The sequence below is a fragment of the Rudaea sp. genome, from assembly GCF_036560865.1.
Lineage (GTDB): Bacteria > Pseudomonadota > Gammaproteobacteria > Xanthomonadales > Rhodanobacteraceae > Rudaea.
In genome coordinates this window covers 1-46498 of sequence record NZ_DATBQK010000018.1, presented here as the reverse complement: position 1 = coordinate 46498, position 46498 = coordinate 1, and the positions used below count along the sequence as shown (strand labels likewise).

Below are 46498 nucleotides of genomic sequence, written 5' to 3'. Positions count from 1 at the left end.
GTTGCCTTCATCGAAGCCGCGGTTGCTCGACCACGCCGCTTCCTCGGAGTCGATCTCGAAACTCGCGCCCTGCATGTCGTTGCGCCAGCGCACCGAGTCGAAAATGAAAAATTCCGGTTCCGGACCGAAGAACGCCGTATCGGCGATGCCGGAGGATTTCAGGAACGCCTCGGCGCGCTTGGCCACCGAGCGCGGGCAGCGCGTGTACGCCTGCATCGTGGAAGGCTCCAGCACATCGCAGGTCAGGATCAGGGTCGGCTCGGCCGCGAACGGATCCAGTACCGCACTGTCCGCATCGGGCATCAGCACCATGTCCGAATCGTTGATGCCTTTCCAGCCGGAAATACTCGAACCGTCGAACATCTTGCCGTCTTCGAACAGGCTCTCGTCGATCGCCTTCACCGGAAACGTTACGTGGTGCTGCACCCCGCGCATGTCCGCAAACCGCAGGTCTACAAACTCCACCTTCTTTTCTTTGATTAACTGGGTGACGGCGTTGGACATTGGCACTCCGTGTGGATACTGAGGAATACCCTTACTCAGCAACACCTGTGCCAATTGCTATGAAAAATAAATGTAGATAAATCAATTAGTTAAATATATAACTTTGCGGTGCAGCACAAAATAGCACCAAAAACGTGATAGCTGTGATAAGAATGCACTATTACAGTGCGTAAGCGACGCGACGAATGCACAACAATGCGCAGAGTCAGGGCTGGGCAACAAGCCGGAACGAAGCGCTGGATCCGCTCGCTCTACTGCTGGGCGATGCCGCACTCGCGATTGAAATCCCCGATCGCGCCGACCAGCGAGATCACCGCTTCGCGCTCCACCTCCGTCAGATGGGGATTCCAGCAATCCAGCAGCATGACGACGCGCGTGGATGCGCCGCGATTCCACGCCTCGTGCTCGAATGTGTCGTCGAAAGTGAAGCACTGACCTTCCTGCCAGACCCGCTGTTCGCCGCCGACCGTGAGCGCGCAATTTTCCGGAACGATCAGCGGCAGGTGGGTGACCAGGCGCGTATTGGTCACGCCACGATGCGGCAGGATGTGCGTGCCTGGCGTCAACACCGAAAAGCAGATTTCCGGCGCGTGCTCGCGAATGCGCACGATGGGCAGGGATTCGATGATCGCCGCCGTGCGCGGGCAGCGTGCGCAGTTGGCGTCCATCCGCTCACCGTGGCGATAGAAAAAGAACGCGTCCCAGACTGGCTTGTCGCCCGCGCCGGCCAGATACCGCGTGACGTCGTCGGTTGAATTGATTTTGAGAAATGGTTCGATGCCCTGCTCGTCGCGCAACACGGCAAGCAGCTCATCGCGGATGATCGTGAAATTGTCCTCAAGCTGCGCATACCAGGGAAACAGCGCGCGATCGAGATAAGGCGTGGTCGGCAGATCGGGAAAATACAAAAACTTCGGCCGCTGGCGTGGATCGGGATAGTTCGCGGGCGCCAGCTCGAGGTAAATGTCCAGACAATGCATCACGCGCGCGAGGCTGGCCTCGCCATGCGCTTCGCGCAGTGGTTCCAGCGCCCGTACGAACAACAGCCTGCGTTCGGCATCGACGAAGCGCATGGCGTGCTTGACGTTTTTGCGCAGGCCCGGCGCCGTCGTCTCGTCGCTGCGCCAGAGACCTTTGGCCTGCGCCGCAAGGATCGCGCGGAAATAGTGTTTCAAGGCCTCATGGCGCTCGCCGATGTCTTCGCACAGCCTAGCCAGAAAGAGCCGCGCGACAAAGAATTTTGGATCGATCTGCACTGCACGTTCAAGCACCGATTGCGCCGCGTCCGGCCGCGACGCGGCGAGGTAGGCGAGACCGAGATTCTTCAGGAACACGACGTTCTCACCGTCGACCCGGCAGGCGTGCTCGATCAGGTCAACCGCATTCCGCGCATCGCCGCGAGTGAACGCCATGAGCCCGCAAAAGTGCAGGGCTTCCGCGTGCTCTGGATCCAGCGTCAGGGCGCGCGCGAACGCGCTCTCCGCCTCGGCATCGCGACCCTGTTCGGCGGCACTTCGGGCGATGCGCAGCGCGGAATCGAGAGCGGAAGCGGCGGCGTTATCCATCGCAAGTCGTCTTGCGCATGGAAACACCTGAAGCCGCTCGCAGTGCCGGGCAACTATTCATGGCGACCAGAATATCCGCTCAGGCAAACGGTGCTGCGATCGCGGCGGGCAGCCCGCCCCGGCGCACATCTTCGGCTTCCGCGCCGCGGCCAAGGCGATCGAGCAACTCGGCAAGCGGTTTGCGCAATTCGTGCGCGTCGGGCGCATGCCGCAGGCCCTCGGCGAGGTAATACGCCGCGCCGCTCACGTCGCCGAGTTTTTCCATGCACCAGGCGCACGCGTTCGCCGCGCCCGCATGCGCGGGATCGAGCAGCAGCGCGCGCCGATAGAATTTGAGCGCCTTCAATGCGTGGCCTTTCTTGCGCGCGACGTCGCCCAGCCCCGCATTTGCGCCAAACGCCTGTTGATTGTCGGCGAGCAACTCGGCGAACAGGTCGCGCGCGGCATCGGCTTTATCCTGACGGAATCTCGAGCGCGCAAGATAGAGTTTGGCAATGCTCAAATCCGGACGCAGGCGCCGCGCATTCTCGAACGCTTTTTCCGCGAACCCGAATGCACCCTGATCGAACAACGCGCGGCCCAGGCTCGTCTGGATCGCCGCATCTGCGGGTTTGAGGTCGGCTGCCCGCGACAGGAATTTGGCTGCGTTCTGCGCATCGTTGCGGGCCAGATACACGTTGCCGAGCCCGAACAGGATCAGTGGATCTTCCTCGCTCGCGCGCCGACCGATCTTGAAGCGATTTTCCGCGGCGCCGATGTCTCCTTCGCGCAGATGCAGATGGCCGACGAGGTTGTGCGCTTCGACCGAATTCGGATCCAGATCCAGCGCACGCTCGAAACTCGCGCGCGCCGCAGCTTCATCGTTGAGACGCAGCAACACGCCGCCAAGCGAGATATGAAACTGTGCCTGCTCCGGCGCAATCTCGATCGCGCGACGGATCAACTCACCTGCGGCGACTGAGTCGCCACGCTGCTGGTGCAACACGCCGAGCAGATGCAAGGCTTGCGCGTCGTCGGGCTGGGCCTGCAGATAGTCACGATACGCAGGTTCGGCAGCGGCGAGATTGCCGCTATGGTGCAGCTGGAGAATTTCTTCGAGCGTCATGGATCGATCACGAATCGCGTCAGCGGGATTTGGACACTACAAGGGTAACATTCGACCGCACCCGCTTCAGCACGCAGCGCTACCGTACTGCCACGGTCGGCAGCGGCGCCAAGTTGAGCCGCAAGCGCTCAACGAGAAAGTCCTCGGCCCAGCTGCGCATGCTCGCATCGCGGATGAAGCCACAGTGGCCGCCGTGCGGCACGATCACCAGTTCGGTCTTCGGCGCAAGCTTGAGCGCACGGAAATCGGCCACGGGAATGATCGGATCGTCGGCCGCGGTGAGGATCGTAGCCGGCACATCGAGCGCAGCCAGGCGTTCGCCGGTCAGCGCATAACCATCGAGATAGTTCTCCAGCGTGCCGAAATCGGTATGCCGCTGCACCATGCTGCGCGTGAGTTCGCGGAGGCCGCCGCGCAATTCGCGCCGGGTAAACCAGTCCACCTGCGGAAACAGCGATTGCTTGCGCTTGAGCGAGCCGCGCCATTTGCGCATGAAATAGTATTCGTAGAACGGTGGTGCGTTCTCGATCGCCACCATCGCCGCATGCGGACTCACCGGCGGACACACGGCGAACGCCCAGGCCAGCGCAATGCCCGCTGCGCGCGCATGCAGCGCCACGCGCAAGGCAAAATTGCCGCCGAGCGAATAGCCACCGACGATCAGCGGCCGCTCGGGGAACATCGCGGCGATCGCCTTGACCGCGCCGACGACTTCGTCGATGCGACACGAATGAAACAAATCCGCATTCAGATGATGAGTGTCGCCGTGATCGCGGAAATTCAAACGGAACACGTCGCAGCCTTCGCTGAGCAGGCGCGCGCCGGTGTGCATCACGTAGGTCGAATGCACGCTGCCTTCCCAGCCATGCAGCAGAATCGCCAGCGCACGCGGTTGCGCAAGCGACTGCTGCCGCGTGTAAAAACCCTGCAGGAGCACGCCGCCGCCACAGTCGAGGATATGCTCGCTCGAGGTGTCTTCCAGCGCCGCACGCCGGCGCCGGAACAGCAATCTGCGCACGCCGCTCGTGGCGAGCACCGACTGTACATGCGGATTGCGCAGCCAGCGGCGTGGACGGAAGGTGACCGCTTGTACGCTCATTCAGCTGTATCCCAGCGCCGCGGCGACGCGTGCGCGCGCGGTTTCGGCTATCTGCCGGCGGCCTTCATCGTTCAGCGCCAGCGGTTCGAGAAAATGCACTTCGGCATCCATGCTCGGACCGCCGAGGACGCGCACGAAGTTGGCGAAGAAACTTTCCCTGGCGCCGAACGGCACGCGCAAATCCATTTTTCCACTTTTACCGTAGCACAGCGCGACCGGCTGCACGGGCACGCGCGCATCGGCGGCGACCTGGAAGATGCGCGCATGGAAGGTGCGCACGTTGTCGCCTGCGCCGGTGCTGCCCTCGGGGAACACGCCGGCCGACATGCCTTCGCCGAGCCGCGCGGTCATGCGCTGCATCACCACACCGAGCGAGTGCACGCTGCCGCGCTGGTGATAGATCGTGCCGGCGCGCGTTGCCAACCAGCCGACCAGCGGCCAGCGCTCGATTTCGGCCTTGGCCACGAAACACATCATGCGCTGGCTGTGCATGAGTTCGATATCCATCCACGACACGTGATTGGCGACGAACAAGGTCGCGCCAGACAGCGGTTCGCCGATGCGCCGAATGCGAAAGCCGAAGCGGCGCACCAGCGCGCCTGACCACCAACGCGTCATCCAGTAGTCCAAGCGTTCGCCGCCGACGCTCAGGCGCCGCGCCAGTGGATTGAACACCGCCAGCGCCAGTGGAATCGCAATCAGGACATGCACGAGCAACAACGGCGTGCGCAGCAGATAGCGCAGCGGGCGCAGCCAGTCGCGCGGCACACTGGCGCCGGTATCAAGCGTGGCGTTCATCGGCGCGATGGTAGCCAAGCGGCCGCAGTCGCGCCAGCGCTGCGATGCAGCATCGATAGGCGCGGTTCAGTAACCTCAGCCGGTCGGCAGGGCCTGCTTCGGCACGATCGCAACGGTCAGACGCGAGATGCACACGAGTTTGCCGGCGGGGTCCTCGATGCGGATTTCCCAGACCTGGGTGCTGCGCCCGACGTGCAGCGGTCGCGCGGTGCCGGTGACAATGCCGCTGGTGACTGCGCGCAAATGATTGGCATTGATGTCGAGGCCGACGGCGACTTCACGCACCGGATCGATGCACAGCATCGAGGCCATGCTGCCGAGGGTTTCGGCGAGCGCGACGGAGGCGCCGCCATGCAACAACCCGTAAGGCTGATGCGTACGCGCGTCGACTGGCATCGTCCCGCGCACATAGTCGTCGCCCACGTCGGTTATGCGGATATCGAGCGTTTCGATCATGGTATTGGGCCGCAGGGCGTTGAGCTGATCCAGCACGGGTATCGTTTTCCACAAGGCCATATGTGCAACTCTCCGGTGAACGCGCGGCTACGCTAGCCGCGGTGATTTTTTGTCGCGCGGGATTAGCGCCCCGGCAAAACCAGGCGCGGCACACCGTGCGCGCTGCGCTCCTCGATCACGCTCGCGCGCGTATCCAGCGGTCCGCGCAACGCGTCGGGCGTCGCCGTTGCTTCGCCGCGCTCACTGCGCAAGGCGTTGCGATATGCAACTTGTGCCGCCGCCATGTCGCCCTGCCCCGCGCAGGTATCGCCCAGAGCTTCCCATGCGGGTGCGTCGGCTTCGATCGCCAGCGCGCGCGTCAGATAGCCGTGCGCCTTGCCCCACAATTCGCTCTGGTTGCACAGACGGCCCAGGGTCAACAACAGGGCCGCGCTGTTCGGCTGCGCGGCCAGCCAGCCCTCGGCCTGGCGCAGACGCGTGCTCGCTTCGGCAGGGCCGAGTTCGCCATAGGCGCGCACCAGGGGCTCGGACCACTCGCGGCGCAGCCCCGATTCGATTTCGCTCATTGCCGCCAGCGGCTGGCCGAGCGTCGCCGCACGGCGCGCGTAAGCGATCAACACGCTTTCGATGCGCCGCTGCGCGCGACTGAATCCCGACCACAAGACGTTCAGCTGGTCGGCGCTCGCGGCGCCAGCCAGCGCGGCGCCCAGCGTGCGTGCTTCAAGTTGCGCGAATTCCGCCGGCGGCAGGACTTGACTGCGCGCCAGCGGAGTCAGCGTCTGCAACGCGGTTGTCGTGTCGCCGCATTGCAGCGTCGCGTCGGACAGACTGCGCCAGGCGGCGGGCGACAAAGTGGATTTGTCCACTTCCGGTTTCAACAGCGCCAGCGCGTCGGCTGCACGGCCATGATCAAGCAGAAAGCGTGCACGCAGCGCGAGCGCGGCCGGCGCCGCACTGTCGGCCGCAGCGTCGAGCGCCGCCGTCGCGGCTTCGCGATCGCCACGCGCATGCGCCGCGTGTGCGCGTGCGAGCAGGGCCGGCGCGCGCAGAATCGGGACATGCGAAGCGCGCTCAAGTTCACGCGTGGCATTTGCATAGCGTCCCTCGACAAGGGCGACCAGACCATCGGCGAGGCGCTCGTGGCCGCGTCGACGCGCACGCCGCTGCCATGCGGCTCTCGGCCAGCGCAGCGCGCGCCAGGCAAGGCTGGCAAGCGCCCACACAAGCAACAGGGCAATCAATGCGAACACCGCCGAAGTTTCGATGCTGATGCCGCCGAAACGCACCAGTACATAACCCGGATCGAGCGCCAGCGCGTGCCAGCCATAGGCCGCCGCACACGCGACCAGCAACAACAGCAGCACGGCGATCCAGATTCTCACGACTGACCCTCGACCGGCGTCGGCGCGGTTTTGGCCGGCGGCGCCGGTTCGCTGCGCAACGCACGCGTCGCGCGCAGGTTGCGTAGTTCCTTGAGCGCGGCGCCGAGCACCGATGGTGCCGCTGGCGCGATCGTGGCCTTGGCAAGTTCGTCCAGCACGGCCTGTGCCTGAGTCACGTCGGCGCTGCTTGTGTCGAAGTTGGCGCCGAGTTGCGCACGCGCGGTCGCCAGCGCGCCGCGGAAGTGCGCTTCGTCGCGCGCCAGCAACGCAGCCTGTGCGTCGCGCAGCGAAGTATCGACCAGCGCACGTGCGAGCGCCGCATCGTTGTGTGCGAGCAAGGCTTGCGTGTCGCCATCGCGACGTACACGCACCAGCTCGCCGAAGATTTGCCACCAGCGCGCGGAAGTCGCAGGCGCTGCGGCTTGCATGCGGCTCGCCGCTGCCGGCAATTGCGCGAGCTTTGTGCGCAGCTGCGTCAACTGGGTCTGCACAGCCGGAACATTCGCGGCCTGCAATGCGTTCAACGCGTCGATCTCGGCCGCGATGCTCTGACGCACGGACGAAAATGCCGCGTCGTTGGCTTCGGCGAGCGCGCCATCGGCGAGACGATACGCTGCCAGCGCCGGCGCGGGATCGCTGAACAAGGCATAGCGCTCGCCGCCGAGCACGAGCAGCAGCTCGGCTTCGTTGAGCAGCAAGGCGTCGTGTCCGGACAGGCGTTTCTCGGCGAGATTGGCGATCGCGTCTTCGGCCAGGCGTGCGCGCTCGGATAGACCGAGCACCTGACCGCGCAGCGATTCATTCACCTTGGCCGCATCGTCGAGGCGTGCGCGCAAACCGTCGGCGTCGTGCCGCGTCGCCTCGACGCTGCGCGCCAGCGCGTCGACCTGTGCGCGCAACTGCTGCGCCTGGGTCTGTTCGTTCTGCGCGGATTGGTCGTGGCCCTGCTCGATCGTCTGCAAGCGCCAATACAGATAGCCCGCACCGGCGATCAGCGCCAGCAGCCAGAGCCAGCCTGATGCGCTACTGTGGCGGCGGGGCACAGTCGGTGCCGCATAAGGCTGACTCGCCGGCACAGCAGGTGGCGGTAGCGCGGAGGCGGAATTTTCGCTGTCGATTTCGCTCATGTCTGCATGCTAGCGAACTCGCGCCGCCGACGCACCTTTAGAGACGATGCTGGGCGAGCGCACGGCTCGCGGCGCCGAGCATGTCGACCACGCCCGCCGACGCGGCGATATGCGTGCGCGCGAAACCTGCCCGGCGCGCAGCCTGCGCGAGGCGCAGGCTGCTGACGATGGCATCGCCCGCAGCCAGCTTGGCAAACAGCGGCGCAGACAACTGCGCGCGCAGGTTATCCAGTGCCTCGGCACTGGACAACAAGGTCAGCAGTGGCTGCACGGCGAGCGCGAGCGCGTCGAAGTGACGCCGGGTCAGGCGCGGCACGCTGCGCTGGTATACATGGATACTTTGCAACGTCGCGCCGCGAGCGCGCAGCGTGCCTGGCAAGACGTCGCGGCCGCCGGGCGCGCCGATCAGGGCGACACGGCGGCCGCGCAGGCGCGCCAATTCAGGCAAGGCAAGCAGGCCTTCGCTGTCCTGCCGCGCCGCCGGCCAGATCACGCCGCGCAAGCCGCGTCGCGCGAGAGCGCGCGCCGTGCCTGCACCCATCGCGAAGATCCGCGTCGTGCGCGCGAAACGCAGCGTGGGCAGCAGCGTAAATGCGCAACGCACGGCGATCGGGCTGATGAAGATGACCATATCGGCCAAGCGCGCCTTGCGCAAAGCGGCGCGCGCCGTGACGGGCTCCGGCGTCGCGCGCAAGCCGATGCCGGGCAGGCTCAGCGCGGCGCCACCTTGCGCGACGATGCGCCGCTTGAGCGCAGCGGAAAGCGCGGCCGGCCGCGTGACGATCAGCGTCGCGCCGGCAAACAATTCGGCTGGTGCGGCGGTGCGGGAACTTGCACGAGTCATGGCGTCCCGATCTTACGCGTCGCCCGGCTTGATCGACAGCATTGCGCGACGCACACTACGCGGCCCTGTCTCCCGACCGCTTATGACCCGCGCATCGAAGCACACATTCGCCCGCACTTTTCTGCGCAAGGCGCTCGACGAAATCCCGTTGACCCGCGCGATGCAGATCGTGCTGCGCGACTACGACGGCGACCGGCTTTCCCTGTCCGCGCCGCTCGCGCCGAATGTGAACGACAAGGGTTGCGCATTCGGCGGCAGTCTCGCCAGCCTGCTCACGCTGGCCGGCTGGGGACTGGTCGTGCTGAAGCTCAAAGCGCTAGACCTCGATTGCGATATCTACGTGCAGGATTCGACCATCCGCTACCTCGCGCCGTTATGGACCGATCTGATTGCGCACGCCGAGCTGGCCGGCGGCGAATCCTGGGATGCCTTTGCCGCCACGCTCGGTGCACGCGGACGCGCGCGCCTGCGCCTGACCTGCCGTGCGCCACTTGCCGAAGGCGGCGATGCGTGCACGCTCGACGCGCGTTTCGTGGCGATCATGCGCAAAGCCGACGACGCAGGCTGAGTGCACGCCACGCGGCCGTTTTGCGGCACAATGGACGTGCGTTGTCTACCGTGAGCCGCACCATGTTGCAGCGAATCCTTGTGTTGCTTGTACTCGTCAGCCTCGCCGGTTGCCCCGAGTCGAAACCCGATCGCGACCTGCTCGATACGACGCTGCTGAACTACGCGACGGTGATCCGCTGGGGCAATTTCGAGGACGCTGTCGCGTATGTCGATCCGGAGACGCTCAAGGCGCATCCGCTGACGCGTCTGGATTTGGATCGCTACAAACAAGTGCGCGTGACCGGCTACAGCGAACAACCGCTGCGGCCGGACGGCGAGCTGCAGATGAAGCAGACGGTGGAAATTGGATTGGTCAACAACAATACCCAGTCGGTGCGTTCGATACTCGACCGCCAGGTCTGGCGTTTCGATGCGAAGGCCAAGCGCTGGTGGCTGGTGTCTGGCCTGCCGGACATCACCCAGCACTAGCAGCCTGTAACAGAGGAATTGAAAGCAGCTCGCTGGGTCTCGCGGCGCTGTGCTTGATCCTCAATCGGCCCATAGCTTCGGCTATGGGCCTCGCTCCGGAGCGGCGCCCAGCACCCCGATCCCGGCGCGATCCCTCTTCCCCTTCCTTACAGGTCACTAGACACGCGGGCGTCGATGTACAGATTTCCACAAATCCTGTTTTGGCGGACGCGATCCCTGGAACCCGGACTCACGCCGGGCGTACGCCGAAGGCGCCGTACTTCGCCATGGCTTTGCTCTGGGCGCCTGCGTAGCGGATAATCCGCGCCCCGCGTCCCGTTCGCGCCCGCCGCGCAGCCCAAGGTTCCATGTCCGATATCCTGCACCACCTGCCCGAGTTCTTCGGCAATCACATGCTTCTGGTCATGCTGTTCGTGGTGCTGCTCGTGGTGCTTGTCGGCAACGAGGTTTCGCAACTGTTTCGCGGCTACCGCGAACTGACGCCGTCCGCGCTGACCCTGCTGATCAATCGCGAAAGCCCGCTGCTGGTCGATCTTTCCGCTGCGGCAGACTTTGAGAAAGGCCATATCCCCGGCGCGCGCAACGTGCAGATGAGCCAGTTCGACCCGGAGAACAAGGATCTGGCCAAGGTCAAGGAACGACCCGTCGCGGTATACTGCCGCACGGGCAATACTTCAGCACAGGCCGCCTCGCGGCTGGTCAAGGCCGGCTTCAAGCAAGTGTTCTGGCTCGGCGGTGGCTTGGGCGCATGGCGCGAGGCCAGTCTGCCGATCGCCAAGGGTCGCTAGATCGGTTTCGATCCCTGCCCGCGCCACGTGCGCATACCCGTCATGCGTGGGATAATCCGCGCCATTTTTCTTTCTGTCTGAATTTTCTGGAGCAAGTCATGGCTGAGATCACCACCAACGGCGCCGCGGAAGTGGGCGCGCAACTGTCGCTGCAAAAGGTCTATATCAAGGACGCTTCGTTCGAAGTACCGGGCGCGCCGCAGATCTTCCAGGAACAGGGCCAGCCACAGGTGCAGTTGAATCTGCAGCAACAGGTCGGCATGCTCGCCGACAACGTCTACGAAGTCGTGCTCACGGTCACCGTGACCTGCAAGCTCGAGGAAAAGACCGCGTACCTGGCCGAAGTGCAGCAAGCCGGTGTCTTCGGCGTGACCGGGTTCGATGCGCAAACGCGCGATACCGTGCTCGCGACCTATTGCCCGAACGTGCTGTTTCCGTACGCGCGCCAGATCGTGTCCGATCTGATCCAGAACGGCGGCTTTCCGCCGTTCCTGCTGCAACCGATCAATTTCGAGGCGCTGTACGCCGAGCAGGCGCGCCGCCAGGCTGAAGCCGCGCCGCAAGCGAACGCGTAATTTCACCAGCGGTCCTGATTGCAAGATCAATCAGCCGTCCCTGACCGCACTTCAAGACGATGAGCAGCAAACCGGCGATTTCAGTGTTGGGCGCCGGCTCCTGGGGCACCGCGCTCGCTGCGGTGCTCGCGCGCAACGGCGTGCCTACAACATTGTGGGGCCGCGATGCGGCCGCGCTCGCGGCGATGCAGGCGACGCGGCGCAACGCGCGCTATCTGCCCGATCTGGAATTGCCGGGCGCACTGAACCTGTGCGCCGACCTGAGCACGGCGGTGCGCGGCGCGCAGGCATTGCTGATCGTCACCCCGAGCCATGCGTTTCGCGCGCTGATCGAGCGCATCGGCGCCGATGTCGCGCCGAATGCAGGCGTGGCCTGGGCAACCAAGGGTTTCGACCCGGCTTCGGGCCGCTTCCTGCATGAAATCGTTGCCGACCGCCTGCCCGGCGTACCCGCGGCGATCGTCACCGGGCCTTCGTTTGCGCGCGAAGTCGCACAGGGTCTGCCGACCGCGGTCACCGTGCATTCGGCCACGCCGGCGTTCGCGCAACAAATTGCGCAAATGCTGCATAGTACACTTTTCCGCGCCTACACCGGCAGCGACGTGATCGGCGCCGAGCTTGGCGGCGCGATGAAGAACGTGCTTGCGGTGGCGACCGGCGTTGCCGACGGCATGAATCTGGGTCTGAACGCGCGCGCCGGGCTGATCACGCGCGGCCTCAACGAAATGCTGCGCCTCGGTGGCGCGATCGGCGCGCGCGCGGACACCTTGATGGGCCTCGCCGGCCTCGGCGATCTGGTGCTGACCTGCACCGGCGATCTGTCGCGTAACCGGCGTCTCGGTCTGGCGCTTGGCCATGGTGTGGCATTGGCGGACGCCGTGGCGCAAATCGGCCAGGTCGTGGAAAGCATCGAGACCGTCGACACGGTCATGCGCCTCGCGGACGACCACGGCATCGAACTGCCGATCTCGCACGGTGTTCAGCGCGTGCTGCACGAGGAGATCACGCCGGCCGAAGGATTGCGCGAACTGCTCGCGCGCGAGCAGAAGCCCGAGTATCCCGCCTCAATCGATAACGCTGTTGCGCGCGCAACGGCCACTCCGCCCTTCCCGCCTGCAGGACAAGGCAAGAGGTGAGGCGGGCGCGATGGCCCACGCCGGCGTATCCCTCTATGCGCCGCCGGCAAAACCGCGCTGGCGCCAGGCCTCGTAAACCACCACCGCGACCGCATTCGACAGATTCAGACTGCGGTTGTCCGGGCGCATCGGCAGGCGCAAGCGCTGTTCCGGGGGTAGTCCATCGAGCAAGCTCTGCGGCAGACCGCGCGTTTCCGGACCGAACAGCAGCGCGTCGTCGTCGCCAAATTGCGCATTTGTATACAATGTGCCGGCGCGCGTGGACAGCGCGAATAACCGGTGTGGTTTGACGCTGGCGGCGAAAGCGTCGAGGTCGTCATGCACCGCAAGCGCGGCGAACTTGTGATAGTCGAGCCCCGCGCGCCGCAGCTTCGCATGATCGAGGTCGAAACCGAGTGGGCGGATCAGATGCAGCCGCGCGCCGCTATTGGCGCACAGGCGAATCACATTGCCGGTATTCGGTGGAATCTCGGGTTGGTACAGGACCACATGCAGCATGCCGCGATTATTTCGCGATCCGCGCACATGCGGCAAGCCTCGTGAACGGTCCGCGCTTAACGCGCAGCCGTGCGCGCACCCAGGTCGATCGGCGCACCGACCACGACGCTGGTTTCGCAGCGCTCGCTGCGGCGCAGGACGTGCGTTCTGCCCATGGGCGTCGCGGTGACGCTGATCGCGGCCAGCGTCGGGATTGCGGAAGTTGCGGGCACCGGCGCATGCGTCATCGCATACGCGCTCACTGTGACGCCCAGTGCGAGAGCGGCCAGGCCGCGGCTGATTTGCAGGGAAAGATTCATTGCGTACTCCTTTGTATACTTTGCCTACGCTGGTTGAGCAAGGCGCGTGCCAGCATTCTCGCCAGCGTTGGTTTACAAAGGCATTGGATGCGCAATCAGGCAGTTGCGTTGCGCCGGAAACGGCGCGCGTGACTTCCGGCACGGGGCCTGGGCATGTGTCCGCGGACAGGTGGTTGTCCGCTGTGCGCAGCCGCTGTGAACGGTTACCCTGCGCGCGAATGCGTCGCGAGTACGCGCGGCCTGCCACGCCCGGCGGGCGAGGCCGCCGGGTCATGCGCAGTCGAATGCAGCTCAGCGCGACGCGCGCGCGATCTCGCGCGGAGTCGGATTCGCGCTGACTGTAAGCGGACGGCCGACATGCACGCGTGTAGTGTAGTGCGCATTGTTGTCGCCGGCAGCCGTACTGGTCACCACGTCGATGCGCGTCGGCGCAACGTCGGCAGCGGACATTTGCGCGGCCGTCGTTTCGGCGTGCGCCGTCATGAAAGCGCCGATCGCCGAACACAGCACGAATGCGACAACACCGCGTTTGATTTGAGTGGAAAAGTTCATTTCTATACTCCTGAGGTTTAACTGGATAGCTGTAACCGTTTTCAATTCGATGGCTTGCTCGCCCAGCAAGGGCCGCAGCTCTGCGAACGATGGGAAACATGCCCGTACGATGTCTGTATCGTTGTCGGATGATGAAAGCAGCGTCAGCGCTGCTTCGGCGGACAGGATTGCCGTATGGAGGGACGCGTTCGTAGCGGCGTATGCAAAGGCAATCTGCGCGGAGCTATCAGCGCATGGGCAGCACTATACGCAGCGCTGTCTGAACAAATAACTAACGGATCAGTACAGTAATTAGCCTGCGACAAACTGCCTCAGGCCCGCTGGGCAGATCTGCGCCGGATCTCACCAGGCCATTGCTTCGCCGCGATGGTCGACGAAACTCCCGCTCGCGGCCGGTTCGAGACCATCGATCAGGCGCAACATGGCGGTGACGGACTGGGTCGCGGACAGCGGCGCACTCGCGCCGCCCATGTCGGTGCGTACCCAGCCCGGATGAATGCTGACCACGCAGATACCTTGCGGGCGGAGTTCCGCCGCAAGCAGACGCGTCAGCATATTCAGCGCTGCCTTGCTCAGCGCATAGCTCGGCGAGTAGAAATGCGCTGTGTCGGCCAGCGAACCCAGTTCGGACGAAAGATTGATCACCCGCGCCCGCGTGCCGCCCGCGAGCAGAGGCGCAAACGCCTGGGTCAGCAGCAGCGGACCGACGACGTTGGTATGCAAAGTCGCATCGAACGTGCTCGCAACGAGTTCGCCGAAGCGCTCGCCGGAAACCAGCACGCCGGCGCAATTGATCAGCACGTCGATGGCCTCGCCGAGCATGCCTGCTTCACGCGCGAATCCGGCGATTGAGCGCTCCTTGTCGAGATCGAGCGGGAGCACATGCAGCCGGCCCGGGTACGCGCCGGCAAGTTCGGTGAGCTTGAGGGCGCGTCCTGGATTGCGGCAGCCGGCGATCACACGATCGCCGCGCGCAAGCAGTTGGCGGGCGAATTCGAGACCCAGACCCCGATTGGCACCGGTGACGACCGCGCGTTGCACACGAGCTTGCGGCATGCCGCGCTCCGAGTGAAATTCACCTCAGTCTACCCCTGTCTTTCGGCCGTTGCGCCGAATCCCGCGGCTGGGCTAGTCTCGGCGTCTTTTCGCGCAACCACGAGGGAGCAGGATGATGTCCGTTGCGACATGCCGATCGATTCGACCCGCAGACAAAAATTTTCCACGCATAACCCTACTATGCAGATCGGCCCTCATCGCCCTTGCGATTGCGCTATCAGGCTGCATGACCGCACCAACGACGACATTGCCCAAACCCGAGAGCACCAGCGCCGTGATCGATATTCCGTTCCAGAAATTCCAGCTCGACAACGGCCTGACCGTCGTCGTGCACGAGGATCACAAAGCGCCCGTCGTCGCGGTGTCGATCTGGTATCACGTCGGCTCGGGTGACGAACCCGCGCGCAAGACCGGCTTTGCGCATCTGTTCGAACACCTGATGTTCTCGGGCTCGGAAAATCACAAGGGCACCTATTTCAAGCCGTTCGAGGTCGCCGGCGCGACCGACATGAACGGTACGACCTGGCTCGACCGCACCAATTATTTCGAGACCGTGCCCACGACCGCGCTCGACATGGCGCTGTGGATGGAATCGGATCGCATGGGGCATCTGTTGTCCGCGATCGGCAAACCCGAGCTCGACACGCAGCGTGGCGTGGTGCAGAACGAAAAGCGCCAAGGCGAGAACCGTCCGTACGGACGCACCGGCGAGAACATCCAGTTGAACGCGTTCCCGGCGAATCACCCCTACCAGCACACGACGATCGGTTCGATGGCCGATCTCGACGCGGCCTCGCTCGACGACGTCAAGCAATGGTTCCGTGATTACTACGGCGCGGCGAACACGACGATCGTGCTCGCCGGCGACATCACCGCACCAATTGCCAAGGAAAAGGTGCAGAAATACTTCGGCGACATTGCGTCCGGACCACCGGTGCCGCGCCAGCAGGCCTGGGTCGCGCCGCGCAGCGAATCCACGCGTGGCACGCAGTCCGATCATGTGGCGCAGGTGCGCATCATCCGCGAATGGAACGTGCCGCAGCTCGGCGACGCCGACACGCCGCTCCTCGACCTCGCCGCCGCGGTGCTCGGCGGCGGCAAGACCTCGCGCCTGTATCAGCGTCTGGTCTATCAGGACAAGCTGGTCGATGAGGTGTCGGTGCGTGTGCAGACGTTCGCCCTCGCGAGCCAGTTCGAACTGCGCGCGGACGTGAAGAAAAGCATCGATCCAGCAAAGGTCGAAGCAGCGATCGCGGACGAATGGGCGAAATTCCTCAAGGACGGCCCGACCGAGGACGAACTTGCGCGTGCCAAGACCGGCATCCGCGCCGGTTTCATCCGCGGCCTGGAAAAGGTCGGCGGCTTCGGCGGCAAGGCGGTGATCCTCGCCGAAAATCAGGTCTACCTCGGCGATCCGGCCGCGTACAAGACCGAACTCGCGCGCAGCGCGGCCGCAACCCCGGCGAGCGTACTCGCCGCCGCGCAGAAATGGATCGCACGCGGCGATTACACGCTGACCGTGATGCCAGCCAAGACAGGCGCGGATCTCGCCGCCGAGAACAAGGCGGTCAAGGGTCTCCCCGACGCGGCGGGCAAACCCGCGCCGGTACTGCCGCCCGCGAAAAAGTATACGGTTGAAAAAAGCGATGTCGATCGCAGCAAGGGCGTACCCGAAGTCGACCAGTATCCCGATCTGAGCTTCCCCGCCGTGCAGCGCGGCAAGCTCAAGAACGGTATCGAGGTGATCCTCGCCGAGCGCCACACGATTCCGCTGACCCAGATCCAGTTGCAGTTCGATGCCGGCTACGCCGCCGATCAGGGACGCAAGCTCGGCACCGCGAGTTTTGTCGGTGCCATGCTCGACGAAGGCACCAAGACGCTGGATTCGGTCGAGATCGCCAAACGCCGCCAGCGCCTCGGTGCACTCATCAGCGCCGGTGCGGGCCTCGACTCTTCCACTGCCGGCCTCAGCGCCCTCAACGCGGAACTGGCGCCTTCGCTCGACCTGTTCGCCGATGTCGTGCGCAATCCGGCGTTCCGCGATGCCGACATCGAGCGCATCCGCGCGCAGTGGCTGGCCGACATCGCGCAGGAAAAAACCCAGCCCAACGGCATGGCGCTGCGCACGTTGCCGCCGCTGCTCTACGGCAAGGACCACGCCTACGGCATTCCATTTACCGGCACCGGCACGGAAAGCGCGATCAAGTCGCTGACCGCGGACGATCTGGCTGCATTCCAGCGCGACTTCATCCGCCCCGACAACGTCAAGATTCTGGTCGCCGGCGATACCACGCTGGCGCAGATCCTGCCGCTGCTCGACAAGGCCTTCGGCGACTGGGCTGCGCCCGCATCGGCCGTGCCGCGGAAAAACCTCGCGCAGGTCGCCGCGCAGAAAAAGCCGCGCGTGTTCCTGATCAACCGCGCCGACTCGCCGCAATCGCTGATCTTCGCCGGTGCGCTCGCGCCGACGACGAAAGCGCCGGACTACCTCGCGGTGCAGACCGCGAATGCGGTGTTCGGCGGCACGTTCACCTCGCGCCTCAACATGAACCTGCGCGAGGACAAGCGCTGGTCCTACGGCGCGCGCAGTTCGGTACAGGATGCACTCGGCCAGCGTCCGCTGCTGGTGCAGGCGCCGGTGCAGACCGACAAGACCGCCGAATCGATCGGCGAGGCGCTCAAGGAAGTGCGTGCGGTGGCCGGCGAGCGGCCACCGACCACGGCCGAAATCGACAAGATCAAGGCACAGCGTGTGCGCGCCTTGCCGGGCAGCTATGAAACTATCGCCGCGGCGCTCAACGCACTGTCGACGAATCAGCTGTATGGCCGCCCGGACAACTACGTGCAGACCTTGAAGCAGAACATTGAGGCGCAGACCGACGCCCAGGTCGATGTCGCGGCGAAGGAAATCTTCGTCGCCGATGCGCTGACCTGGGTCGTCGTCGGCGATCTGTCGAAAATCGAGAAGCCGGTGCGTGCACTCAATATCGGTGAGGTGAAAGTGCTGGATGCCGACGGCCAGGTGTTGCGCTGATAGCGGTGAGTCTTCTTTCCCGTCGCACTGTCGAGCGACGGGCACTATTTCGTTTCGTATTGGAGTACTTATGCGTTCGACCCGTCTTCTGCTGAAATCCACGGCGCTGAGCCTTGCGCTCGTTGCCGCATCCGCTGCCGCCGACACGGCGCCCGCAAAAATCGACACAGTCGATCTCAAGTACGACAAATTCCAGCTCGACAACGGCCTGACCGTCGTCGTGCACGAGGATCACAAGGCGCCCGTGGTCAACGTCGCGGTGTGGTACCACATCGGCTCGGCCGACGAGCCGACCGGCAAGACCGGTTTCGCGCATCTGTTTGAACATCTGATGTTCTCGGGTTCGGAAAATCACAAGGACGGCTATTTCAAACCGTTCGAACTGATCGGCGCGACCGACATGAACGGCACGACCTGGAACGATCGCACCAATTATTTCGAGACCGTGCCGACCACCGCGCTCGACATGGCGTTGTGGATGGAGTCGGACCGCATGGGCCATCTGCTCGGCGCGATCGGGCAGAAGGAACTCGACACCCAGCGCGGCGTCGTGCAGAACGAAAAACGCCAGGACGAAAACCAGCCCTACGGCCGCGTCGGCGAAAACATCGGCGTCAACGCGTTCCCGGCCAACCACCCCTATCATCACGACACGATCGGCTCGATGAAGGATTTGAACGCCGCCTCGCTCGCCGACGTGAAGCAATGGTTCAGCAGCCACTACGGCGCGGCGAACACGACCCTGGTCATGGCCGGCGATATCACGCCGGACGTGGCGAAGAAAAAGGCGCTCGCATACTTCGGCGATATCCCGGCCGGGCCGCCGGTCGCGCGCCAGCAAGCGTGGGTCGCACCACGCGCGCAATCGACGCGCGGCGAAATGGTCGATCAGGTCGCGCAGGTGCGTATCTATCGCGAATGGAATGTGCCGCAGCTCGGCGATGCCGACCTGCCCCTGCTCAGTCTCGCTGCCAAGGCACTCGGTGGCGGCAAGACTTCGCGCCTGTACGAGCGCCTGGTCTACAAGGACAAAATCGCCGATGCGGTGAGCGTCGAGGTCGAGGATTTCGCGCTGGCCAGCATGCTGCAATTGCAGGTGGACGTGAAAAAAGGCGTCGATCCGGCCAGGGTCGAAGCCGCGGTTGCCGACGAATGGGCGAAGTTCCTCAAGGAGGGCCCCACGGTGGATGAGCTCGACCGCGCGCGCGTGCAGGCGCATGCGGAAATGGTGCGCAATGTCGAGAAGGTCGTCTACCAGGCATGGTTCCTCGCCGAAGGGCAGGTCTATCGCAACGATCCGAACGCATACAAGACCGACTTCGCGATCATCGATGCAGCCACGCCGGCGAATGTCCTCGCCGCGGCGAAAAAGTGGGTCGCCAATGGCGATTACACCTTGACCGTCAGCCCGGGCACGCCTGATCCGAACAAGGACGAAGCCGAAGCGGGCGGCCTTGCCGCTGCGGACGGCGCACCCAAACCAGTGCTGCCACCGGCGCACGAGTATAAAACGATAAAAAGCGACATCGACCGCAGCAAGGGCGTTCCGGTCGTCGCCAGCTTCCCCGATCTGAGCTTCCCGAACCTGCAGCGCGGCAAATTGAAGAATGGTATCGAAGTCGTGCTCGCCGAGCGTCACGCGGTGCCGATCGTCGAAGTCAAATTGCTGCTCGATGCGGGCTATGCCGCCGACCAGGGCCGCAAACTCGGCACCGCGAGCTTCACTGCCGGCATGCTCGAGGAAGGTACGAAAACGCTAGACTCGCTGGCGATCGCCCGCCGCCGCGAACAGCTCGGCGCGAACCTCAGCGCGCGCTGCGATCTGGACACCTGCGCGGTCGCGCTCAATAGCCTCAAGTCGCAACTCGACCCGGCGCTCGCGCTGTGGACCGACGTGCTGCGCAACCCCGCGTTCCGCGCAGCCGACATCGCACGCCTGCGCGGCCAGTGGATCGCGAACATCGCGCAGGAAAAGACCGATCCGGTCAGCCTCGCCCTGCGCACCCTGCCGCCGCTGATCTACGGCAAGGGCCACGCCTATGCCGTGCCGTTCACCGGCAGCGGCACCGAAGCCTCGATCAAATCGCTGACCGACAAGGATCTGCGTACCTTCGTCGCCGACTATTTCCGTCCCGACAATGCGCGCATCGTCGTCGCCGGCGATACCTCGCTCGACGAAATCGTCGGCAAACTCAATGCGGTGCTCGGCGACTGGAGCGCGCCGAAGACGCCAGTGCCGAAGAAAAATCTGCCGATCGCGCTCGCCCCGAACAAACCGCGCGTCTATGTGATGGATCGCGCCGGCTCGCAGCAATCGGTGATCATCGCCGGCATCGTGGCGCCCTCGTCGCTGGCGCCGAACCAGCTGGAAATCCGCACCATGAACGGCGCCTTCGGCGGCTTGTTCACCTCGCGCCTCAACATGAATCTGCGCGAGGACAAGCACTGGGCCTACGGCGCGGGCAGCTTCCTGCCGAATGCGCTCGGCCAGCGCCCGTACGTGCTCTACGCGCCGGTGCAGACCGACAAGACCGCCGATTCGATGAAGGAAATGCTCAGCGAAGCGCAGGGCCTGGTCGGCGAAAAGCCGCTGACCGACAGCGAAATCGCCAAGGTCAAGCAAAGCGACGTGCGCGCGTTGCCCGGACAATTCGAGAGCACGCAATCGGTGCTGGCAAGCGTGCAGAACATCCTCGTCTATCATCGCCCCGACGACTACATCCAGACCCTGAAGCAGCAGATCGACGCGCAGACGGACGCCGATGTCGAGGCTGCGGCGAAGGAAGTGGTCAAGCCGAACGGTCTGACCTGGGTCGTGGTCGGCGACCGCAAGCAGATCGAAAAGTCGATCCGGGATCTGAAGATCGGCGAACTGCAGGTACTCGATACGGATGGCAATATCGTGAAGTAGTCTCGCTCTCGTCTCTGCTCGTTTCCGGCAAACAGCGGCCGTTCATCGCCGCTGTTTCAGAATGGATGCTGCCCGCTCACAGATGAACTCGCCGAGATGAGAAAAGTTGCATTCTCCACATTGTTGATTTCTGTCGCCCTGCTTCCTGCCGCCTGTACCTGGGTGAACCCAACCGTCAGCGGCGGCAGCGTGCGCGTGGCCTACGACGGCAACGTCAGCGGCTGTCGCGACGCGGGCACGGTCAGCGTGACGGTCGCCGACAAGATCGCGTTCTATCACCGCAGCGAACTCAAGGTGCGTGACGAGCTCGAAACGATGGCGCGCAACGAGGCGGCCCAGCTGCCTGCGGACACGATCAAGCCGCTGAACGAACCCAGCGATGGCGCGCAGCGCTTTCAGGCCTACGTCTGCGGGCGCGTGCAGGTACACCAGCGCGATGCCTCGCGCGAGCAGGTGCCGCCACCACAGGATCGGGTGCAGACTTTTCCGGTCAAGGAACACTGAAACACCACTGTTGTCCCGCCAAGGCGCGCGCAGGTATGCGCCGGCGCTACTGGAGGCGCGACGACTGCTGCGGGACTGCCTTGCTGATCGGTAGCCGCCGATCGCTCAACACGCTCAGGGCGCGCAGCTCGCGATGCCGAGCGGATTGGTCAATCGGTGCAGCGCGAACTGGAGTGGCGGCCCGGACGTCGCGACACCGTTCAAGTAAATTGGACCGAGTGTGGCGGTGCCGGTCGTGCACGCCAGATTGAGCTGCTGCACGGGCATGCTCGCCGACCTGTCGATCTTCGACTCATTGAATGCCGCACCGAACTGGGTGCCCGTCGGTTCGAGAAGTTGCCCGGCATAGCTGCCGTCGCCGGTCAGCGTGGCCACCCCCGACACCCAGGTTTGCGTGCCATCGGTGTTGAGCCCGAAATAAAGCACCGCCTGATTCTGTGCGTTGAGCTGGTCGACGAGAAAGCCGTTGCCGCTGGTCGCCGGATCGTACCAGCCGCCGCTTGGCTGCGCGGCCGTGCTCGCATTCGAGGCGCAACCCAGGCCGTTCAGGCCGGAGAGCCGCGTCAGCGGCACTTCCATCGAGCCCCAGTTTGCCGGGCCGTCCCAGCGCATGCCGGCCGTATTGCAGTCGCTGAAGGTCAGCGCGATGCGGCCCCAGCTCTGATTGGTCACCTTGCCCTGCGCGTCGCGCAGCGGGCGCAACACCTTGGCGAATTCGATGCCGTTGCCGACTATGTCACCGACGCCGTAGACCCAGGCCTGCTTGCCGGCCACGCCTGTTGGCGGAAAAGTGAAAAAGTATACACCAGCCTTGTTGTTCGGCAGGATTTCCAGTTCGATGCCCTCGCCGCTGCGTGCCGGGTCGTACCAGCCACCGCTGTAGCGCGCGTCGACCGGCGCCGCCGTCGACGCAGGTCGCGGCGCAACCTTGCTGTCGAAGCTCGGCGGCACGATGCTGGCGTCGAACCGGCACGGTCCGCCCGCGCCGGCCGCAATCGCGGTCTGACAACCGCTTTGCAGATCGGCGACCCGCGGCTGGTGGCCGCTTGCGATCCACGCGCGCAACGCTTCCCAACCCGCCACGCCCTCGGCAAGGTTGAAGCCGCAATGCGTCGGCGTTGATTCGTTGACGAGGGCGCTGGTCAATTGCGTGCCGGGCAGCGTCTGTCGCAGCACATACTGGTTGGCCGGAATCACCAGTTCGTCTTCGCTCGTCTGGATCGAGATCACCTTGGTCGCCGGGTCGACGCGCCCGCGAAAATCCGAGGCCCAGCGCAAATACAGTTGTGCGAACGGATCGGCTGTGATGCGCGCGATGCCGCTGTTGATCGCCGGGTCGGGATACAGGACACCGACCGTGGTGAACGGACTCAAGCCGTTCAATTTGTCCGCTGCGCGCACCAGATCGGACAGGGCGTAAGTGGAATAGCCCGTGTCGGTGAGGAAAAATTTGTCGGTGGTGACATTGGAAAAAGTTTCGAGCTCGGCGAGGCGGCGTACCATCGCGTCGTTCTGCAGCAGCGGCGGCAGATTGATGCCCGTGCACACGTTCACCGGCAGCAAGGTCTGGATCAGCTGCGCTTCGTCTTGCAGGTCGGACAGATTGTCGGGAATATCGGAAAGGTTGTAGGCCCATGGAATCGGCTGGTTGCCGGTAGGCAACTGGCCGGCACTGTTGACGTCCTTGCAGACGACGTCATAGGCCAGGCGCGCATCGATACCGAAATCCCAAACGCGCGAGCCGGCCGCGGGCGGGCAGGCCGAGTACACCCCCGGCACCGGGGCGAAGCGCGGATCCTCGGCCAGCTTGAGGGCGATCAGGCCGCCGAGCGAAGCACCATAGGGAATGATCGCGCCGGGCGTGCCGACCTGGGTCTTAAACGCGTCGAGCAATTGCGCATTGTCGTCGGGCGCGGCGAACAGCGCCCACGAGCGCTGGCTGAAGCTCGACGCGGCGATGGCATAGCCTTCGGAAACTTGCAGATCGGCAATCGGCCCGAGGCTCGGATTGGGTGCGGGCGGATTGAAGCTCAAACCGTGCTGGAACAGCACCAACGTGTCGCCGGGTTTCCACGCGTCCGGTACGCGGATGCTGTAGTACGCGCCCGAGGCGGTCTGGCCGCTGAAATCGCGTTCGGCATGCGCCGCGCCCGCGAACAGCAGCAGGCCGACGAGTCCGATCCTGAATGAATTGCGCAGCATGCCTTGAATCTCCCCGCAGTTGGCGTCGAAGGTAATCCCATTCGGCTTAAGGCTGCGTAAACCGTGCGTGGGTCCGCACCCGGGGTGCGGACGGCCGCTACAATCCACGGACTCACCGCACGGGGCACGGCATCGAGGCAATGAAAATTCTGGTGACAGGCGGCGGCGGCTTTTTGGGCCAGGCAATCTGCGCGCAACTGCTCGCGCAGGGCCATGCCGTGCGCGCATTCAATCGCACGCGCAATGCGGCGCAGGAGCAGTCGGGCGTCGAGCAGCGCAACGGCGACATCACCAATATGGACGCGGTCGCTGCCGCCGCCGAGGGCGTGGATGCGATCATCCACACCGCCGGCAAGGTCGGCGCATGGGGACCGATCGAGGATTACTACGACATCAATGTGCGCGGCACCGATAACGTGCTTGCCGCCTGTGAGCTGCAGCGCATCGACAAGCTGGTGTTTACCTCGAGCCCGAGTGCCGTGCACGCGGGCGGCGATCTGGAGGGTGTGGACGAGTCCACGCCGTACCCGGCGCATTTTTCCACGCCGTATGCGCAGACCAAGGCGCTGGCCGAGCAGCACGTGCTCGAAGCGAATGGCGCGGAACTCGCGACCGTGGCCTTGCGCCCGCATTTCGTCTGGGGTCCGGGCGATCCGAACCTGTTGCCGCGCGTCCTCGCTCGCGCGCGCGCCGGGCGCCTTCGCCTGATCGGCGAGGCGAGCAAGAAGATCGATGCGGTATTTGTGGAAAATGCCGCAAATGCGCATTTATTGGCCCTGCAGAAACTCGCGATCGGCGCGCCGATCGCCGGCAAGGCGTATTTCATCAGCCAGGGCGAACCGATCAGTCACGAACGCCTGATCAACGCCTGGCTGCTGGCGGCGGGGCTGCCGCCGGAAACGCGGCATATTCCGCTGGGACTTGCGCGTTTCCTCGGTGCGACGCTCGAATCGCTCTACCGCGCGGTCGGTGCGCGCAGCGAACCGCCGCTGACACGATTCCTCGTCGAACAGATGTCGACTTCGCACTGGTTCAATATCAGCGCGGCACGGCACGACCTGGGTTACGAACCGCAGATCAACATGATCGATGGCCTGCATCGCCTGAGTCAGCACCTGTCCGCCGAGCGCGCACAAAAGGCGGCGGCGAAATCCTGAGCGGTGCCCGAACCGCACGGCAGGCGGGCTACAATGAGCGCCCGTTTCGACCACCGCGATCGATGTCCGACGCTCGTACGCCCGATCCGCTCCTGACCCGCCTCGGTCGCCTGCTCGAAGCGGCGCTCAATCGCGCGCTTGCGCTGGATGCGCCGACGCAGGCGCAGCTCGCTTCGCTTGAAGGACAGCGCATTGGCGTGGAATTGCGCGGACTGAATCTGGCGTTGGCGATTTCCGTGCAGGACGGCCGCCTGCACGTCGGCCCGCATTGGGAAAAGGCCAGCGACCTGAATCTGCGCGCCGCACCGGCCAGCCTCGTCGCGTTCGCCCTGCGCCGCGGCGAGGATTCCGCGCTGCCGCCGGGCAAGGTCGAAATTTCCGGCGATGCGGAACTCGCGCGACGCATGGAAAAACTGTTCCGCGGTTTCCGTCCGGACATCGAGGAAGCGTTCGCAAAAACCTTCGGCGATGTGCTCGGCGTGCCGATAGCGCGTGCGCTGCAACGCGCGTTCGACTGGTCGCGCGAATCCGCAAGCGCGCTGGCGCGGGACAGTGCCGAATTCCTGCGCGAGGAAAGCCGCGATCTGATCGCACCGGCCGAGATGGAAAAGTTTCTCGACGATGTCGACAATCTGCGCGAACGTGCCGATCGCCTAAGCGCACGAGTGCAGCACCTCGCCCAGCGCGCACGCGGAGACGCCGCTTGATCTCGCTGCGGCAGATTCCGCGCATGCTGCGCATCGCGGCCACGCTGGTGCGCTATCGCCTCGACGACATCGTCGAACTCGCGCCGCCGTTTCGTCCGCTGCTCGCGCTGCGGCCGCTGCTGCCGCGACCGCGCGCGGATATCGCACAACTCGCGCGCGGCGCGCGCCTGCGTCTGGCGCTGATTGAACTCGGGCCGATCTTCGTCAAGTTCGGCCAGATCCTTTCGACGCGACGCGACCTGCTGCCGACCGATGTCGCCGACGAACTCGCGCAGCTGCAGGATCAGGTGCCACCGTTTCCGGGCGATCAGGCGCGCGCGACGATCGAGGCGGCGCTCGGCGCGCCGATCGCGTCATTGTTTGCCGATTTCGATACCGAACCGTTGGCCTCGGCCTCGATCGCGCAAGTGCATGCGGCACGCTTGTGGCCCCCTTCCGACCCTGCGGGCCACCTTCCCCCGCAAGCAGGGGAAGGGACTGGGAAGCGACCTGCTGTCGCTGACGGTCTTATGGGCAAGGAAGTCGCCGTGAAGGTTTTGCGTCCCGGCATCCAGGCGCGTATCCGCGCCGATATCGATCTGCTGCGCGCACTCGGCGAACTCGCGCAACGCTGGCATCCGGCCGCGGACAAGATTCGTCCGCGCGAGATAGTTGCTGAAATCGAAACCACCCTGCTGCACGAGCTCGACCTGCAGCGCGAGGGCGCCAATGCCAGCGTGCTCAAACGCAACTTCATTGCGGGCGACGACCTTTACGTGCCCGAGGTGTTCTGGTCGCACAGCAAGGACGACGTACTCACCCTCGAACGCGTGCATGGCATCGCTGCCGACGATCTGGCCGCGCTCGACGCAGCCGGCGTCGACCGCATTGCGCTCGCGGAAAAAGGCGTGCGCGTGTTCTACACCCAGGTGTTCCGCGACAATTTTTTTCACGCCGATGCGCATCCGGGCAATATCTGGATCGATCCCGCGCGGCGCGAAAATCCGCGCTTCATCGCGCTCGATTTCGGCATCATGGGTTCGCTCGCCGAACGCGACCAATACTGGCTCGCGGAAAATTTCATGGCGATGTTCGACCGCGACTATCGGCGCATCGCCGAACTGCATCTGGCCGCCGGCTGGATTCCGCCGCATATCCGCCTCGACGAGCTCGAAGCTGCGGTGCGCACGGTGTGCGAGCCGTATTTCACGCGACCCTTGAGCGAGATTTCGCTCGGCGAAGTCGTGGTGAAGATGTTCCATGTCGCGCGCAAATTCGAACTCACCCTGCAGCCGCAGCTGATCCTGTTACAGAAGACCCTGCTCAATATCGAAGGCATCGGCCGCTCCCTGCATCCGCAAATTGATATCTGGGCCGTCGCGCGGCCGGTGCTCGCAGACATCCTGCGCCGCCGCTACGGCATCCGCCGCACCCTGCGCGAACTGCGCACGCGCGCGCCCGAATGGCTGGCCGCCGCACCGCAGATGCCGGAACTGATTCATGCGGTGCTGAAGAAAGCCGCAGCCGGTGAACTGGATTCCGCCGCTCGCGCCGCCGAGCGGGCGCAACGCGAACGCGATGCGCGCACGGACCGACGCCAACTCGTTGCATTGACTCTCGGCGCTACGGCACTGCTGATCGCGGCGTTGTTTTATTGCCTGGATTCGCGCAGCGCGCGGATCGCGCACGTGGCGTGGACTGTGTGGCTGAGTGCCGGAATTGGGGTTCTGGCGTTTGTTTCGGCTTGGCGCAGGTCGCGCTGAGCAGCGCTGCGGCTCATTTGCCGGTCTTGAGGGAAGCAGACCCCGGTCGGTTGGCTACAGCGCACAACTAACAGTCAACTTCGCTTTTCAGGGCTTTGATGAACGACGCTTCAAGCCTCTCTGACTGTTCCAGCGTGGTCCCTTTGCGAAAAACTCTGCCGGTCGGAAGCTTGTCGAATAGTAGGTCGATGGATTTCGTCGGCCCGTAACCCTCAGCAATCAAATCAAGAGTCCACTTCTTGCTTTTTTCTTTTATCGAAGCAACATATGCTTCGCGGAACTCAGCCCATGGGCACAATCCGACACCAGTTGTGCTAATCCCAATAAAAGTGCGTGGCCACCGCGAGGAGTCCTCGCGTACAACCCAATCGTTGAACTCTCCTTTGGTTAGGCGAATGGTGCCTAGCTTTGCTTCAATTCCAAATTGGTGTTTGTGATCCTTATAGTAGACGATGTCCCCGATAACACCTTTCGTTCCATCGGGATTGATGTAGTCGGGTATGCGCTGATTTAGTTTGAAGAGGCGTGGTACTAAATACGCGCTCACAAAATGATGCTCGCCTGGGCAGGGGCGCTCATTCAATCCCGACGTGCTGAGGTAACTATCTATGTATTCACTATAGGTCTTCAGCACTTGCGGCTCCATAGCTCGAAAATCGAAAGGCAATTCGTTCTTAGCTCTTCCTAGTTCCAAAGAACAACAGGCCGCCAATCACGATGGCACCGACGCCGGCCCAGACCGGGACGTTGACCGTCTGTTTTTCCTTTACGGTCATCTCGATTGGCCCGAGTTTGACCTCGTGGTTTTCCTTGGTGTAGCTGAAGCTGCCGTAGAGCAACGCGAGGACGCCGGCGACGACGAGGATGGCGCCTGCAATTCTGATCGGGTTCATTCGGTATTCCTTTCCGGTAAGGGGCGCCGCGACCTCGCGACGGATAATGTACACAAAGTACGTTGGAGCCTTACGCCACACGAGACGGCGAAGTCGAAAGCCACACTACAGCCACATGCACGCAACGGCCAAGAGAATTCTGCATCCTATCGAAGAGTGTGCGAACCGCGCATCCAGGTGGTTGACACTTCTCGTTCATCCGCATCGGCACAGCCTGCTAGAATCCCGGCGACTTCAAGGAACCACCCATGCCCTCATTCGATATCGTCTCCGAATTCGACTCGCAGGAATTGACCAATGCGGTCGATCAAGCCAACCGCGAGCTGGCGACGCGCTTCGATTTCAAGGGTAGCGAGGCCGAATTCGAGCGCGAGGAGATCACGGTCACGCTCAAGGCCAAGGCCGAGTTTCAACTCAAGCAGATGCTGGATATCCTCAAGCAGCGCTTGACCAGCCGGCATATCGATATCGCCTGCGCGGAGATCGCGGACCCGGAAATCAATCTCGCGACGGCGAAACAGAAAGTCACCCTGAAACAGGGCATCGATCAGCCGCTGGCCAAGGATATCGTCAAGCGCTTGAAGGATTCCGGCCTCAAGGTACAGACGCAAATTCAGGGCGACAAACTGCGCGTGAGCGGCAAGAAGCGCGACGATCTGCAGGGCGCGATTGCATTTCTGCGCGGCGCGGGCATCAAGATGCCATTGCAGTACGAAAACTTCCGCGATTAATCCGAGTGTCGCGTTCCATTCGTAACTTGCCATTGACTCACCTCTCCCGCTGGCGGAAGAGGTCGGCGCGCGTAACGCGCCGGGTGAGGGTGGCGCAACACGGAACAGCGTGCGCTTCACTGGCGCCACCCTCATCCGCCTTTGGCACCTTCTCCCGCCAGCGGGAGAAGGGAATAGAACAGAGCTTTACGCGTAAAGTTGTCTGCGGAGCGGCACACTAGCCATGCTGCAAATCACGCCAACGCTGCAAATTGCAGAAAGCGAACTTGTGGAAAGTTTCGTGCGCGCCTCGGGTCCGGGCGGACAGAACGTGAACAAGGTCGCTTCGGCAGTGGAGCTGCGCTTCGATGTGGCCAATTCGCCGTCGCTGCCGGACGCGTTGCGCGCACGCGTGCTCGCGCGCCGCGATCGGCGCCTGACCGCCGAGGGCGTATTGGTGATCCAGGCGAGCCGCCTGCGCGATCAGGGTCGCAACCGCGAAGATGCGCGCGAGCGCCTCGCCGAAATTCTGCGCGCGGCCTTGCATGCGCCGAAGAAGCGCGTCGCCACCAAGCCGACGCGTGGCTCGAAAGAGCGCCGGCTCGATGCCAAGCGCGTGCGCGGCGCGCACAAGCAGCGGCGCGCGAAACAGGACTGGAGCGGCGATTGAACGATTCGCCGATTTTTCCCAACCCGTTCCCGCGCGTACCGCCCAACGCGCCGCAGTTTCCACCTTCACTGATGGGCCGGCTCTGCGCCTGGATCATGCGTCGCAGCGGCTGGCGTATCGTTGGTGAGTTTCCCGATGTTGCGCGGCTGGTAATGATCGCCGCGCCGCATTCGTCGAACTGGGATGCGGTCTGGGGCATCCTGTTCAAGGTCGCGCTGCGTCTGGACATGCATTTCGTCGGCAAGCGCGAGGCGTTTTTCTGGCCGCTCGGCGGCATCCTGCGCCGTGTCGGCGGCATTCCGATCGATCGCCACAGCGCGCACGACGTGGTCGCGCAGATGCGTGCGCTGTTCGTCGCCAACGAGCGCTTCTGGTTCGGCCTTGCGCCCGAGGGCACGCGCAAGAAGGTAACAAAGTGGAAAAGTGGATTCTGGCACATCGCGCGCGCCGCGCAGGTGCCGATCCTGCCGATCTATTTCCACTACCCGGACAAGGTCATCGGCCTGCTGCCTCTGTTCTGGCCGAGCGACGACCCCGCCGCCGACATGGTCAAGATACGCGCGCTGTATGCGCCGTATCAGGGCAAGAACCGCGGCACTGTGTAGGAGCGGTCAGAGCGGCGCGAACAGCTCGTCGAGATCGCCTTCATCGAAACGCAGGCTCTGCGCGTCGCCGCCTTCGAGCACGGCCCTGGCGAGGTCGGCCTTACGCTGCTGCAGGGCCTGGATTTTTTCCTCGACCGTGCCGGCGCAAATCAGCTTGTATACAAATACCGGCTTGTCTTGGCCGATGCGGTGGGCGCGGTCGCTGGCCTGGTTTTCCACCGCCGGATTCCACCACGGGTCGTAGTGGATCACGGTGTCGGCTGCGGTGAGATTGAGGCCGACGCCACCGGCTTTCAGGCTGATCAGGAACAACGGCACCTTGCCGGACTGGAAGCGCCGCACGAGCGCGCCGCGGCGCGTGCCCGGCGTTTCGCCGGTCAGAGTCAAATAGGCGATCTTGCGCGCGTCGAGCGCGGTCGCGATCAGCGCGAGCATTTCGGTGAACTGGCTGAACAGCAGGATGCGGCGTCCCTCGTCGACCAGGCTGGCCACGAGTCCAAGCAGCAGGTCGAGCTTGGCCGATTGTTTGACGTGCCGGGCGCCTTCGAGTTTGACCAGGCGCGGATCGCAGCAGGCCTGGCGCAGCTTGAGCAACGCGTCGAGCACGACGATGCCGCTGGCGCCCAAGCCGCGCTTCTTCACTTCGCCCAGCACGCGTTCGTGCTGCGCCAGGCGCAACGTTTCATATAGCTCGCGCTGATCGCCCTCGAGTTCAACCCGGCGCGCAATCTCGGTCTTCGGCGGCAAGTCGGCGAGCACGTCTTCCTTGCGTCGGCGCAGGAGCAGCGGCGCGATGCGGCGCTTGAGACGTTCGCGGCGGTCGCTGTCGTCATGTTTCTCGATCGGTGTGCGATAGAAACGCGTGAAGTTCTTCTCGCTACCGAGCAGGCCCGGCTCGACCGCGTCGAACTGCGCCCACAGTTCGCCGAGATGGTTTTCCAGCGGCGTGCCGGTCATCGCCAGCCGGCGCCGCGCGGGAATCTCGCGCACGGCTTTGGCCCACTGCGTCTTCGCGTTCTTGATCGCCTGCGCTTCGTCGAGCACCAGCAAGGCATATTCGTGGGCGATGAGTTCGTCGCGATCGCGCGGCAACAGCGGGTACGTGGTGATGACGAGATCGTGGCGCGGAATCGCCTCGTGCAGACCGGCACGCGCCGGGCCATGCAGCACGAGGACCGACAACGATGGCGCGAAGCGTTGCGCTTCGTCGCGCCAGTTGGCGACCAGACTGGTCGGCGCAACGATCAGCACGGGCGCATCCAGCCGGCCCCGCGCTTTTTCCGCGAGCAGATGCGCCAGCACCTGCACCGTCTTGCCTAAACCCATGTCGTCTGCAAGCACGCCGCCGAAGCCTGCGTCGGCGAGGAAACCCAGCCAGGCTAGGCTTTCGCGCTGATATGTGCGCAAGGTTGCGTCGAAACCGGGCGGCTCGGCCATTGGCGCACGCACGGTCCGCAAGCGCTCGACGAGCGCGCGCAGACGTTCGCCACCGCGCCAAGGCAGATTCGCGCCACGCGCGATTTCATCGACCACGGTCACCTGCGTGCGACTCAGGCGCAGCCGGCTCTTGTCCGCGCCGGCCGCGCTTTGCAGCCATTCGAGCAGCGGCGCGATCAGCCGGCGCAGCCGCGCCAGCGGCAACATCGCGCGGCGGCGCGCATCAAGGCGCACCAGCCACATGGCGTCTTCGGCTTCGCCCTTGCGCGGCGATAGCGGAAAGTTTGGATCAGCCAAAAGGCGGCGCAGGATCGGCAACAGATCGACGCGCTCGCCGGCAATATCGATGCCGAGACGCAGATCGAACCACGCGTTGCCGCCCGCCCCCTCCTCATCGTGCGCATCGACCTGCGCATACCAGGCCTGCGCATCGTCGAGCAGCTCGAACGGAAAATCCGCGGCCGACTCGACGCGAAAACCCAGGTCGCGCAGACGCGGCGCGAGCGCGAACACTTGCTCGGCCGCGGCGAGCCGACCTTGGCGCGGTTCGAGCACGAAGTCGCCCTCGATCAGCGCGCCGTCGCGCAGACCGGCTATCGGCGGCAGCAGTTCGGCATCGATCAGACCCAGGCTGTCGAGGCGTTCGCAGGCGGCGATTTCCGTGCCGCGATCGCGCACGATGTCGAGCAGTTGGCCGTCGTGCAGGCGGCGCTCGTGCGGCAGGACGGGCGCATAGGCGACGCGCGGGCCGGCATAGTCGAAGCTCAAGCGCACGCAGCCGGCGACGTAGCGGCCCCTGCTGGTCGCAATCGGAATCGCGCGCAAGGTCGCCACCGGCGTCGGTACGGCACGGTGTTCCTGGACCTCGTCGTGCTGCGCGAGCAGTGGATGGAATCGAGCTTCGTTCAAGCCTGAATCGCCAAGGGCAAACTGGCGAGTCTGCACGCTGTGCGTACCGGCGTCCAGCGTATGCGCAGGACGCCGGTCAATCGTTGTGTCAGGCCACCGCCTTGATCGGTGTCTGATTGCGCCACGCCGCCAGCAGATCGGCGCGTTTCACCGCCGCCTTGGCGAAGTTCGCGTCCTTGATATGCCCGTAACCGCGAATCTGTTCGGGAATCGACGCGATCTCGACCGCAAGCGCGCGGTTGTCGCGGTCGAGTTTGGACAGCAACTCATCGACCGTGGCGAAGTAATCCGCGATCAGCTGACGCTCCATCCGGCGCTCTTCGGTCCTGCCGAAGAGGTCGAAGGCGCCGCCGCGCAGACCCTTGAATCGGGCCAGCAGCCTGAACGCCTTGAACATCCACGGACCGAACTCGCGCTTGATCAAATGACCGTCGGCATCCTTCTTGGCGAAGGTCGGCGGCGCGAGATTGAAATGGATCTTGTAGTCGCCGTCGAAGGTATCGCGCACGCGCTTCTCGAAATCGCCGCTGGTGTACAGACGCGCGACTTCGTATTCGTCCTTGTACGCCATCAGTTTGAACGCGTAGCGCGCGACTGCCTCGGCCAGCGAGCTCGTGCCGGCAGCTTTCTGCTGTTCCGCAGTGCGCACCCTGGCGACGAGATTTTTATACTTTTCTGCATAGCCCGCATCCTGGTAATCGGTCAGGAATGCAACGCGGCGCGCGATCTCCTCGTCGAGACTGCGGCTGAGCACGCCATCGTCCAGCGGTGATGCCGACAGGGCAACCGCCGCGCCCTCGTCGGTACCGCCGACGCCGCCGCCCGCTGCCGCGCGCACCTTGGCCATATCGACCGCGGCGAGACGGCCCCAGTTGAATGCCGACTTGTTCATTTCGACGGCGGCGGCGTTGAGTTCGACCGCGCGCATGAGTGCCTGCTGCGAGACCGGCACCCAGCCCTTCTGCCAGGCGTAGCCGAGCATGAACAGATTGCTCGCGATCGAATCGCCGAGCAGCTTGTTCGCAAGATCGGTCGCGTCGACCAGTTCCGGCGCTTCGCCGTCGAGCGCGGTCTTCACCGCATCGATGATCTGCAGCGCGGGAAACTGCATATCGGGTTTCGTCGTGAACGTGCCCGGCATCGCCTCGTAGGTGTTGAGCACGACATGCGAATGCGCGGCGCGGATTTTCGACAGCGCCCAGTAGTCATTGACCACGACCATGTCGCAACCGAGCACAAGGTCGGCCTCACCTGCCGCGATGCGCACGGCGTGGATGTCCGCCGGCGTGTGCGCGATGCGCAGGTGGCAGGTGACCGCACCGCCTTTCTGCGCGAGGCCGGTCTGGTCGAGCACGGTTGCGCCCTTGCCTTCCAGATGTGCGGCCATACCGATCAGCGCGCCGATCGTGACCACGCCGGTGCCGCCGATGCCGGTGACGAGGATATTCCAAGGCTGGGCGAGATCGCTGGCAAAGACCGGTTGCGGCAAAGTGGAAAAATCCACTCGGCCGCCGCCCGGCTTGCGCTTGCGCAAGCCGCCACCGTGTATCGTGACAAAACTCGGACAGAAACCCTTGACGCAGGAAAAGTCCTTGTTGCAATTGCTCTGGTCGATCTCGCGCTTGCGCCCGTATTCGGTCTCCTTCGGCAGCACCGAGACGCAGAACGATTTCTCGCCGCAGTCGCCGCAGCCTTCGCAGACCAGCGTGTTGATGAACACGCGTTTCTTCGGATCCTCGAGCTTGCCGCGCTTGCGCCGGCGGCGCTTTTCGGTCGCGCAGGTCTGGTCGTAGATCAGTACGCTGACGCCTTCAACCTCGCGCAGGCGCTTGGACATGGAATCGAATTCATCGCGCGAGACGAACTCGACGTCGCGTGGAAACAGTTCGCGCTTCGACCACTTCTCGATCTCGTCGCTCATCACGACGATGGTGTGCACGCCCTCGGCGCGCATCTGGTGCGCGACATCGGGCACGGTCAGCGTACCGTCGACCGCCTGGCCACCGGTCATCGCGACGGCATCGTTGTAGAGGATCTTGTAGGTGATGTTGACCTTGGCCGCGATCGCCTGACGGATCGCCAGCGAGCCGGAGTGGAAATAGGTGCCGTCGCCGAGATTCTGGAATACGTGCTTGGTCTCGGTGAACGGTGCCTGGCCGCACCAGGTTGCACCTTCGCCGCCCATCTGGGTGAAGGTATCGGTGCGCCGATCCATCCAGGTGACCATGTAATGGCAGCCGATACCGCCGAGTGCGCGCGAACCTTCCGGCACCGCGGTCGAGGTGTTGTGCGGGCAGCCCGGACAGTAGTGCGCGGGGCGCGGAAAATTCGCGCGCGGCAGGGTGAGTTCCTTTTCCTTGCCCTCGATCCAGGCGACGCGCGCGCGGATCGTCTCGCTGCTGAAGAAACGCGACAGGCGTTTGGCGATCACCAGCGCGATCATCGCCGGCGTCAATTCGCTGGTGGACGGCAGCACCCAGTTGCCTTCCTCGTCGTACTTGCCGACCACGCTCGGCCGCGTCGGCCAGTTGTACATCTGCTCCTTCATCTGCGATTCGAGGAAGGAACGCTTTTCCTCGACCACGATGATGTCTTCCAGCCCGGTGGCGAAGTCGTGGATGCCGACCGGCTCGAGCGGCCAGGTCATGCCGATTTTGTATACGCGGATGCCGATGTCCGCGGCGGCCTGTGCGTCGATGCCCAGATATTCGAGCGCCTGCTGCACATCGAGATAGCTTTTGCCGGTGGTGACGATGCCGAGGCGCGGATGCGGCGAATCGATCACCACGCGATCGATGTGGTTGGCGCGCGCGAACGCGCAGGCGGCCTGCACCGCGTATTGATGCAGGCGCAGTTCCTGATTGAGTGGCGGATCGGGCCAGCGGATATTGAGGCCGCCCGGCGGCATCGTGAAATCGGTCGGCAGCACGATATCGAGTTGATGCGGATTGACGTTGACCGACGCCGACGATTCCACGGTCTCGGCGATCGTCTTGAAGCCGACCCAGCGGCCGGTGTAGCGGCTCATCGCCCAGCCGAGCATGCCCATGTCCAGAATATCCTGCACGCCGGCGGGATTGAGGATCGGCATCATCGCGCTGACGAATTCGAGCTCCGAACCGTGCGGCAGCGTCGACGAGCGGCAGGCATGATCGTCGGCCGCGAGTGCGAGCACACCGCCGTTTTTCGACGTGCCCGCGGCATTGCCGTGCTTGAACACGTCGCCCGAGCGATCCACGCCCGGACCCTTGCCGTACCACATCGCGAACACGCCGTCGTACTTCGCGCCGGGGAACAGATTGGCTTGCTGCGTGCCCCAGACCATGGTCGCGCCGAGGTCCTCGTTGATGCCGGGCTGAAATTCGATACCCGAGGCCTTGAGGTGTTTTCCCGCCTTCCACAGTTCCAGATCGAAGCCGCCAAGCGGGCTGCCGCGATACCCGGAAATGAAACCGGCGGTGTTGATGCCCGCCGCACGGTCGCGCATCTGCTGCATCAGCGGCAGGCGCACCAGCGCCTGCACACCGGAAAGATAGATGCGCCCTTGTGTACGAGTATACTTATCCTCGAGCGTGTAATCGAGGTCGAGGTTTGTTGCGGGAACGGACATGAACGTATCCTGCGCGCGGCGAATTCACGGCCTGCAAGTTTAACACTGGCGGTCGTTGCCGCCGTGCGGGACGTAAACGTGAATGCGGACGATTACGCCGGCAAAGCGGCGCACGCCGTGCGCCGGTGTGCGTCTATTGCGTTTGCGCGATCAGCCCGCTCAACGAGTACGGCGCCAAAAAGTTGCTGCCGGGGACCGCAGGATAGTCGAGCGAGGGATCGAACGACACGCTCTGCGCGAACTCGCGCACGGTGGCAAGGCAGGTTTTCTGCAGACCCGCACTCGCGCCGACGATGCTGAACTCGAGTACGCCCTTGCGCGCGAGATGCAGCGCGTGGCAATCGAACACCGTCGTCTTCGCGCCCTCGGGCAGGCGTTCCTCGACCCAGTCAACCTCGGCGCCGGTGCGCGTGGGCGGCACGACGAAGCGCTGCAGAGTGCCGCCGCTGCCGGCAAGTCGGGGTACATGTGTTTGACTGCGCGCCGCGTCGAGCAACCCTTTCGCGTCGAGTTCGCCCGCGCTTGCGACGACCAGGCCTTCGTTCATCCAGCGCACACGCACTAGCCATAGCTGCGGATCGGTCAGCGCGAGATTCAGCTCCATCACCGAGGCGACGAGACGTTTGTCGAAGGGACGGCCGAGCGCTGCGTCCAGAAGGCGCGCATCGTTGCTGTCGATCAGATGAAATCCTGCGGGGATCTCCATCGTATAGCCGGTTATCGTGCGCTCAAATCGTCCTCTGTAAAATGTCACGCGCGACGCGACATGGCGCAACTCCTGCGGCGATGCCCGCTGTGGCACGGCATCCGCGGGCGGCGGCTCATCGGCAGCGGGTTGCGCCACGGATGACCCGGCGGCAAGACTCAGGCAGAGAAACAAAGCTCGCAGATGCACCATCATGGCGACTCACTCGGTTCCGATTCCAAGCGCCATTTTACACTGCCCCGGAAAGCAGTGCCTGAGAACGGGTTCATGTGTGTTCAGGATTCGGTCTTGCCTTGCGCGGCAAACATCGCGCGGAACGGAAACCACTGCTGGCGCATGAAACCAGCTGGCATGTAGTCGCCGACCACACCGTAGCGTTCGGGGAATTGCTTCTTCGACTTCACCGCCGTACCGAACAGGTAATCGAGGAACGAGTAGTGCGCAGCGTAGTTGCGGTCGATCGCTTCGGTGTCCTGCGAGTGGTGCCAGTGGTGGAAATCCGGTGTGACGATCAGGTATTTGAGCGGCCCCCACGGCAGATGCACGTTGGCGTGGATGAGCACCGCCTGGAAGCCCACGATCAGGATATAAGCGTTGACCACGCCTTCACCGAAACCGACCACGAACAGCGGCGCGAGCACCAGCACGCGTGTGGCGATGACTTCCAGGATGTGTTGGCGCGAACCTGCCAGCCAGTCCATTGTCTTGGTGCTGTGATGCACTGAGTGGAATTTCCACAGCAACGGCACTTGGTGATAGGCGCGATGCGTCCAGTACTGGGCAAGATCGGCCACGAGTATACAAAGAAGCAATTGCGGCAGGAAGGCGATCGTGCGCACGCTCTGCTGGAACGGCGCGCTGACCAGCCAGCCGAACACGTGATGGATCAGGAAATTCACCGTGAGCAGGATCAGGCCGACGAGGAAATGGTTCACCGCAAAGTGCTTCAGATCGGTCTGCCATTCCGGCCGGAAGATCGGTTGACCGCGATACAGCGGAAACAGTTTTTCGATCACCACAAACAGCGTGGTCGAACCGAGCAGATCGAGAATGAACCAGTCCAGGCCGATATATGGCGTGTGATTGGGAAAGTCGCCGACCGGCACACGCGAACCACCGAGAGCCACCGCGCCGAGAACCAACGCAAACGCGAGCAGATTCAAGTTGCGCCGCCGGGCAAAAATCAGATTCGTCAACGACAGACCGCCGGCAAGCAGCAAAGCCACCAGCAGCAATTGACGCAGCACCTCGACCGAATACTGGTGCCGCAACTCGGGCATCGTCAGGTATTGCGGAAAATGAAAGGCGAGCACAGCGAGCAGGCTCAGGCAGCCGAGCAACAGCGCGACCACCGTGCTGATCAGCCCACGCCCGGCGCGCAGATCACCGCTGCGCCGGAGCAGATCGCCAGTTTCGTCTACTACCGCGCCGACGTGCCTGACCGACGCGGCAAACGGGGCTGTGAGCACGCGCCGCGAAGTCGACCGTTGCGCAGGACCAGACATGACGACCCCCTGACATGACTGCGAGTTGCCACTATAGCTTCAGCTTGCGCGATCCCGAAACCCGCGCGCTCATCGTGAACCGCCTTGCGCAACTACGCGACGGCTTCCACGGCTGCGCTGGCGAACATCTGCTTGATCGCCTTGGCCGCTTCGCGGCCGTCGAGCACGGCGCGCACGACGAGGTCGGCGCCGCGCCACATATCGCCGCCGGCGAAGACTTTCGGATTGGTGGTCTGCAGCGGCAGGCGTCCGTCGCCGCCGAGGACGATCTTGCCGCTGTTCTCGAATTCGATGTCGTTGGCGATCGCCCATTGCGGCGGCTCGGGCGTGAAGCCGAATGCGAGGATCACCACGTCGGCATCGAGCACCTGCTCGGTGCCCGGTACGACTTCCGCGCGCGGGCGGCCGTTGCCGGTATCGACGAGACGCGTTTCCGCGACGCGCACGCCCGTGACTTTGTCGCTGCCGAGAATTTCCAGCGGCTGCCGCTGGAAGATGAACTCGACGCCTTCGTCACGGCTGTATTTCACCTCGCGCCGCGAGCCTGGCATGTTCTCTTCGTCGCGGCGATATACGCAGCTCACGCTTTCCGCGTCATGGCGCACCGAGGTGCGCACGCAATCCATGCTCGTGTCGCCGCCGCCGAGCACAACGACGCTCTTGCCGAGCAGATCGGGCAGCACATCAGCCTCGGTCGCGGTGCCGAGCAACTTGCGCATGTTGGCGATCAGGAACGGCAGCGCCGCGTGCACGCCGGGCAAATCCTGGCCCGGCAGTTTGCCGTCGACGAAGCGATACGCGCCGGTGCCGATGAACACCGCGTCGTAGCCTTTTACCATCGTTGCAAAATCCACGTCGCGGCCGATTTCGGTATTCAGATGAAACTTCACACCCATGCCTTCGAGCACGCCGCGGCGCGTGCGCACGATTTCCTTGTCGAGCTTGAACGGCGGAATACCGAAGGTAAGCAGGCCGCCGATTTCCTCGTAGCGATCGAACACGTCGACGGCGATTCCCGAGCGCGCGAGCACGTCGGCCGCGGCAAGACCGGCCGGACCCGCGCCGACCACGGCAACGCGCTTGCCGCTCGGCTCGACGTCGTCGAGCTTCGGCCGCCAGCCACGTTTGAACGCCTCGTCGGTGATCGTGCGTTCGATCGCACCGATGGTCACCGCACCAAAGCCGGTTTCCAGCGTGCACGCCTGTTCGCACAGGCGATCCTGCGGACAGATGCGGCCGCAGATTTCCGGCAGCGGATTGGTCTCGTGCATGAGCGCGGCTGCATCCTCCACACGCCCCTCGCGCGCGAGTTCGAGCCAGCGCGGAATATGGTTATGCAGCGGACAACCCCACGAGCAATACGGATTGCCGCAGTCGATGCAGCGCGCCGCCTGTTCGCTCGTCGCTTCGGGCGTGTAGGCGCCATGGATTTCGCCATAGCCGAGCACGCGTACCGGCACGTTGAGTTCGCGCGGCAGCTCGCGCGGGAAGCGCAAAAATGGAAAATTATCTTTTATCACTTTGGTTCACAATTCAAAAAAGCATTTGGTCGCAAAAGCGCGAACTACGCAAAGAAGGGCAGAAAAACAAACAAAAATTCCGCGTTTTTTGCGCTCTTTGCGGCCAATTCGCACTTGATTCCAATTCCTCACGCTGCACGGCGCAGGTCTTCGGCCAGCGCATCCAGGCTCGCCGCCTTGGGCTTGACCAGCCAGAACTTGTGCATCAGCTCGCGGAATTCGTCGATCAGGCGCTTGCCCCAGGGGCTCGCCGTGGCCTGTTGATAGGCCAGCAGCAGCGCGCGCAGATGCTGCCAGTAGTTTTCCATGCCTTCGTGCGAGATGCGCGTGATGTCGACCAGCTCGTGGTTGTAGCGATCGACGAAATCGCGCGCTTCGTCGAACACGAAGGCATAGCCGCCGGTCATGCCGGCGCCGAAGTTGACGCCGCAGCGACCGAGCACGACGACGGTGCCGCCGGTCATGTATTCGCAGCAGTGGTCGCCGACGCCTTCGATCACCGCCAGCGCACCGGAGTTGCGCACCGCAAAGCGCTCGCCGGCGCGGCCCGCGGCAAAAAATTCACCGCCGGTCGCGCCATACAGACAGGTGTTGCCGACGATGGAGGATTGATGCGTGGGCCAGGCCGCGCCCGGCGGTGGGCGCACGACGATGCGGCCGCCGGCCATGCCCTTGCCAACGCCGTCGTTGGCTTCGCCGTCGAGCACGATATGCACGCCGCCCGCGTTCCAGGCGCCGAGACTCTGCCCTGCCGAACCGCTCAAGTGCAGCACAATGGGTTTGGTCGCCATGCCCTGATCGCCATGCCGGCGCGCAACATCGCCGGATAGCCGCGCACCGATCGCACGATCGGTGTTGGCGATCGCATAGCGGAATTCGCCGCCGCTGGCATTTTCCAGCGCCGCACGCGTATCCGCTGCGATGCGCAGCGCGAGTGTGCTGTCGGGAATCGGCGCGGCGGCACACGCGGGCGCGGCGCCGCTCAAGCCGGTGCCGAGCAGCGGCGCTAGGTCCAGCTTGCGCTGCTTGGCGGTGACACCTTCGCGCTGACGCAACAGATCGGTGCGGCCGATGATTTCGTCGAGCCGGCGCACGCCGAGACTCGCGAGCAAGCCGCGCACATCTTCGGCGACGAAGCGGAAGAAGTTCTCCGCCTGCTCGGGCGGGCCTTTGTAATGCTGCTTGCGCAGTTCATCGTTCTGCGTGGCGACGCCGGTCGCGCAGGAATTCAGATGGCAGATGCGCAGGTATTTGCAGCCGAGCGCGACCAGCGGCGCAGTACCGAAGCCGAACGATTCCGCACCGAGCAGCGCGGCCTTGATCACATCGAGTCCGGTCTTGAGGCCGCCGTCAGTCTGCACGATCACGCGCTCGCGCAGCCCGTTGCGCACGAGGGTCTGCTGGGTTTCGGCCAGACCCAATTCCCACGGCGCGCCGGCGTACCGAATCGAGGTCAGCGGGCTTGCGCCCGTGCCGCCGTCGTGGCCGGAAATCGTGATCAGGTCGGCGTTCGCCTTGGCCACGCCCGCGGCGATCGTGCCGACGCCCGCGTGCGCGACGAGCTTGACCGAGACCAGAGCGGTCGGATTGACCTCCTTGAGGTCGTAGATCAGTTGTGCCAGATCCTCGATCGAATAGATGTCGTGATGCGGCGGCGGCGAAATCAGACCAATGCCCGGCCGCGCGTAACGCAAGCGCGCGATCAGCGCATTGACCTTGTGCCCGGGCAATTGGCCGCCCTCGCCGGGTTTGGCGCCCTGTGCGATCTTGATCTGCAGCACTTCGGCATTGACCAGATATTCCGGCGTGACGCCGAAACGGCCCGAGGCGACCTGCTTGATCTTGGACATTTTCTCGGTGCCGTAGCGCACTGGATCTTCGCCGCCTTCGCCCGAGTTGCTGCGCGCGCCGAGCCGGTTCATCGCCATCGCCAGGGCTTCGTGCGCCTCGGGCGAGAGCGCGCCGAGCGACATGCCGGCGGAATCGAAACGCCTGAGGATCGCCTCGGCCGGTTCGACTTCGTCGAGAGGAATCGATGGGTGCGGACTGTGCACGTCGAGCAGATCGCGCAACGCGGCCGGCACGCGCCCGTTCACCGCGTCGGCGTACTTTTTATACAAACGCACATCGCCCGTGCGCACGGCGAGCTGCAGGTTGCCGACGACCTCGGGGTTGAACATGTGGAACTCGCCGCCCGGCAGCGCCTTCATCAGTCCACCCGGCGGCAACGCGTAATTCGGATCGCGCGCCGCGATCGATTGCGCGCGATATTCGCCTTCGATCTCGGCGAAGCCCGCGCCGCTGATGCGCGACGGCGTGCCGGGGAAGCACAGATCGACGACTTCGCGATCCAGACCGACTATTTCGAACAACTGCGCGCCACGATAGCCGGCGATGGTCGAGATACCCATTTTGGAAATGATCTTGAGCAGACCCTTCTGAATGCCGCGCCGGTAACTGCGGCCGATTTCGCTCGGCGCCTCGCCTTGGCGACCCTTGAGTTCGCCGCGCCGGTTCATGTCGTATAGCGTCTGATACGACAGGTACGGATACACCGCCGTCGCGCCGAAGCCGATCAGACAGGCGAAGTGGTGCGCATCGCGCGCGTTGCCGGTTTCGACCAGCAGGTTGCAGTCACAGCGCAATTGTTTTTGCGTCAGGCGCGCATGCACTGCGCCGGTCGCGAGCAGGGCGTGGATCGGCAGCAAACCCGGCAGCGGGTAGCGGTCCGACAGCAGCAGCAGGATCGCGCCGCCGCGCACCGCGGCTTCGGCCTCGTCGCAGATTTTTTCCAGCGCCGCCTTGAGCCCGATCGTCTCGTCGTAATACAGATCGAGCTTGAGATTGCTCGGCGCGATATGCGGCAGCGCGAGAATCTGGCGCAATTTGCGCTGCGACAGGATCGGCGAGTTGAGCAGCACCTGCTTGGCGTTCTCGGGCGACAGATCGAAGATGTTGCGTTCGAGCCCGATCTGCGTGGTCAGCGACATCACCAGGCGTTCGCGCAGCGGATCGATCGGCGGATTGGTGACCTGGGCGAAACCCTGGCGAAAATATTCATACAGCGGCCGCGACTGCTGCGACAGCACGGCGATCGGCGTGTCGTCGCCCATCGAGCCGGTCGCTTCGGCTTCGTCCTCGGCCAGTGTCTTGAGCACGACGTCGCGCTCTTCGCGAGTCAGCGCGAACTGCTTCTGGAAGCGTGCGAGCACCTCGGGCGGGAATGGTTCGGCGGCAAGCGCCGGATCGATCAGATGCGATTCGAGGAAGGTCAGTTTCTCGCGCAGCCAGCGCTTGTACGGCGCGCGCGCGCGGTTGACCGCATCGATCGCGGCGCTGTCGAGCAGCTTGTGCTCGATCAAATCCACCGCGATCATTTCGCCCGGTCCGAGGCGGCCTTTGGCGACGATGCGTTCGGGCGGCACATCCCACAGACCGGCCTCGGAGGCGATGATGATGTGGTTGTCGTCCGAACGCGCCCAACGCGCGGGCCGCAACCCGTTGCGGTCGAGCGCGCAAGCGGCATGTTGCGCATCGCACAGCACGATGCCCGCCGGCCCGTCCCAAGGCTCGGTGTGCAGTGCGTAATACTCGTAGAACGCTTCCAGGTCCTCGTCGATATCCTGACGCGACGACCACGCCGGCGGCATCAGCACGCGCATCGCCACGAGCACGTCGAGTCCGCCCGCGACCAGCACCTCGAGCATGTTGTCGAGACTTTCCGAATCCGATCCGGTCAGGCTGACCAACGGTCCGATGTCGGACAATTCCACCAGTGCAGATTGATACTTTGCCGCACGCGCGGTCGCCCAGTTGCGGTTGCCCTTGATCGTGTTGATCTCGCCGTTGTGCGCAAGCAGGCGAAACGGCTGCGCCAGGCGCCAGTGCGGCATCGTGTTGGTCGAGAAGCGCTGGTGGAACACCGCAGCACAGGCAGCCAGATCCGGGTGCGAGAAATCCGGGAACGCCGCGCGCAACTCACCGGGCGCAACCATCGCTTTCATCGCAAATGTCGCGGCCGAAAGCGTGACGACATAGAAATGCGCATCGCCCGCCAGCGCCTTCTCGGTCAACCGGCGTGCGCGGAACAGGGCGCGATCGAACGGCGCCTCATCCATGCCGGCCGGCGCGTCGACGAAAATCTGCGCGATGCGCGGCCGATGCGCGGCACCGATCGGCCCGCAGGCGGTCGCATCGACCGGCACCTCGCGCCAGCCGGCGACGTGCAGGCCTGCCGTCCGCAATTGCTGTTCGAGCGCGGTCTTCTGCACGGCGGCGCGCGCCGCGTCGAGGGGATCGAGAAACACATGGCCGGACGCGAACCGCTCGGCGAGCGCAAAGCCCGCCTCGCCGGCGAGCGCACGCAGCCATGCGAACGGCCGGTACAGCAGCATGCCGCAACCGTCGCCGGTGATGCCGTCGGCACCGATGCCGCCGCGATGCGACATTTTCGCCAGTGTGGCAAAGGCCTGATCGATCAACCACGCGCTCGCCCGGCCGTCGATATTCGCGATCAGGCCAAAGCCGCAACTGTCGTGTTCATACGACGGATCGTAAAGACTGCTGGCACTGCCTTGCGGCATGGTGACTCCCGATTCATGATTCGTCGCTCGGGCCGATTTCCGGCGACGACAAAACGGACGCGTCCTGACGCCATATCCACTGGTGGTCATTCCTCATCGGCGACTAAAGCACAAATGCTGCGCCGCGTCAAAGCCATTGGGCGTATAGATGTCCAAACGCGCCAAACTGCCGCAGGCGCAGGTCAGACCGCCCGGGCTGCGCGCCTGATCAGAGCGCGTCGGCGCCGGTTTCGCCGGTGCGGATGCGGATCACCTGGTCCAGGTCATAGACAAAAATCTTGCCGTCGCCGATCTTGCCGCTGTTGGCCGCATGCAGAATCGTTTCGACGACGCGCTCGGCGATCGCCTCGGGCACGGCGATCTCAATCTTGATCTTGGGCAGGAAATCGACCACGTACTCGGCGCCGCGGTACAGCTCGGTATGACCTTTTTGCCGGCCGAAGCCCTTGACCTCGGTCACCGTGATGCCCTGCACGCCAACTTCGGCCAGCGCTTCGCGTACATCGTCGAGCTTGAACGGCTTGATGATCGCCATCACCAGTTTCATCGCACACCTCGAACAATTCCCTGCTGCCGACTATACCGAAAACGCCGCTGCGACGTGCGTGCCGCGTTCCGGCGCGACGCTGAGACAACTGCGCCTGTAGGAATTCTCTTACATGAAAATCCGCCGCAGGCTGACTGTGGTCGGGCCAACGGTTCGCCAGGCTTTCAAAATCCAGTCGAGGATTCGAGTACCACTGGATTGCGCCGGGCCGCACAGGATGTGCGGCTGCGGTGCAGGGATTTCCCAATCGAGGATTGCCGTGATTTCAGCCACTCCCATCGACGCATTGGCGCATCGGCTTGCCAGATTCATTCCGGTCACCGGTGGACACGGGACCGGCGAGGACCCTCTGGCCAATATTCGTGGCGCGCTGCGCGTGGGTCTGCGCGATCTGGATCTGGTCACCCGCGACGAATTCGACGTGCAGTGCTGCGTGCTGCTGCGCACGCGCGAAATGGTCGAAGTGCTCGAGCATCGGATCGCCGAGCTTGAGGGCACGCGCGCGGCGCAGGCGCCGCCGCCATGAATCAAGGCATCGGCGGCGAATGAGCCGGCGGTGCGACCTTTACCGCGGACGGACGTGGACAACGTCGGCACACGCTGTGTGCCGATAGTCGAGGCGATCACGGCTCTCCTCTCGGTGGCCAACCTACGCTCGTAGCAGGCAATCCTTTGCACGGATCGCAAAGGTAATCGGCACCCCGTCCGCGGTTCTTCTTTATCCCAATGCCACCCGGCTGTTGCACAGTCCACGCGTCGGCGTAGGAAAAGTCCTACACAGACGTCAGCAAGCCGCCGATGACAACGCCATCGGCGCGGCACTAAGCTGCGTGCTGTGGCCGGCCCTGCCGGCGGACCAGCAAGAGGATTGAACATGATCGGCATCTCTGCCATTGACGATGTCGCGCAGCGCCTGGCGGCACTCGTTCCGCCCGATGCACGTGCCGCGCGCGAGGACCTGGTCGCCAACTTTCGCGACGTGCTGCGCAGCGGCCTGCGCCGGCTCGACCTGGTCACGCGCGAGGAGTTCGACGCCCAGCGCGGCGTGCTGTTGCGCACGCGCGAGACGGTTGAGGCGCTTGAAGCGCGCGTCGCCGAACTGGAGGAGCAGTTGGGCGGACGCACGTAGCTTGCGCGGGTTGCAAGGCGCCGGGACTCTTTCGGATCCTCAGCCCTCCGCGCTTTCCAACCCATGAGCCTCGCCATCGTCCACAGCCGCGCCCAGGATGGCGTCGCCGCACCCGCGGTCACGGTCGAAGTGCATCTGTCCGGTGGGCTGCCCGGTACCTCGATCGTGGGTCTGCCGGAAACCGCGGTGAAGGAAGCGCGCGATCGTGTGCGCGTGGCGATCCAGAATGCGCAGCTGGATTACCCGTCGCGGCGCGTGACGGTCAGCCTGGCGCCGGCCGACCTGCCCAAGGACGGCGGCCGTTTCGACCTACCGATCGCGCTCGGCATCCTCGCCGCGGCCGGGCATCTGCCAAAGGAAAGTCTGGCGCGTTACGAATTTCTCGGCGAGTTGGCGCTGTCCGGCGAACTGCGCCCGGTCACCGGCGTGCTGCCGGCCGCGCTCAAGGCGACGCTGGCCGGCCGCGCGCTGATCGTGCCGCGCGCGAACGGCGCCGAGGCGGCGCTGGTTTCGGCAGCGGAGGTGCGCAGTGCGAATTCGCTGCTCGAAGTGCTCGCGTTTCTGCGCGGCGTGGGCAGCCTGCCCGATACGCATC

39 protein-coding genes and 1 pseudogene are annotated in these 46498 nt (G+C 64.2%); 17 read left to right on the top strand and 23 right to left on the bottom strand.

Annotated features, from left to right (window positions below; genetic code table 11):
• The 9 genes from VIE67_RS01900 to VIE67_RS01860 form a co-directional block, all read right to left on the bottom strand.
• Window positions 1-504, bottom strand: a 504-nt coding sequence (locus VIE67_RS01900; protein ID WP_332022726.1) for a glutamine synthetase beta-grasp domain-containing protein, incomplete at its 3' end; no start/stop codon positions are given.
• A 251-nt stretch (window positions 505-755) separates the two neighbouring features.
• The gene (locus VIE67_RS01895) at window positions 756-2069 is read right to left on the bottom strand and encodes an aspartyl/asparaginyl beta-hydroxylase domain-containing protein (RefSeq protein WP_332022724.1); all 1314 of its coding nucleotides are present in this window, start codon (window positions 2067-2069) and stop codon (window positions 756-758) included.
• Window positions 2070-2148: 79 nt separating this feature from the next.
• The gene (locus tag VIE67_RS01890; protein ID WP_332022722.1) at window positions 2149-3174 is read right to left on the bottom strand and encodes a tetratricopeptide repeat protein; all 1026 of its coding nucleotides are present in this window, start codon (window positions 3172-3174) and stop codon (window positions 2149-2151) included.
• A 79-nt stretch (window positions 3175-3253) separates the two neighbouring features.
• Window positions 3254-4273, bottom strand: coding sequence for a YheT family hydrolase (locus tag VIE67_RS01885; RefSeq protein ID WP_332022720.1), 1020 nt, complete (start codon window positions 4271-4273; stop codon window positions 3254-3256).
• Window positions 4274-5071, bottom strand: a complete 798-nt coding sequence (locus VIE67_RS01880) for a lysophospholipid acyltransferase family protein (protein WP_332022718.1) — start codon at window positions 5069-5071, stop codon at window positions 4274-4276.
• Window positions 5072-5146: 75 nt separating this feature from the next.
• Window positions 5147-5587, bottom strand: coding sequence for a hotdog fold thioesterase (locus tag VIE67_RS01875; protein WP_332022717.1), 441 nt, complete (start codon window positions 5585-5587; stop codon window positions 5147-5149).
• A 62-nt stretch (window positions 5588-5649) separates the two neighbouring features.
• On the bottom strand, window positions 5650-6909 hold the full coding sequence (locus VIE67_RS01870; RefSeq protein WP_332022715.1) for a heme biosynthesis HemY N-terminal domain-containing protein: 1260 nt from the start codon (window positions 6907-6909) through the stop codon (window positions 5650-5652).
• Entirely contained in the window at window positions 6906-8036 is a 1131-nt protein-coding gene (locus VIE67_RS01865) for a uroporphyrinogen-III C-methyltransferase (RefSeq protein WP_332022713.1), read from the bottom strand. The genes VIE67_RS01870 and VIE67_RS01865 overlap by 4 nt, the downstream gene beginning before the upstream one ends.
• 37 nt (window positions 8037-8073) lie before the next feature.
• Window positions 8074-8880 (bottom strand): uroporphyrinogen-III synthase, encoded by an 807-nt coding sequence (locus tag VIE67_RS01860; protein WP_332022711.1) that lies wholly within the window; start codon window positions 8878-8880, stop codon window positions 8074-8076.
• Between the two features lie 82 nt (window positions 8881-8962).
• Here VIE67_RS01860 and VIE67_RS01855 point away from each other — a divergent pair, with 82 nt between their 5' ends.
• From VIE67_RS01855 to VIE67_RS01835, 5 genes are all read left to right on the top strand, one after another.
• Entirely contained in the window at window positions 8963-9448 is a 486-nt protein-coding gene (locus VIE67_RS01855; RefSeq protein ID WP_332022709.1) for a YiiD C-terminal domain-containing protein, read from the top strand.
• 62 nt (window positions 9449-9510) lie between these two features.
• Window positions 9511-9918 (top strand): hypothetical protein, encoded by a 408-nt coding sequence (locus tag VIE67_RS01850; RefSeq protein ID WP_332022707.1) that lies wholly within the window; start codon window positions 9511-9513, stop codon window positions 9916-9918.
• Between the two features lie 347 nt (window positions 9919-10265).
• The gene (locus tag VIE67_RS01845; RefSeq protein ID WP_332022705.1) at window positions 10266-10706 is read left to right on the top strand and encodes a rhodanese-like domain-containing protein; all 441 of its coding nucleotides are present in this window, start codon (window positions 10266-10268) and stop codon (window positions 10704-10706) included.
• Window positions 10707-10804: 98 nt separating this feature from the next.
• Window positions 10805-11281, top strand: a complete 477-nt coding sequence (gene secB / locus VIE67_RS01840; protein WP_332022703.1) for a protein-export chaperone SecB — start codon at window positions 10805-10807, stop codon at window positions 11279-11281.
• Between the two features lie 59 nt (window positions 11282-11340).
• A complete protein-coding gene (locus VIE67_RS01835) occupies window positions 11341-12417 on the top strand; it encodes an NAD(P)H-dependent glycerol-3-phosphate dehydrogenase (protein ID WP_332022702.1) in 1077 nt (358 codons plus the stop codon).
• A 33-nt stretch (window positions 12418-12450) separates the two neighbouring features.
• On the opposite strand, the gene VIE67_RS01830 is transcribed toward VIE67_RS01835, so the two are convergent.
• The 4 genes and pseudogenes from VIE67_RS01830 to VIE67_RS01815 form a co-directional block, all read right to left on the bottom strand.
• A complete protein-coding gene (locus tag VIE67_RS01830; protein WP_332022700.1) occupies window positions 12451-12915 on the bottom strand; it encodes a tRNA (cytidine(34)-2'-O)-methyltransferase in 465 nt (154 codons plus the stop codon).
• A 56-nt stretch (window positions 12916-12971) separates the two neighbouring features.
• Window positions 12972-13214, bottom strand: a complete 243-nt coding sequence (locus VIE67_RS01825) for a hypothetical protein (protein WP_332022698.1) — start codon at window positions 13212-13214, stop codon at window positions 12972-12974.
• Between the two features lie 291 nt (window positions 13215-13505).
• Entirely contained in the window at window positions 13506-13766 is a 261-nt protein-coding gene (locus tag VIE67_RS01820; RefSeq protein WP_332022696.1) for a hypothetical protein, read from the bottom strand.
• Between the two features lie 495 nt (window positions 13767-14261).
• Window positions 14262-14822: pseudogene (locus VIE67_RS01815) on the bottom strand (SDR family oxidoreductase); the annotation flags it as partial.
• 112 nt (window positions 14823-14934) lie between these two features.
• Here VIE67_RS01815 and VIE67_RS01810 point away from each other — a divergent pair.
• The 3 genes from VIE67_RS01810 (at window position 14935) to VIE67_RS01800 (ending at window position 21271) form a co-directional block, all read left to right on the top strand.
• Complete coding sequence (locus VIE67_RS01810) at window positions 14935-17856, top strand: M16 family metallopeptidase (protein WP_414707246.1); 2922 nt, start codon at window positions 14935-14937, stop codon at window positions 17854-17856.
• A gap of 70 nt (window positions 17857-17926) precedes the next feature.
• Window positions 17927-20767 (top strand): M16 family metallopeptidase, encoded by a 2841-nt coding sequence (locus VIE67_RS01805; protein ID WP_332022691.1) that lies wholly within the window; start codon window positions 17927-17929, stop codon window positions 20765-20767.
• A gap of 96 nt (window positions 20768-20863) precedes the next feature.
• Entirely contained in the window at window positions 20864-21271 is a 408-nt protein-coding gene (locus VIE67_RS01800; protein WP_332022689.1) for a DUF4156 domain-containing protein, read from the top strand.
• 114 nt (window positions 21272-21385) lie between these two features.
• Here the strand turns inward: VIE67_RS01800 and VIE67_RS01795 are convergent, their stop codons facing one another.
• On the bottom strand, window positions 21386-23473 hold the full coding sequence (locus tag VIE67_RS01795; RefSeq protein WP_332022688.1) for a hypothetical protein: 2088 nt from the start codon (window positions 23471-23473) through the stop codon (window positions 21386-21388).
• A 140-nt stretch (window positions 23474-23613) separates the two neighbouring features.
• On the opposite strand from VIE67_RS01795, the gene VIE67_RS01790 reads away from it, so the two are divergent.
• From VIE67_RS01790 to ubiB, 3 genes are all read left to right on the top strand, one after another.
• Window positions 23614-24630, top strand: coding sequence for an NAD-dependent epimerase/dehydratase family protein (locus tag VIE67_RS01790; protein WP_332022686.1), 1017 nt, complete (start codon window positions 23614-23616; stop codon window positions 24628-24630).
• 62 nt (window positions 24631-24692) lie between these two features.
• Window positions 24693-25337: a ubiquinone biosynthesis accessory factor UbiJ gene (locus VIE67_RS01785; RefSeq protein ID WP_332022684.1), complete on the top strand. Its 645-nt coding sequence runs from the start codon at window positions 24693-24695 to the stop codon at window positions 25335-25337.
• 5 nt (window positions 25338-25342) lie between these two features.
• Window positions 25343-27079, top strand: a complete 1737-nt coding sequence (gene ubiB, locus VIE67_RS01780) for a ubiquinone biosynthesis regulatory protein kinase UbiB (protein ID WP_414707251.1) — start codon at window positions 25343-25345, stop codon at window positions 27077-27079.
• A 67-nt stretch (window positions 27080-27146) separates the two neighbouring features.
• Here the strand turns inward: ubiB and VIE67_RS01775 are convergent, their stop codons facing one another.
• Both VIE67_RS01775 and VIE67_RS01770 read right to left on the bottom strand, forming a co-directional pair.
• Window positions 27147-27713 carry a hypothetical protein gene (locus tag VIE67_RS01775; RefSeq protein ID WP_332022682.1) on the bottom strand — a complete coding sequence of 189 codons (567 nt, stop codon included), beginning with the start codon at window positions 27711-27713 and terminating at the stop codon, window positions 27147-27149.
• 40 nt (window positions 27714-27753) lie between these two features.
• Window positions 27754-27972 (bottom strand): hypothetical protein, encoded by a 219-nt coding sequence (locus VIE67_RS01770; protein ID WP_332022680.1) that lies wholly within the window; start codon window positions 27970-27972, stop codon window positions 27754-27756.
• A gap of 248 nt (window positions 27973-28220) precedes the next feature.
• Here VIE67_RS01770 and VIE67_RS01765 point away from each other — a divergent pair, with 248 nt between their 5' ends.
• The 3 genes from VIE67_RS01765 to VIE67_RS01755 all read left to right on the top strand — a co-directional run bounded on the left by VIE67_RS01765 (window position 28221) and on the right by VIE67_RS01755 (window position 29957).
• Window positions 28221-28703 carry a YajQ family cyclic di-GMP-binding protein gene (locus tag VIE67_RS01765; RefSeq protein WP_332022678.1) on the top strand — a complete coding sequence of 161 codons (483 nt, stop codon included), beginning with the start codon at window positions 28221-28223 and terminating at the stop codon, window positions 28701-28703.
• 223 nt (window positions 28704-28926) lie between these two features.
• The gene (arfB, locus tag VIE67_RS01760; RefSeq protein WP_332022676.1) at window positions 28927-29352 is read left to right on the top strand and encodes an alternative ribosome rescue aminoacyl-tRNA hydrolase ArfB; all 426 of its coding nucleotides are present in this window, start codon (window positions 28927-28929) and stop codon (window positions 29350-29352) included.
• A gap of 71 nt (window positions 29353-29423) precedes the next feature.
• Window positions 29424-29957 (top strand): lysophospholipid acyltransferase family protein, encoded by a 534-nt coding sequence (locus tag VIE67_RS01755; RefSeq protein WP_414707250.1) that lies wholly within the window; start codon window positions 29424-29426, stop codon window positions 29955-29957.
• 6 nt (window positions 29958-29963) lie between these two features.
• Here VIE67_RS01755 and VIE67_RS01750 read toward each other — a convergent pair whose 3' ends face one another.
• From VIE67_RS01750 to VIE67_RS01720, 7 genes are all read right to left on the bottom strand, one after another.
• Window positions 29964-32303 carry a DEAD/DEAH box helicase gene (locus VIE67_RS01750; RefSeq protein ID WP_332022672.1) on the bottom strand — a complete coding sequence of 780 codons (2340 nt, stop codon included), beginning with the start codon at window positions 32301-32303 and terminating at the stop codon, window positions 29964-29966.
• Window positions 32304-32391: 88 nt separating this feature from the next.
• Window positions 32392-35913 carry an indolepyruvate ferredoxin oxidoreductase family protein gene (locus tag VIE67_RS01745; RefSeq protein ID WP_332022670.1) on the bottom strand — a complete coding sequence of 1174 codons (3522 nt, stop codon included), beginning with the start codon at window positions 35911-35913 and terminating at the stop codon, window positions 32392-32394.
• Between the two features lie 133 nt (window positions 35914-36046).
• Window positions 36047-36814 carry a DUF2167 domain-containing protein gene (locus VIE67_RS01740; protein ID WP_332022668.1) on the bottom strand — a complete coding sequence of 256 codons (768 nt, stop codon included), beginning with the start codon at window positions 36812-36814 and terminating at the stop codon, window positions 36047-36049.
• A gap of 80 nt (window positions 36815-36894) precedes the next feature.
• On the bottom strand, window positions 36895-38088 hold the full coding sequence (locus tag VIE67_RS01735; protein WP_332022666.1) for a sterol desaturase family protein: 1194 nt from the start codon (window positions 38086-38088) through the stop codon (window positions 36895-36897).
• A 128-nt stretch (window positions 38089-38216) separates the two neighbouring features.
• The gene (locus VIE67_RS01730) at window positions 38217-39644 is read right to left on the bottom strand and encodes a glutamate synthase small subunit GltD family protein (protein ID WP_332022664.1); all 1428 of its coding nucleotides are present in this window, start codon (window positions 39642-39644) and stop codon (window positions 38217-38219) included.
• A gap of 128 nt (window positions 39645-39772) precedes the next feature.
• Window positions 39773-44227 (bottom strand): glutamate synthase large subunit, encoded by a 4455-nt coding sequence (gltB, locus tag VIE67_RS01725; RefSeq protein WP_332022661.1) that lies wholly within the window; start codon window positions 44225-44227, stop codon window positions 39773-39775.
• 208 nt (window positions 44228-44435) lie between these two features.
• The gene (locus VIE67_RS01720) at window positions 44436-44774 is read right to left on the bottom strand and encodes a P-II family nitrogen regulator (protein WP_332022659.1); all 339 of its coding nucleotides are present in this window, start codon (window positions 44772-44774) and stop codon (window positions 44436-44438) included.
• Between the two features lie 259 nt (window positions 44775-45033).
• Between VIE67_RS01720 and VIE67_RS01715 the strand changes: the two genes are divergently transcribed.
• The 3 genes from VIE67_RS01715 to VIE67_RS01705 all read left to right on the top strand — a co-directional run.
• On the top strand, window positions 45034-45300 hold the full coding sequence (locus VIE67_RS01715; RefSeq protein WP_332022657.1) for an accessory factor UbiK family protein: 267 nt from the start codon (window positions 45034-45036) through the stop codon (window positions 45298-45300).
• A gap of 348 nt (window positions 45301-45648) precedes the next feature.
• Window positions 45649-45903: an accessory factor UbiK family protein gene (locus tag VIE67_RS01710; RefSeq protein WP_332022655.1), complete on the top strand. Its 255-nt coding sequence runs from the start codon at window positions 45649-45651 to the stop codon at window positions 45901-45903.
• Between the two features lie 63 nt (window positions 45904-45966).
• Window positions 45967-46498, top strand: a 532-nt coding sequence (locus VIE67_RS01705) for a magnesium chelatase domain-containing protein (protein ID WP_332022652.1), incomplete at its 3' end; no start/stop codon positions are given.

Bases quoted from the DNA above. Each gene is read 5' to 3' on its own strand.
- VIE67_RS01895 (WP_332022724.1), bottom strand. From the start codon at position 2,069: ATGGATAACGCCGCCGCTTCCGCTCTCGATTCCGCGCTGCGCATCGCC.
- VIE67_RS01890 (WP_332022722.1), bottom strand. From the start codon at position 3,174: ATGACGCTCGAAGAAATTCTCCAGCTGCACCATAGCGGCAATCTCGCC.
- VIE67_RS01885 (WP_332022720.1), bottom strand. From the start codon at position 4,273: ATGAGCGTACAAGCGGTCACCTTCCGTCCACGCCGCTGGCTGCGCAAT.
- VIE67_RS01880 (WP_332022718.1), bottom strand. From the start codon at position 5,071: ATGAACGCCACGCTTGATACCGGCGCCAGTGTGCCGCGCGACTGGCTG.
- VIE67_RS01875 (WP_332022717.1), bottom strand. From the start codon at position 5,587: ATGGCCTTGTGGAAAACGATACCCGTGCTGGATCAGCTCAACGCCCTG.
- VIE67_RS01865 (WP_332022713.1), bottom strand. From the start codon at position 8,036: ATGAGCGAAATCGACAGCGAAAATTCCGCCTCCGCGCTACCGCCACCT.
- VIE67_RS01860 (WP_332022711.1), bottom strand. From the start codon at position 8,880: ATGACTCGTGCAAGTTCCCGCACCGCCGCACCAGCCGAATTGTTTGCC.
- VIE67_RS01855 (WP_332022709.1), top strand. From the start codon at position 8,963: ATGACCCGCGCATCGAAGCACACATTCGCCCGCACTTTTCTGCGCAAG.
- VIE67_RS01850 (WP_332022707.1), top strand. From the start codon at position 9,511: ATGTTGCAGCGAATCCTTGTGTTGCTTGTACTCGTCAGCCTCGCCGGT.
- VIE67_RS01845 (WP_332022705.1), top strand. From the start codon at position 10,266: ATGTCCGATATCCTGCACCACCTGCCCGAGTTCTTCGGCAATCACATG.
- secB (WP_332022703.1), top strand. From the start codon at position 10,805: ATGGCTGAGATCACCACCAACGGCGCCGCGGAAGTGGGCGCGCAACTG.
- VIE67_RS01835 (WP_332022702.1), top strand. From the start codon at position 11,341: ATGAGCAGCAAACCGGCGATTTCAGTGTTGGGCGCCGGCTCCTGGGGC.
- VIE67_RS01830 (WP_332022700.1), bottom strand. From the start codon at position 12,915: ATGCTGCATGTGGTCCTGTACCAACCCGAGATTCCACCGAATACCGGC.
- VIE67_RS01825 (WP_332022698.1), bottom strand. From the start codon at position 13,214: ATGAATCTTTCCCTGCAAATCAGCCGCGGCCTGGCCGCTCTCGCACTG.
- VIE67_RS01820 (WP_332022696.1), bottom strand. From the start codon at position 13,766: ATGAACTTTTCCACTCAAATCAAACGCGGTGTTGTCGCATTCGTGCTG.
- VIE67_RS01810 (WP_414707246.1), top strand. From the start codon at position 14,935: ATGATGTCCGTTGCGACATGCCGATCGATTCGACCCGCAGACAAAAAT.
- VIE67_RS01805 (WP_332022691.1), top strand. From the start codon at position 17,927: ATGCGTTCGACCCGTCTTCTGCTGAAATCCACGGCGCTGAGCCTTGCG.
- VIE67_RS01800 (WP_332022689.1), top strand. From the start codon at position 20,864: ATGAGAAAAGTTGCATTCTCCACATTGTTGATTTCTGTCGCCCTGCTT.
- VIE67_RS01795 (WP_332022688.1), bottom strand. From the start codon at position 23,473: ATGCTGCGCAATTCATTCAGGATCGGACTCGTCGGCCTGCTGCTGTTC.
- VIE67_RS01790 (WP_332022686.1), top strand. From the start codon at position 23,614: ATGAAAATTCTGGTGACAGGCGGCGGCGGCTTTTTGGGCCAGGCAATC.
- VIE67_RS01785 (WP_332022684.1), top strand. From the start codon at position 24,693: ATGTCCGACGCTCGTACGCCCGATCCGCTCCTGACCCGCCTCGGTCGC.
- VIE67_RS01770 (WP_332022680.1), bottom strand. From the start codon at position 27,972: ATGAACCCGATCAGAATTGCAGGCGCCATCCTCGTCGTCGCCGGCGTC.
- VIE67_RS01765 (WP_332022678.1), top strand. From the start codon at position 28,221: ATGCCCTCATTCGATATCGTCTCCGAATTCGACTCGCAGGAATTGACC.
- arfB (WP_332022676.1), top strand. From the start codon at position 28,927: ATGCTGCAAATCACGCCAACGCTGCAAATTGCAGAAAGCGAACTTGTG.
- VIE67_RS01755 (WP_414707250.1), top strand. From the start codon at position 29,424: ATGGGCCGGCTCTGCGCCTGGATCATGCGTCGCAGCGGCTGGCGTATC.
- VIE67_RS01745 (WP_332022670.1), bottom strand. From the start codon at position 35,913: ATGTCCGTTCCCGCAACAAACCTCGACCTCGATTACACGCTCGAGGAT.
- VIE67_RS01740 (WP_332022668.1), bottom strand. From the start codon at position 36,814: ATGATGGTGCATCTGCGAGCTTTGTTTCTCTGCCTGAGTCTTGCCGCC.
- gltB (WP_332022661.1), bottom strand. From the start codon at position 44,227: ATGCCGCAAGGCAGTGCCAGCAGTCTTTACGATCCGTCGTATGAACAC.
- VIE67_RS01720 (WP_332022659.1), bottom strand. From the start codon at position 44,774: ATGAAACTGGTGATGGCGATCATCAAGCCGTTCAAGCTCGACGATGTA.
- VIE67_RS01710 (WP_332022655.1), top strand. From the start codon at position 45,649: ATGATCGGCATCTCTGCCATTGACGATGTCGCGCAGCGCCTGGCGGCA.